The organism is Streptomyces ureilyticus (assembly GCF_011045025.1).
Taxonomy (GTDB): Bacteria; Actinomycetota; Actinomycetes; order Streptomycetales; family Streptomycetaceae; genus Streptomyces; species Streptomyces ureilyticus.
In genome coordinates, this window is record NZ_JAAKZX010000021.1 from 1 (window position 1) to 57671 (window position 57671).

Below are 57671 nucleotides of genomic sequence, written 5' to 3' on the forward strand. Positions count from 1 at the left end.
GGTGGGCGGGTGGTCCTGCGCTTCGGCTCCGTGACCCACGCCGCGCAGGTCTACGTGGACGACCGGCTCGTGGCTGAACACACCGGCGGATACACCCCGTTCGAGGCGGACCTGACGGGGATGGTCGATCCCGGCGCCGAGTTCCGGCTGACGGTCGGCGTCGACAACCGGCTGTCGAAGGAGACGATCCCGCCCGGCACCGTCAGCACAGGACCCGACGGCCGCGAACGCCAGTCGTACCTGCACGACTTCTACAACTACGCGGGCATCGCCCGCCCGGTACGCCTGTGCAGCACGCCCCGGACCTTCGTCCAGGACGTCACGGTCGTCACCGGACGGGACGGCGCGGCCGGCATCGTCGAGTACCGCGTGGAGACCGCCGGCGAGGCCGCCGACGGGATCGCGGTCCGGGTGCGCGCGGTTGACGAGGCAGGCCGGACCGTGGCGCAGGCACACGGTCCCGAGGGCGTCCTCCGCATCGAGGACGTCATTCTCTGGCAGCCTGGCGCCGCCTACCTGTACGACCTCGTGGTGGAGTTGGAGTTGGTCGCCGGCGACGAGACCGCCGCGGGGGAAGTCGTCGACAGCTACACCCAGCCCTTCGGCGTCCGCACCGTCGAAGTGCGAGGCACTGACTTCCTCATCAACGGCGAACCGTTCTACTTCACCGGTTTCGGCAAGCACGAGGACACCCCTGTGCGGGGCAAGGGCCACGACGACGCCTACCTCGTCCACGACTTCCAGCTCATGGAGTGGACCGGCGCCAACTCCTTCCGCACCTCGCACTACCCGTACGCGGAGGAGGTGCTCGACTTCGCCGACCGGCGCGGCATCGTCGTCATCGACGAGACCGCCGCCGTCGGCCTCAACCTGGGCGTCATGGGCGGCCTCACCGGCGTTCCGCCGACCCCGACGTTCGCGCCGGAGAACTTCGGCGGGATCACCGCCGACGTCCACGCCCAGCACCTACGGGAGCTGATCGAACGGGACAAGAACCACCCGAGCGTGGTGATGTGGTCCCTCGCCAACGAACCGGCCTCCAACGAGGACGGTGCGCGCGAATACTTCAAGCCGCTGGTCGAGCTGGCCCGCAAGCTCGACCCGACCCGCCCCCTCACCTACTCCGCGGTCATGTTCGCCACACCGCAGAACGACCTGATCGGCGACCTCTTCGACGTACTGAGCATCAACCGCTACTACGGCTGGTACCTGTTCACCGGCGACCTCGCGACCGCCGAGCAGGCCCTGGAGCAGGACCTCCGCGGCTGGGCAGCGCGTTTCGGCAAGCCGGTCATGATGTCCGAGTACGGCGCCGATACCCAGCCCGGCCTGCACTCCGTCTGGGACACCCCGTGGAGCGAGGAGTACCAGAGCGACTACCTCGCCATGTACCACCGCGTGTTCGACCGTATCCCCGAGTTCATCGGCGAACACGTCTGGAACTTCGCCGACTTCCAGACCTCCGCCGGCATCCACCGCGTCGACGGCAACAAGAAGGGCGTGTTCACCCGCGACCGCAGGCCGAAGACGGCCGCGTTCTCGCTGCGTCGCCGCTGGCGCGGCCTGGAGGGGCGTAACCCCGGCCCCACCGACGACTGACGCCAGTGATTGAAACGTTCCAGGCAGCAGTTCGCCCAGCACCTGAAAAGAGCCGAACCACATGTCCATTCCCCCTCCCCCGCGTCCCCTCACCGCGCACAGCACCATCGACGCATGGCTGACCGACCCGAAAGGCTCGCCGCTGATCAAGGCGCTGCTGGACCGGGCCGGGGTACCGCAGGAGATGCTCGCCCCCGTGCGCACGCTCCCCCTCCAGCAACTCGTCGCCGTCAGCCAGGGGCAGTTGCCGCAGGCGGTCGTCGACGACCTGGTCCTGCAGGTCAACGACGGCGTCATGCCCGCCGAGGAGAGCGAACCGGACCAGTGGACCGAGCGCGTCACGGCCGGACGATTCGACCGCAAGACCGTCATCGTCACCGGCGCGGCCGCGGGCATCGGCCGGGCGACCGCCTCGCGCATCACGCGGGAAGGCGGCCGTGTGATCGCCGTGGACGTCTCGGCCGAACGCCTCGAACCCTTCGCCGCGTCCTTCCCCGACGGCGCGATCACCGCCGTGGCCGGTGACATCACATGCCAGGACGACATCGACCGCATGGTCGATGCGGCCGACGGCCGCATCGACGCCCTCGCGAACGTGGCCGGTGTGAACGATGACTTCTCGCCGGTCCACGAGACCTCCGACGAGGTCTGGGACCGCGTCATCGGCATCAACCTCACCGGCGGCTTCAAGTTGTCCCGCGCGGTCCTGCCGATCATGATCGCGGCCGGTACCGGCTCGATCGTCAACGTTGCCTCGGAGGCGGCGCTGCGCGGCAACTCCTCGGGCACCGCGTACACCGTCTCCAAGCACGGTGTCGTCGGTCTGACGAGGTCAGCGGCCTTCATGTACGGCCCGCACGGCATCCGAGTCAACGCGGTCGCACCCGGCGGCGTGGCGACCGGCATCCCCATGCCCGCGCAGGTGTCGCAGGCGGGTTCCGCCCGTCTCGCCCCCTTCCAGCAGGCGATTCCGGGCCTGGCCACCGCCGAACAGCTGGCGGCCTCCATCACCTTCCTGCTCAGCGACGACGGCATCAACATCAACGGCGCCGTCCTCCCGTCCGACGGGGGCTGGTCGGTCCAGTAGCGCCCAACCCCCGGTGGCAGCCCACCACCGAGCGGACCCGGTAACGCGCGTCGTACCGCATTCAGCCCCCTTGGTTCATCCACGACCGCGCATGCCGGCCTCCGCCAACTGCCGCGCCACCTGGCACTCATGAGACGAAGGAGTCCTCATGCCTCAGAACGACCGTGACATCAGCGTGGTCGGGCCCCCGCCAACCGAACCGGCGAAGGGTGACGCTGAGGAGCCGACAGGGCCGGCAACGGGCGGCGGTGAGGAACCGGCCGAGACTCCCACCCCCGAGATCGAGGCCCCGCCGCTGGAGAGGGTCAGCAGGAGTTACCTCGGCTGGATCATGATCGCCAGCTTCGGGGTGTCCCTGGCCCTGATGGTTCCGCTCTCCTACTCGCTGGCACTGCGGATCGACGAACTCGCCCCCGGCCGCGAGGAACTGCTCGGATACGTCACCGGATCCGCCCAGTTCGTGTATCTGATCCTCAGCCCTCTGATGGGCATCTGGAGCGACCGGATGCGCTCCCGCCTCGGCCGCCGCACCCCGTTCATGTTCGCCGGCACGGTCATCGGCATGGTCGGGCTCCTGGGGATCGCCGTCGCACCGACCGTCTTCCTGGTGGGCCTGGCGTGGGTCGTCGGCATGGTCGGCTGGTCCACGGTCGGGCAGGCCATCCAGAACGTCCAGGCCGACCGCGTCCCCGAGGAACAGCGCGGACGCGTCTCGGCGGTGACCGGCGTCATGACCCAGATCGCGCCGGTGATCGGAATCGGCATCGCGTACACGGTGGCCTCCAGCACGCTTCTGGTGTTCCTGGTCCCGGGCGCCCTCGGAGCAGCCATGCTGTTGCTGTTCCCGCTGCTCAAGCCGGAAGGCGACTCCCGCGCACTCGTCCACACCAGCGAGGTGAGCCTCAAAGGCCTGGTCACCAGCTACGGGTTCAATCCGCGGAAGTACCCCGACTTCGGCTGGAACTGGCTCGGCCGCTTCATCTTCTTCATGGGCCTGTACTTCAACACCACCTTCGGGACCTTCTTCTACGCCCAGCGGCTCGACATGCCCGTCAAGGAGGTCGCCGGCGTCGTCTCGGCGATCGGGATCCTCGGAGTGCTGGCGGCAGCCGGCGGCGCCATCGGAGGCGGCTTCCTCTCCGACAAGCTCGGCCGGCGCAAGCTGTTCACCATGATCGGCTCCGCGATCTTCGTCGCCGGGGCCGTCGCCGAGGCGTTCGCCCACTCGCTGCCCCAGCTCGTCGTCGGCGCGGTACTGATGCAGCTCGCCATCGCGATGTTCAGCGCCGTCGACCAGGCGATCGTGTTCGCCGTCCTCCCGGACCGGGCCCAGGCCGGCCGCTATCTCGCGGTCGTCGCCTTCGCACAGAAGATCCCCAGCGCCCTCGCCCCGCTCATCGCCCCACTCGTCATCACCATCGGCGTCACGAGCGGCGGGGAGAAGAACTACACACTGCTCTACCTGAGCGGCGCGGTGCTCGCGCTCGCCGGCGGCCTGATCATCAAGTTCAAGATCAAGTCGGTCCGGTAGCGGGCACCTCGGCAATCGCCGGTGCGCCCAAGGGGCCACCGGCGCCCCCGCTGCGGGACGCCCCCGCCGTACACACCGCTGCGAGAACCGTCGTACGGAAAGCCGACCACCGTGGAAACAGCAGAGTTCAACGCGTTCCTAGAAACACGAGTCGTGAGAGAGCAGAGCATGAACAACGCACCGTATGACCTGCGCATCGACAGCGGCGGTGACCAGTTCGCCGTGTCGGGCCCCGCACCCCGCTTGTCTTGGAAGCCGCCGTCGGACACCGGACACCCAGCGGGATACGAGCTGGAGTGCACCGTCGACGGCGAGGCGCAGCCCGCGGTGCGGGTCGCGCCCGGCCGGCACCGGTTCCTCCCCTGGCCCTGGGCGGCGTTGGGTAGCGGCCGGCAGGTGGCCTGGCGCGTCCGGGCCGACGGCACCGGGGGTCCCTCGCCGTGGTCGGAGTGGAACGTGTTCGAGGTCGGCCTCCTCGACGAGGACTGGCAGGCGCGCTGGATATCGCCGGCCGAACCCGTCGACGCCCCCGGATACGGCAAGCGCCCGGCCCGCAAACTGACGACGCGGTTCGAGGCACAAGCCGGGGTGCGCTCGGCAAGGCTGTACGCGACGGCGCTCGGCGTGTACGAGGCGTACGTGAACGGCGAACGGGCCGGTACCGGCGAACTGTCGCCCGGGTCCACCTCCTACGACCGCACGCTCTACGCCCAGGCATCCGACGTCACGACGGCCGTCAAGGCGGGCGGCAACCGGATCGAGATCGTTCTCTCCGACGGCTGGTACCGGGGCCAGGTCGGAGCCTTCCGCCTGCCGGCCGGCTGGGGCACGGTGCTCGGCGCACGTGCCGAGCTGCACCTCGCGTACGAGGACGGCTCACGCCAGGTCGTGCGCAGCGACGAGACGTGGACGAGCACCCGGTCGGGCATCACCCGGGCCGACCTCATGGACGGGCAGAGCACCGACTTCCGCGCCGGGCCGGGCCCCGAACAGCCGGTCCTCGTCGACCAGGTCGAGGCACCCACGGTCGACTGGTCGCCGGCACCGCCCGTGCGCGCCATCGAATCGCGTCCGGCCCAGTCGGTCACGCAGCTGCGAGACGGGCTGTGGATCGCCGACTTCGGCCAGAACGCCTCCGGTCGGCTCGCCCTGAGCGACCTCGGCCCGGCCGGCACCCGCACCGTCGTCGACTACGGCGAACACATCGACGCCGACGGCGACTTGACGACCGCCCACCTGGATTCAGTACGCCCCGGCGAGGACCCGATCCCCTTCGTCCAGCGCGACGAGGTCGTCTCGGTGGGCCGGGGCGAGACGTTCGAGCCACGCCACACCGTGCACGGCTTCCGATACGCGCGCATCCTCCGCGACGGCGCCCCGCTCGACCCCGCGAGCCTCACGATGCGCGTCGTCCACACCGACCTGCGCCGCACCGGCACCTTCGCGTGCAGCGACGACGACCTCAACCGCCTGCACGAGATCGCCGACTGGAGCTTCCGCGGCAACGCCGTCGACGTCCCCACGGACTGCCCGACCCGCGAACGCCTCGCCTGGACCGGCGACTACCAGGTCTTCGCGTCGACCGCCACGCGCCTGTACGACGTCCTCGGCTTCAGCCGCAAATGGCTCCGCTCGGTCCGTGACGACCAACTGCCCGACGGCCGGATCGCCAACTTCTCGCCCGACGGTCGCCGCATCAAGCATCACCTCGACGACCAGTTCGCCATGATGACCGGCTCGGCAGGCTGGGGCGACGCGATCGTCGCCGTCCCCTGGGAGCTGTACGAGTCCTACGGCGACCGGGAGGTCCTCGCAGAGAACTGGGAGGCGATGGTCCGCTGGGTCGAGTGGGCCCTGCGGACGGCCCGCACCGCCCGCCACCAGTCCCGTACCGAGCGCTCGGCCGAGCCGCTCCCGCACGAGCACTACCTGTGGGACGGCTCCTTCCACTGGGGCGAGTGGACCGAGCCGAAGGCGAAGGCCGCCGACGGCACCCGCATCGACCCGATCCAGACCGACCCGATCGCCTGGTTCATGGCGGACAAGGGCGAGGTCGGCACGGCGTTCCTGTACCGCTCGACGTCGACCCTCGCCGACGTGGCAAGGGTGCTGGGCCGCACCGAGGACGCAGCCCGCTACACCGAGACCGCCACGCGCGTCCGCGACGCCTGGCGCACCGAGTTCCTCACCCCCGACGGACGCACCACCGGCGACACCCAGGCCGCCTATGTACGCGCGCTCTCCCTCGGACTCGTCCCCGAGGAACTGCGCTCAGCCGCCGCCGCACGCCTGGTCGAGCTGATCCGCGCCGCCGGCGCCCACCTCGGCACCGGCTTCCTCGCCACCGGCGACCTACTTCCAGTCCTGGCCGACACCGGCCACGCCGACATCGCCTACGAACTGCTCTTCCGCCGCACCGCACCATCCTGGCTCTACATGCTGGACCACGGCGCGACGACCATCTGGGAGGACTGGGAGGGCATCGACGACAACGGCCACGCCCACGACTCCCTGAACCACTACAGCAAGGGCGCCGTGATCCGCTTCCTGCACACCCACACGCTCGGCCTGCGACAGGCACCGGGTTCGACCGCCTGGGAGTCCTTCGAAGTCGCGCCCGTCCCCCACCCGTCACTGACGTGGGCCCGTGGCACGCACGAATCTCCGCAGGGCACGATCACCGTCGAGTGGCGAACGACCGGCGACGAGCTGACCATCACCATCGACGTGCCACCGGCCACCACCGCACGCGTCGTCTTCCCCGACGGCACCACCGAGACCGCCACGACAGGCACCTTCCGTGCCACCCGCCGTATCGAGTGTGCCTCGTCGGCTCGCTCTGCCGACGACTCAGGAAGCGACCAGAGCGCTACCTTCCGTCAGTCCCGAGGCAGAACGAAATGAACCCCAACCATGTAGTAACTTTTTGATGTTCAATTGCTGCGCACGACCTGTCCGAACCGGCTTCGTAGGGGAAAGTGAGCGCACCGTGGGTCAGGCAACAGCGCGCGGGCCGTACGCCAAGACACCGGCCCGCCGAGCGGAGATCGTACGGGCGGCGCGCGACAGTTTCGCCGAGAACGGCTACGCCAAGGCCTCCCTGCGGGACATCGCGGAGCGGTCCGGCATCACCCACGCCGGACTGCTCCACCACTTCCGCAACAAGGACGAGCTCCTCGCCGCAGTGCTCGCCGAGCGGGATTCCGAGGAGTGGCAGCACGGCGCGGCACAGGTCGACAGCCTCGACCGGCTCGCGCCCTACCTCGGTGAGCTCATCCGTCACCACCAGAAGGCCCCGGAGCTCATGCGCCTGTGGATCGAGCTCGCCGCCGCGGCCTCACGCACGGATCATCCCGCCCACACCTACTTCGTCGAGCGCTACGAACGCGGGCGCACGCAGTTCGCCGAAGGATTCCTCGACGAGGCGGCCCGCGGCAGGCTGCGTGAGGGCGTCAGCCCCGAGAGTGCCGCGGCTCTCTTCCATGCCGTGCTCAACGGCCTCCAGTTGCAGTGGGTCCTCGACCAGGACCTCGACATCATCGGACCGCTCAACGACTTCGTCCGCCTGCTTCTCGACCGGGACGACCGAGACGACCGGTAGGCGGAGCGTCACCAGATACGCGGCCACCACCCCACGACGGTAATCCCGGATCCAGCAGCCGAGGACCCGGAGACCGTGCGTCGGCTGTGGCTCGCTGAGACGAGCCGCGCCCGCGTACCTTCGTAGCGGGCTCCGAGGCCTTTATCCACGTTCAAGCGCGATGGCAGCGTCCTCGCCTCTGCTACCGAGGCTGACCGGAAGGCACCCAGAACATGAGCAGGCAACACGACCGCTGGGCGGAACTGACAGGCGGACAATCCGGAGAGAAGTACGCCCAGCGTTTCGCGCGGCTCGCCGAATCGGGCCATGACATCCACGGCGAGGCTTCCTTCTGCGCCGCACTGCTGAAGCCCGCCGCCCGGATCCTCGACGCCGGCTGCGGCACCGGCCGGGTCGCGATCCGGCTCGCCGAGCTGGGCCACCACTGCACCGGCGTGGACACCGACCTTTCCATGCTCACTGTCGCCCGCCGTGACGCCCCCGCGCTGGAATGGCTCCACGGCGACCTGGCGCACCTGAATGCCCTCGGCCTGAAACCGGGCTTCGACCTGGTGGTTGCCGCCGGGAACGTCATCCCCCTGCTGGCCTCCGGCACCGAATCAGCCGTCGTACAGCAACTGGCTGCCGTGCTGCGTCCCGGCGGACTGCTGGTCACGGGCATGGGGCTGGACGCGGCACACCTGCCGCTGCCGGAACCTCCACTGACTCTGACGGAGTTCGATCACTGGTGCACCCAGGCCGGACTGACCCTGCGCCAGCGCTACGCCACCTGGGGCGGCGATCCCTACGGTCAAGGCGGCGGCTATGCCGTCAGCGTGCACTCCCTGCCCCACCACCTGGATCCACGCCCTAACTGAAGTCCGTCCTCCGGATCCGGATACAGAAGGCCAACGCGCGGGCCGTAACGCAGCAACGTGTGACCAAGATTTTTGGTTGGCACCAGGCAACGCCCGTGACCTGCTCTGATGCCAACTAGGTTGTCACCGCTGGATGCCGATTTTCACTTTCCTGCCAGTGGTGCCGTACGCAGCGGATGCAGTCGGCCGCCGGATCGGACCGGCCACGCCGGCCCGGGGCGTCAGTTACTGATCGCGGGCATGGTCCGCGGGTAGCGGGTGTCCGTGAGCTGGGAGACGAGGAACGCGGCGATGTCCGCTCGGGCCATCGTGGAACCGATCTTGTCGTGGCCCAGGAACCCGGATCGGATGCGGCCGCTGGCGGGCTTGTTGGTCGGGTTGGTGATCCGGGCGATGGTGTAGTCGAGCCCGGTCGCGGTGACGGCCGCGGTCATGCCCCGCAGCTCGATCAGAGCGTTCGGGAACATCAGGCGGGCCATGACGGGGAGCACCTTGAGCTTCCAGTGAGGGTTGTCCTTCGGGTCCGTGAGGGACGGGGTGGCCAGGCCGATGTAGCGGGTCACCTTCTCGCTCTCCATCGCCGCCACGATGTTTTTCGTGCCCTCGGTCACCGGCGTGCCGGTCGCGGAGCGTTTGAGGGTCGGTCCGAGTGCGCTGATGACCACGTCGGCGCCCGCCACCGCAGTCCGGACGGCGGTCTGGTCGGACGGCTGCCCGGTGGTGAGGGTCAGTCGGAGGTGGGTCAGGCCGAGCTTGGCCGGGGTGCGGACCAGGGTGGTGACGGTGTGGCCGTCGTCCAGCAGTCGCTGGACGACAAGGCGGCCGATGCTGCCGGTTGCGCCGAAGACAGTGACACGCATTGCGGGTTCCTTGCCGGGCCGGTGGCGGTGGGTCAGAAGGAGTTGGGGCCGAAGCGGCCCCAGGCGACCACGGCGGCGAGGGCCAGCAGGACGGCGTTGAAGGCGATCGCCGAGGGCTCCTTGCGGCGGGCGTGGGTGATCGCGGCGAGGATCATCGTGATGACCAGGCCGGTCGCGGCCAGCGGGGTGAGGACGGGCGCGATGTCGGAGGCCGCGGGCAGGATGAGCCCGAGGGCGGCGGCGAACTCGACGAGGCCGATGAAGCGGACGGCGGCGGGCGAGAAGTCGGCGACCCAGGGCAGCTTGTCGACGAGCTTGTCCTTGGGCTGGGTGGACTTCATGACACCGGCCATGGCGAACATGGCGGCGAGGACGGCCTGCAGTATCCAGAGGAAGACGTTCATGGGGAGCGGAGATCCTTCGGGGAGGGCTGGGGAGGGGAGAAGTGAGAAAAGAGGCAAGCGGGAGTGCTCGCCGCCCGTGGGCGGCGAACCGTGTTCCGGCGGATGTCAGCCGCTGAAGCGGCTGTCAGGCGGTGAATACGGCCTCGGGCCGGTCGCGGCCCTCGTAGAGCTCCCAATACAGGGGGGCGATCTGCTCGGGTGTGGCGGAGGGAATGCCCTCGGGACCGCCGTCGCCGATCCAGGCACTGATCGCCACATGCGCGGCGTAGACACCGCTGTCCGCGAGTTCCTTGTGCAGGTTGAGCACCCAGTTGCGCAGTGCCGCGGACGCGGCGTTGACGTTGCCGAACATCGGGTTGGGGTCGACGGAGCCCCCGCCGGTGGTGAACAACAAGGTCCCGGCTCCGGCCTCCCGCATCGCGGGCAGCACTACGCCGGCGGCGGCGATCGCGCCGTAAAAGTTGTACTCGATCTGCGGCTGCAGGTTCTCCACTTGAAGGCCGGCCAGGAGGACCGCATCCGGCCCTGCGTCGGGGCGAGTTACTGCCTGGATGCCATCTACGACTCCGGCGACACCAAGTGCATCCACAACCCGGCCGCCGGTCGCGAACTCCAGCTGCCCCACGTCATTTCGCCGACCCTCGGCCGCCACAAGAAGGCGGTGGTCGTCGGTGCCGGGCCCGCCGGTCTCGAAGCGGCCCGGGTGCTGGGCGAACGCGGCCATGACGTAGTCCTGTTCGAGGCGAGCGACCAGCCCGGCGGACAGATCAGGCTCGCGGCATCCAACCCCCGTCGCCACGATCTGATCCAGATCGTCGACTGGCGCCTCCTGGAGTGCAAGCATCTCGGCGTCGACCTCCGGCTCGGTACGTACGCCGAGGCCGAGGACGTCCTCGCCGAACATCCCGACATCGTGATCGTCGCGACCGGCGGCATGCCCAACCGCGGTTTCCTCACCAAGGGCGAGGGCCTGGTCTCCGACACCTGGGACGTGATGACGGGCTCGCTGCAGCGTCCGCGTGGGCATCGCAGCGAGACCCCGGTCGAGATCCTGGTCTACGACGACCACGGCGGCTACCCGGCCATGGACGCCGTAGACGTCCTCACGAAATCCGGCGCCTGGATCGAGTACGTCACCCCGGAGCGCACCCTCGCCCCCGATGTCGGCAGCATGAACTCCCCCGCCTACCTGCGGGTGTTCACCGAGCACGGCGTCACGATCACCCTCGTCCAGCGACTGCGCTCCGTGCGCCGCACCGCCGGCGGACGGCTCGCCGCAACCCTCTACAGCGAGTACACCGAGGCCGAGACCGAGCGCATCGTCGACCAAGTCGTCGTAGAACACGGAACGCTGCCGAACGACGAGCTGTACTTCGATCTCCTCCCCGGCTCGACCAACCTCGGCGAGGTCGACCTCCGCGCCCTGCTGGCGCACGAGCCCCAGACGGTGATCCGCAACGAGCAGGGCCGCTACCAGCTGTTCCGCATCGGCGACGCCGTGACCTCCCGCAACATCCACGCCGCGATCTACGACGCCCTTCGGCTGTACCTGCCGGTCTGAGTGCCGACCGCCACGTCAACTCCTGAGATTCACCGGAGACATGCGATGAACCATGCGACACCCACCGCCGAAGTCGGCGACCTCGTCGCCCGGCGTCCCGTCGGGCACAGCCTGGAAGCCCCGTTCTACGTCAGCGAGGAATTCTTCGGCCTCGACATCGAGGCGATCTTCGCCCGGCACTGGCTGTTCGTCGCCACTGAGGCGGAGGTCCCCGAGCCCGGCGACTACGTGACGGTCACGCTCGGGTCGTACTCGATCACCGTCGTGCGCGACGACGACGAGGACGTACGGGCCTTCCACAACGTCTGCCGCCACCGCGGCGCGCGCATCCTGAACGAGGAGCGCGGCTCGGTGGGCAACATCGTCTGCGGATACCACCACTGGACGTACGGCGTCGACGGCAAGCTGCTGCACGCCGAGTCCCAGGCACCCGGCTTCGACCCCTCATGCTTCGGGCTGCGATCCGTACACGTGCGCACCCTGGCCGGACTGGTCTACATCTGCCTGGCCGCCGAACCGCCCGCCGACTTCGACGAGATCGCCGCCCGCGTCGAGCCGTACCTCGCACCGCACAACCTGGCCAAGGCGAAGGTCGCCACGCAGACCGACCTGGTGGAGAACGCCAACTGGAAGCTGACCCTGGAGAACAACCGGGAGTGCTACCACTGCACCGGCCACCCCGAGCTCCAGGCCTGCTATTTCCCCATCTACGGCTACCAGGAGCAGGACGTCCCGGCCGTACTGCGCCCGACGTACGAGCGCTTCCAGCGGGCTGACGCCGAAGCGCGCAGGACCTACGAGGAACTCGGCCTGCCCTACGCCACGATCGAGGAACTGGACACCCGCCCCACTGGTTTCCGCGTCCAGCGCGAACCCCTCGACGGGGCCGGCGAGTCCTACACCCCCGACGGCACAGCCGCCTGCAAGCGCCTGCTGGCCGACTTCCCCACCGCCCGTTTGGGCCGGCTGTCCTTCCACACCCAGCCGAACGCCTGGTTCCACCTCATGGCCGACCACGCGATCACGTTCTCCGCGATCCCCCTCGGCCCCGACCGCACCCTCGTGCGCACCACCTGGCTCGTGCACGCCGACGCCGTCGAAGGGGTCGACTACGACCTCGGCACACTGACCAAGGTGTGGAAAGCCACGAACGACCAGGACGCCGTCTTCGTCGAGCGCGCCCAGCGGGGCGTGAGCAGCCCGGCCTATGTGCCGGGCCCGTACGCCCCTGCGGAGGAGCAGGTCGAGGCGTTCGTCAACTGGTACGTCACCCGGCTCAAGGCGCACTTGGAGCAGCAGCGATGACCGAGACCGAGGAACTGCTGGTGTGCCGTCAGGTCCACCCGCTCACTCACGACGTCACCACCTTCGTGTTCGAGTACGCCGAACCCCGGCTCTTCCGGCATGATCCGGGCCAGTTCGTGACGCTGACCCTCGACATCGACGGCCGCCCGGTCCAGCGCTGCTACACCATCTCCTCCCCGCCCACGCGCCCCTTCCTGCTCACGATCACGGTGAAGCGCGTACCCGGCGGACTCGTGTCGAACTGGCTGCACGACCACCTCAAGCCAGGCGACACCGTGCGCGCGCACGGCCCGCTCGGCGACTTCTCGACGGCCCGGCACCCGGCATCGAAGTACCTCTTCCTGTCCGGGGGCGTAGGGGTGACCCCGTCGATGTCCATGACCAGGACGCTGTACGACCTGGCCGATCCGGCCGACGTCGTTTTCGTGCACAGCGCCCGCACCCCGACGGACATCGTCTTCCGCCACGAACTCGACCTCATCGCCGCGACCGCGCCCAACATCCGCGTGGTCCACGTCTGCGAGGAGGACCGGCCGTACGCACCCTGGGGCGGATACCGCGGCCGGCTGACGCTCGAAACACTGCGGCAGGTCGCCCCCGACTTCCGCGAACGCGAGGTCTTCACCTGCGGCCCCACCGGCTACATGGCCGCCGTGCGCACCATGCTCTCGGACGCGGGTCTCGACATGGACCACTACCACGCGGAGAGCTTCACCTTCGAGACACAGGCGGCCGCCGCCCCGCCCGCAGACGGAGGCGCCACCGGTTTCAAGATCGAGTTCACCCGCAGCGGGCGCACGATCGAGTGCGACCCCGACACCGCGCTCCTCGCCGCCGCGTCCCGAGCCGGGCTCAGCCTGCCGGCCTCCTGCGCCCAGGGCATGTGCGGCACCTGCAAGGCGACCCTGCTCTCGGGTTCCGTCGACATGCGGCACAACGGAGGCATCCGCCCTCGCGAGATCGCCCAGAACAAGGTCCTTCTCTGCTGCTCGAAGCCGCTGGAGGACCTTGTGATCGAAGCATGATGCCGAGCCGCAGGAGACGAAACGATCAAGGCGAAGGGATGCCGGACCACAACAAGCGCTGTGACCGGGAGCGCTACTTGGCACCGGGCAACGTTCGTGACCTGCGCCGATGCCAACTACCTTCCTTAGGTCCACGCCCGGATTCAGAGGTTTTAGTTGGCACTTTGGTACACCGCAGGTCACGTGGGGTGCCGGGTACCTCAATGGATCATATGGTCGCTGGGCCAGGCACCACCGACAGGAGATCGACGCTGCGCCTGAAATACCGCACCGGCTCAATGCCCTCGAGGCAGCCAGCCCAGGGGCGGAGCCGATCATCAGGAGCGGCGCGGCACCCGCCTCCGGGTCGCGCCAGCGTCCGGAACATCACTCCCATCGGTATGAGCCCCGAACTCTACGGGGTGCACGTTGGAGGAGTCAGGGGTGTCCCTCGTGAGTGAAGCCGGTTCCCATCCACGCGGTGTGCTGGCACGCAAGCCTTGACCCGCTACCGGAAGGATCGCTGCCCGGATTTCTCCTGCGCCTAGTACTCCAGCCGGACTTCTGTATTTGTCCGGGTCAACGGCCTGGCCGTGGGGGAGTGTAGCGGGGGCTCAGCATGCGCGGGGCGGTCTTGGGCTGACCGTCCCACCAACGGGTGCCCGGGCCGCATGTAGTGACAGCGCGGCGAGCAGTCCATTGTCGTGATCCACGATGTACCGACGAATGCCTGGGACTTGAAACTCGAAGAACTCCTCCTGATGACCGGAGCCCGCTTCAGCCGCGTAGAGGTCCGCCGGCGGATGCGGGACTACGTCCGCGGACAGCTCGGCCCGGTGGGCCGCAAGAACAGCTGGCAACTCGCCGCATACGCCGGCCACGCCACCCCGCACGGCCTGCAGCACCTGCTCTCCCACAGCCGCTTGGACACTGACGGCCTGCGTCATGTCCGGCAGTTGACGCTCGGGCTGCTGTCGGACCTGCCGCGCAAGAACTGCTGGACCATCGCCGAGTGGACCGGCCCTCATACTGCTCACCTGCAACGAATCCAGCGCCTGTTCTTCATCCAGTCCGTCCACTCCTGGGTGTGACTGTCTCGCCCACAGGTTCGGGAACGCGGCCGACCGGCCCGAGCGCCGGCCGCGGTACGGCTCGGACATGAGCGATGCCGAGTGGGCACTCGTGCGGGATCTGCTGCCGGTGCCGTCGTGGATGGCGGGCCGGGGCGGGCGTCCGGAGGGCTACTGCCACCGAGAGATGATCGACGCGGTGCGAAAGGCTGGGCCAACTGGAAATGAAGGCGGCCCGCGACTACTGCGGCCGCCTTCACACTTCTGCTTACGCTCGGGCCCAGCGTTGGTTGACGCCGGTGTGGCAGCTCCACACGATCACCGCAGCGCCGTTGGCGGTGCTGCCGCCGTTGACGTCCAGGCAGAGTCCGGTCTGGACGTTGCTGACGGTTCCGTTGGTGTTCACATTCCATTGCTGGTTCGCGCCGCCGGTGCAGTCCCAGATCCGTGCTCGGGCGCCGGAGGCGGCGTTGCTCGGCACGTCCAGGCATCTGCCCATCACCCGCAGGGTCTGTCCGGTCTGAGTGAACTGCTGGTTGGTGCCGGTGTGGCAGTCCCAGATGATCATCTGGGCGCCGTTGGACGAGTTGGCACCGCTGACGTCCAGGCATCGGCCGGCCGACTGGCTCTGCAGCCGGAATGTGGTCGGGGTCGGGTTCGGGTCAGCACCCGTGAAGAAGCTCCAGATCTCTTCCTTGACCCAGCTCCTGGCGCCGCTCTCACAGCCGGCGCACCCGTCCACGGGGCCTTGCTGGTGGCCTCCGTCGAACGCGGCCCAGACGACCGGATACCCCTCTCGGCAACCCGAGTAGGCGGTGGTGATGTGGGTGCGGCTGCCCGGCGCGGGCTCCGGCGGGTTCTGGGGAGTACAGCCGTTGTTCCTGACAAACCTGTCCCGCAACCCGCGACCGGCGCCGATGTTGTCATTGATGCCGTGGATTCCCATGTACGCGAAGGGCTGGGTGCCCCCGCTGCACCCGCTGATCCCCCCAGGCGCGGCTATCGCGGCGACCGCACGGAAAACGTCCGGCCTGGCACACGCGAGTGCGTAGCTCATGGCTCCGCCGTAGCTGAACCCGAGGGCGAAGCGCTGCGTGGTGTCGACACAGAGGTCGTTGTCGATACGCCTGATCATGTCGTCGACGAAGGTCACGTCCTCGCCACCGGAGTTGCCCCAGCCGTTGTTGATGCCCTGCGGAGCAACGAAGATCGCGCTGTTGTTCGCCAGTCGCCGGAGTCCGTAGTGGGCATAGACATCGCCATCGCTTCCGCCGCCGGCGACTTGCCCGGCGGTGCCACCCAACCAGTGGAATCCGAAGACCAGTCGATGTTGGCGGGTGTTGTCGTAGTTCTCAGGGATGCTCAGGATGAAGGAGCGATTCTTACCGCCGCTTTGAATCGTGTGCGTACCGTTCGTCAGTGTTGGGGCACGTCCGCATCCGGCAGTCCCCGCAAGTGTGGCCCCGGCGGTGGGCGACGTGCTGGCCACAGCGCTGACTTCTGCCACGCAGGCCATGGCAAGCACGAGCAATGCCGCTATCACGGCTCGCCCAGAGAACAATCTATGGATCGACATCATGCGACTCCCTCGCTGCTCGGTGACATGGCTCTCCCTGGTTGTTCGGGCCGCAGTTCGCCCTGGGGCTGGATGCGGTGCAATTCGAATCGCTGGTTGGTGCTACCAGTGGCTGCCCACTGGGAGATGCGGGCTCCGTCGGCGGTGGAGGCCTCCCACACGTCCAGGGCGAGGCCGCTCTGCCGGTTGACCAGACTGATCACGCCACCGCCGTGGTCGACTGTGCGCCACTGCTGGCCGGCGGCGTTGGTATCCGGCTGCTGGGTGATGTCGGCGCCGCTGCTGCTACTGGCGACGTGCAGGACCAGACCACTGTGCCCAACCCGGATCTTGTAGTGCCCGGCGTCGGAGGGCAGGAACTCGAAGTGCTGGTTGAGACCGGCGGTGATCTGCCACTGGATCAGCCGCGCACCTGCGGCCGTGGACGCACCGTTGATGTCGGCAGCCTTGCCGCTGTGCTGGGCCACCAGCCGATAGGCCACGCCGGCCTCCACCGGCCCCGACCTGAGTGCGGACGCGCGGTAGGTTTTGCCGGCCTGCCCGGCGAACTCGATGAGATCGGCCTCGAGCCGCTTCGGCTGGACCGGCTCGCCGCTCGAATCGTCCCTCAGCGTGAAGTCGCCGGCGAAGATCCGACTGCGCACCCGGACGGCACCGGTTCGGTCGGGTGTGACGACGAACTCGATCCGGCCGCTGCTCCATTCGGCGCCGACGGTGTATCCGCCGCGGCCGCGCAGTCCGCTCACGCGCCCCGTGGGCCAGGCGGCCGGCAGCGCCGGCAGCACGTGCAGTTCGCCGTTGTGGCTCTGCAGCAGCATCTCCGCGATGCCCGAGGTGGCGCCGAAGTTGCCGTCGATCTGGAATGGTGGGTGCAAATCGAACATGTTGGGCGCGAGCCGGTCCGTCCGCACCAGGTCCCGGATCAGCTTGTGGGCCCGGGCGCCGTCCTCCATCCGTGCCCAGAAGTTGATCTTCCACGCGAGCGACCATCCCGTACCGTCGTCACCGCGCAGTTCCAGCGTCCGCCGCGCGGCCTCGTGCAACTGGGGTGTCCCGCGCTTGGTGATCTGGTTGCTCGGATGCAGACCGTACAGGTGGGAGACGTGCCGGTGAGCCGGCTCGGTCTCCACCCAGTCGGCCAGCCACTCCTGGATATTGCCCCTGGAGCCGACCCGCATCGGCGCCAGCCGGTCCCGGGCCGCCACTGCCTGAGCGCGGAAGGTGGCGTCCACCCCGAGGATTTCGCCGGCCCGGGCGGCGCTGTTGAAAAGGTCGCGCAGGATCTGGTTGTCCATGGTGGGCCCCGCGCAGACGGTGGCGTTCGCATGGTGAGTGAGCTCCGGAGAGTTCGACGGGTTGGTGACCAGGTATCCGAGCGTCGGGTGGGCGACCAGGGTGTCGAGGAAGAACTGGGCGGCGCCCTTCATGGCCGGATAGTTCGAGCGGAGAAAGTCGATGTCACCGGTGAACAGGTAGTGGTCCCAGATCAGGGTGGCCAGCCATGCGCCACCGGTCTGCCACATCCCCCACTGCGCTCCGTCGACGACCGAGGCGCCCCGCCACGCGTCGGTGTTGTGATGCGTCACCCAGCCGCCGGCGCCGTACTGCGCCTGGGCCACCCGGGCGCCGGTCACGGTCAGGTCGTTGATCATGTCGAAGACCGGGAGGAAGCATTCGGACAGGTTCGTCGTGTCGGCGGGCCAGTAGTTCATCGGCAGGTTGGCGTTGATGGTGAACTTCGAGTCCCAGGACGGAGCCATCTGGTCGTTCCAGATGCCCTGCAGGTTCGCCGGCTGGGTGCCCGGCCGAGAGGATGAGATGAGCAGATACCGGCCGAACTGGAACAACAGGGCGGAAAACTGCGGGTCGTTCACTTGCGCGTGCTGTGCGATCCGTACGTCGGTCGGCTGGTCGGCCGCCGTCGTACGTCCCAGATCAACGGACACCCGGTTGAACAGCGCCTGATAGTCGGCGAGATGCCGGCTGCGTAGTTCGTCGATGCCGAGGTTGCGGGCAGCGTTGAGGCGGCTCCGCGCGGTCCCCTGGTAGTCGCCGTCGACGTTCCGGAAGTTGACGTAGCTGGAGCCGATCGACACCAGCACCGTCGCGCTGGTGGCGCCGGAGACCCGCAGCGTGCCGCCCGAGCTGCTGACCGTGCCGCCGGTCACGGCGGCGTGGGCCAGGGCGAGGAACCGGACCCGCCCGGTGATGCCCTCCATGGTGGCGGAGGTGCCGTCGAGGGCGATCGTGGCCCCGTCCGGGCTGGACACCGTGGTCCGTTGTGGGCTGTCGAATGTGGCGTTGAAGGCGATGGAGTTGGCCCGGTCGGCCGTCAGCCGGACCACGATCACCTGGTCAGGTGCGCTGGCGAACACCTCACGCTGGTACCGCACGCCGTTCAGCACGTAGGTCGTGATGGCCGTGGCGGTGGTGAGGTCGAGCGTCCGGTTGTACTGCGACGCACCGGTGGCGCTGCCGAAGGAGAGCCGGAGGTTTCCGACCGGCTGGTAGGCCAGCTGTCCGGCCGGGCTGCCCAGCATCGTCTGATTGATCAGGTCCTGCGCCGGCCCCCACTGATCCGCGAAGACCCGCCGCCGGATCTCCGCGATGTTGGCCGCGCCGCGGGTGTTGGCGGAGTCGTACGGACCGCCGGCCCAGACGGTGTCCTCGTTGAGCTGCAGCCGTTCGGTGTCGACGTTGCCGAACACCATCGCGCCGAGGCGTCCGTTGCCGATCGGCAGTGCCCGCAGCCAGTCCGCGCCGGCCGGCTTGTCGTACCACAGGGCGAGGTCGTCGGCGGCCAGAACCTCCGGCGGCGCGGCCGAGCCGCTCCTGGCAACGGCCGTCCACCCACCGGGCACGATCCCTGCTCCAGCCACCGCCCCGGCGGCGAGAAACCGTCTGCGTGTCACCTCGGACATGTCGTTCTCCCTTCACGGACTGGAGCAGGTCACTGACTTCGGTGATGACAAACCACCGGTGAGGAAGGCGACGGCCGTACGCTGTCTTCTCCGACGAGCCGCAGGCCGGCCACCGGCTGGGTGACCGGCCCTGCGCCGGCCTCAGTCCTTCCTCGCGAACGCGGCGTCGAACGCGCGGCGGCCGGCGCGCCGAGCAGGACAGATCGCCAACCGCATCGGGCACGTCTCGAAGCGCGGTCCGTAACTGGTCGGGGGTCATCGGCCGACCCCCTTCGTCGCCGTCACGGTCGAGGTCTCGGCCGCCACTCCTGCCCCGATGGGCGCGAGGCGGGCCGCGGCGCGCAGGAAGTCCAGTGAGCGGTGGGCCACCGCGGAGGCGGCGAGCGAGTGCCGGGGCAGGTCAAAAGCGACCGCGCCGAGCGACCCGTTGATCTCCACGCGGAGCGCGTTCTTGCGCCCGGTGGCGAACCTCGTCGCCTCGTAGAACAAAACGACCCTTGAGCTGCCGGCAGACCGTCTACTGTGGCGTCTTTGTTGCCATCGGCTCGGCTGCGGTCGGCGGTCACCGTCCACCGTGTCCGCCGAGTCGGCCGTCGCGACGCGCGTCAGTGTTCTGGATCTGCCATCTCTGGTTGTCGCCGCCCCAGCACGCCCACAGCTGCACCTTGAAGGTGGCGGTGTTCACGTCGAGGCAGAGGCCGGAGTGAACGCTGCGGATGGTGCCGTCAGCGCCCACCGTCCAACGCTGGTTGTCGCCGCCGTTACACGCCCACGTGCCGACCACGGTGCCGTTCGTCGTCCCGCTGCTGTACGCATCCAGGCACTTCTGGCCCCCGACTGCGGTGATCTGTCCGCCGGCCGTCAAGGTCCACTGCTGGCCATCCGTGTTGGCGCAGGTGTACACCTGGACCTGGATGTTCGCCGTGGTCCCGCCGGGAATGTCCAGACAGCGCCCGGTGCTGACGTTGCGCAGCAGGCTGGTCGGGGCCGGGACGTCGCCATCCAAGCCCCAGCCGTATCTGAGACGCTCGCGGCCGCCGGCGCTGGGGGTGCTGAGCGTGAGGTTGGTACCGGTGCCGTGCAGTTTCTGCATGGCATACCAGTCGTCGCCCTGGCCGGCGCGTATCTTCCCGCCCAGCCCGGGCCAGTAGATGGAGCCGATCCGCAGTTCTCGGAGCACCGTGGTGGTGGCCCGGAAGTAGCGCACGAAGTTGTCGGTGCTGCCGGCGTCGTGGTAGTTGAGCCCGGTATCCATCGGCGCGCCGAACTCGTCGACGACAGTGCGGTCGGCGCAGGAGCCGATCGCGTCCCGCAGGTACGCCACCCACTGGTCGTAGGTCTTCGCGCCGCTGAAGAACGTGTAGTGGTGCAGCGACAGGAACGTCCCGTCAAGGCGGCGGTCGGCGCACATGGATCTGATGTCAGTGTTCAGGCCGGCGCCGCTGACGAAGATGCGGTTCCGCGGAATCGACGGGCGGCTGCTGATCCAGTTGCTCACCACGTTCGCCCACTCGCCGGCGCTGTGCCCTCCTGGTTCGTTCATCGGCTCGAAGTAGACGAGGCTGTTCGTGCCGTACCGGGCAAGCACGGTGTTCCACATGGTGTCGAAGGCGCTCGGGTTGACGATGCGACCGTCGCGGGCGGCCACCCCGTCGTCCCAGTAGGAGAGGACGACCTTGAATCCCTTCGCGGTGGCTGCGTCTATCGCGCCCGTATACGCGCTCCACCAGCTCGTCCCGACTGTGTAGGTGTTGATCGGGAGCCGAACGGTGTTGGCGCCGAGGTTGTTCTCGAAGCCGGTGTAGATGGCGTTGGATTTCGCCACGACCGTCTGGTAGCTGTCGGAGCCGCTCAATCCGTGCAGGACCAGCGGTCCACCGTGGAAGTTGTCACCGAGCCGGGCCCAGTTGACGCCGCGGAACTGGGCGGTGTCGGCGGCGGCCGGCGAGGCGTCGCTCTGGTGCTCGACGACCGCGAGCGCGCTGAGAGCGGTCAGGATGCAGGCGAGCGCCCGGGCGAGGTAGCGCCGGCGATGGGTGTGGGGCATGGTCGCGCCTTCCCGGTTGGCGGTGTGGTCACGTCTGCGCTGTGCAGGATCTGTTGACGTTGGCCGCCTGCCGGCAGCCGGCCGAGCCGGCGCGGAGCTTGCCCTCTCCGCGCCGGCCCCCTCCCAGATCGCTCGCGCAGCGAGCATGTCAGCGTCATGCCGCTGCCGTTGGCGCCTGGAAAGCCTCGCTCCCGGCTTCGCCCGGATCTCCGGTCAGCAGGTGGAGTTGGTCTGGGTGAGTAGCCCATCCGTCACAGCAGGGAGATGTGGTCGCCGCCGGCGTTGGGGTCCATGCCCTGGTACAGAAACTGCAACTGGCACGGGTTCAACGGCACGGTCTGGTCGTCACCGGCCCGGATCAGTTCCCCGTGGCTGAAGTCCCGGGTCCACGCCGGGCCCGAGAACGTCACGTTGCAGGAGCGGGCGAACGGGCTCGACTCCGTCATCTCGTTCTCGGCAACGACGCTGTTGAACTCGCGGTTGAGAACCGACATGTGGGGGCTGTCGGAGAACTTGTACGTACCGACCGGGGCGCCAAAGTAGCGGCCCTTTTCCGCCGCCGAGGCGCCCAATGTGGACGCCGCGTCGGCGGTGCCCGTGAACAGCGGCACCGTGCCGGCCACGACCAATCCGGCTGGCAGGGCTAACAGCAGGGGCAGGATCGGCTCGGGCCCGGGGCCGCCGCGGCGGATCAGCCGAGTGCACGAATTCGTTCATCACCGGCACCTTTCGAAGTCGGAGCCACGTCACTGTGTTGGCGCCAGCAATCCGTAGATCGCTTTTGGCTTCCACTTTCAAAGGTCATGAATGAGGCACGTTACGCGTCGACGACTAGAAGATTGACAGATTGTCATGGTCCAATCAAGAGGGAGTCGTCGATATATGTGGGCCTTGGCCGTCGTGCAACTAACCGAAGAAGCGGGACTATTTGCGGCCACCCCTCATAACCTTTTCAGGCGGCGAATTGGAGTGCCGGACGCGTGTAAATCGCGGCAGTTTTCGTTATCGGCGGCCGGCTTGAACAGTCGCAGTCGCCGTAGTGCCGAAAAGCACGGTGCCGTCACCGCACGCGAAGACTTGGGTGCCGACTCAAGCGGCCCTCAGGCGAGTTGGCCGAGTAACCCAGCCTCGACGCCGGCAACCGGCCCGCAGCCGACCTCGGCCGATCGGCTCCCATCACGACGGCATTCTCGGTCGCCCCGGCGAGCGCAGGTTTGTCGGGCACCGTGGCCGACCGCGCCAGCGGGGCGGGGAGCAGCGCCAGGGCGACGATCAGCCGCTCAAGGGGCACCAGTTCGTCGGCGGTCCGGCCGCAGTCCGCACAGGATCGGGTGTGCCGGGTGATGCGCTTACGCCACAGCGTGCTCGGTACGCCGTCCCAGCCCCCCAGCGCGGCGGTCAGCTGTGGGCACCGGGGGCTGGCTTCCAGCGCGGCGACGAGTGACCGGCTCAGCTCCAGCTGGTTGCGCATGCGCTGGACGCGCACACCCGCGTGAGCGACGCTCGTTCCCAGCGCCGCCGCGAGCTCCGCCCTCGTCAGCCGGCCCGCGGTCTCCAGCCACCACAGCGACAGCAGCGCCCGGGCGTCCGGGTCGAGCCATCGACTGGCGCGTACGGTCTTTCGGCGATGACCGGACAGCTCGACGTGGATCAGGGCCAGGTTCTCGGCGTCGGCGTCCGGCGGGTCGGCCATCTCGTCGAGGGGGGCCGTCCGTTCGGCGTCCGCCTGCCGCCGGTGCAGATGGGTGCTGATCTGTCGTGTCGTGATCGTGGCCAGCCAGGGCCGGAAGCACTCCGGGGCGCGCAGCGTGCGCAGCTCAGGAAGTGCCCGCAGCATCGTCTCCTGCACCACGTCGTCGACGTCCGCAAGCTCACCCAGTGCCCTGCGCACGATCGCGTATACCAGCGGCAGGTACGTCGCGGCCAGGTCGTCGAGCGCTCGTGGATCGCCGGCCTGTGCGGCGACAACCAGGCTCGTCTCGTCGGCTCGGCCGGCTCGCATCACGAGCCCATACACGTTGCCTCGGGCGAGGCCGCCCCAGGTGCCGCGCACGTCGCCACCCTCGGGTTCGCACGCACGATCGACTCGGGCGCGGCCGGCTGGTAATGCTGGGCGGCCCATCATCGCCCCAGCCGTCCGCCATCAACGGGAAGAACGATGCCGTTGACATAGTCCGACATTGGGGAGGCGAGGAACACCGTGGCCCCGGCGAGATCGTCGGCGCGTCTCCAGCGACCGGCCGGGATCCGGCAAAGGATCGCCTGGTTGCGCTGGGAGTCCGCGCGTAACGGCTCGGTGTTGTCGGTGGCGATGTAGCCCGGTGCGATGGCGTTGACGTTGACGCCGCGCCCGCCCCACTCCTTCGCCGGGGCCGGCGCCTCGGCGACCCGGCTCTCGATCTCGAGGGTGCGGGCCCCGCGGTAGACAACCACCTTCATCGATCCTCCATCTCCATGGTGTCGAACGTCCCTTCCGCGGTGGATCGGCATGTCCAGGGGTGACCGCGAGCAGCCGCCGGCCGGCCTGCTCCGGCCGTATGTGCGGTCCGTCGGGTGCGTGTGCCGTTCGCTGACGGGCCGCGGTCGTCACCGTTTCGTCGATCCGGATGCCCAGGCCCGGCGTGTCGCCGAGCACAAAGGCGCCGTCCTCGACGTGCAGGTCCATCGAGATGCCGATCGACGGCTGCAGGCCCTGCAGTTCGCTGACGAGGTGGTTGGGCACCGACGTCGCGGCGTGCAGCAGCGCGACAGGCGTGTTGCCGATCGGGCTGACCGGCAGGTCGTAGGCGTGCGCCAGCGCGGCGACACGCAGGAAGTGGGTGACTCCCCAGACCGCGGCCGTCTGGACGATGTCGACGCCTCCCGCCGCGATCAGCGGGCGGAACTGCTCGAGGCCGGTGAGGTTCTCCCCACTGGCGACCGCCGTCCGTACGCCACGGCTGACAGCGGCCAGGCCGTCGGCGTCCCAGCGCCGGACCGGCTCCTCGATCCAGGTCAGGTCGAGTGTGCGTTCCAATTCACCGACGTGGCGTACCGTCTGCTTGCGGCTCCAGGACTCGTTCGCATCCAGCATGAGCCCTGGCTGGGTACCGTGCGCAGCCTCGGTCAATGCCTCGCGCACGAGCAACAGCCGGAGCCGGTCACGCTCAATGTCCAGGCCGCCCTTGAGCTTCGCCGCCCTCAGCCCGCGTTCGGCATAGACCTCGTAGGTGGCGACGGGCTCGTCGTCGGTGAGGCCGATGTCCAGGCCGGAGGCGTAGGCGTGGACCATGCGGTCGTCGCCGCCGAGCAACCGCCACAGCGGCTCACCCACGGCCTGTGCCTTGACGCCATTGGCGTCACCGACAGGTCGACCCCAACGCTGCGCCGTCGTCAGGCTTCTGTACCCGGTGATGCGCATGCGTCAGCCCTTCGTCGCGCCGTCAGCGATCTGGCGCTGCAGGAACAGGTAGGTCACCAACACGGGTAGCCCGGCGATCAGGACACCGGCTGCGAAGGTGGTTTGACGTATGAGGACGCTGTGGCGTCGCCGGAGTTCCAGTCCCAGACGACGAGCTTGCCCTTCGAACCACCGGACGCCGAATCCGGGGCGGAGGCGCTTCCGTAGCCGGCTAAGACAACGGTCCCGGCAACCAGGATCGCCGCCCACAGTGTTCGCTGCTTCATTGCTCTGCCCCACTCTGCTGAGGTGGCCGGCTGTCCGGCAGTTGAGGTTGAGGAGGAACGCAACTCGTATGACGTATGTAACTCGTATGACGTATGACGTCAACCGGATGCCCTATAGTTGGCGAGCATCCGTGGTAGGGCACGGATCCCGGGGGGTGTCATGACGGCAGTACCGCAGTCATCCGCAGAGGTCTCCCAGGCCCCCGCCTGGAGTCGGCGCCCGGCGAACCTTGCCGCCGCGGTCACGGCTGAGCTGGTGGAGCGGATCGTCCGTGGAGTCCATCCGTCCGGTTCGCCGTTACCCTCCGAGCCCGTGCTCTGCGAGACCTTCTCGGTCAGCCGCACCGTGGTCCGCGAGGCGGTGAAGATTCTTCAGGAGAAGGGGCTGGTGCAGGTCCGCCAGGGCGCCGGCACGATGGTTACCCCGCCGGCGATGTGGAACATGCTTGACGAGCTGGTCCTCGGCGCCACCATCGCCGAAGACGAGAGCCTGGCCATCCTCGATCACCTCGTCGCGACCCGCCGCGTGCTGGAGTCCGATATGGCCAACGTGGCCGCCCGCCTGGCGAACGCCGAGGTGATCGACCAGCTACGCAGTCTGCTGGAGCGGATGGATGAGCTCGTCGACGACCCCGCTTCGTACCACGAAGAGGACCGGGCGTTCCACGACACCGTCATGCAGGCATCGGGGAACCGCATCGGCCGAGCCGTGGTCCGTTCGCTGGAGCGCCAGGTCATCAACTCTGCCCGTTACATGGGCCGAACCGGCCGCACCTTCTGCGTCACGTCCAACCAAGGCCATCGGCGCATCTACGAGCGGATCGCCGCGCACGACCCCAAGGGTGCGGCCGAGGCGATGTTCACCCACATCACCGAGGCGTGGGTCGTGCGCCGCAGCGGGCCGGGCGAGCCGACCGGGCTGCGGCGTTAGAGGATGGTGCTGCTGGCGACTTCACCTGTCCGGGCCTTGGCACACCCCGCTGAACGACCGGAAAGAGCCAGAGTCGCCGGCATTGCGTCCAGATCGACCGAGGCGCGGTAGGGCCCGCACCCACTCGGGCCCCACTGCCGGCATCCGCTCCTGTCTCAAAGGAGCGGATAGGCGTTGATTCCGCTATCGCAGTGCCCACTGCTGGTTGGTGCCGCTGTGGCAGGACCAGAGGGTGGTCCTGGTGCCGTTGGCGGTGCCGTCGGCGTTGGCGTCGAGGCATAGTCCGGACTGGACGCCGGTGATGGTGCCGTTGGGGTTGACGTTCCACTGTTGGTTGTTCTGGCCGTTGCAGTCCCAGATGATGACCGGGGTGCCGTTGGTGGTGCCGCTTCCGCTGGCGTCGAGGCACTTGTCGCCGTGGACGGTCAGTTGTTTGCCGGCGGTGTAGGTCCAGGTCTGGCCGGCTGTGCCGGTGCAGTCCCAGAGTTGGGTCTGGGTGCCGTTGGTGTTGCCGGCGCCGGGGACGGTCAGGCAGCGGCCGGACTGCGCACCCACGATCTGCTGCTCCGTGGGCGGAGGTGGGGTGCTGCCCTGCGGTCCGGCGGACGCCATCACGTCCTGGGCACCGGAAGGCCAGTTGCCATTGGTGACCGTGACATTGCCGGAGACCACGTTGCCGCGGTCCCCGTTGGTCACGTTCGTGCTGCCGTTGGTCGACCAGTTGTTGGTGAGGGTCCAGTTCCCCATGTTCTCGCCACCCCAGTAGTTGGCCGTCGCCCACGTACCGGTGTTCGAGAAGACGTTGTTGGTGGCCGTGAAGTACTTCGATCCCTCGTCGAAGTACAGCCCGAAGTGTCCGTTGGTCCGCAGGCAGTGGTTCCGGCTGATCAGCGCGCTCGGGTTCCATCCGAGCGTGTAGATGCAGCCACCGTCGTTCATCTGCTGCATGACATCGTGGATGTAGTTGCCGATGAGCCGGTTGTTGGACGCGGTGGTCGGCGTCGTGTAGCGCGGCTGGTAGTCGTACAGGCCGCGGTTGGCATAGTGGTTGCTGCCGCCCGCGTCGTTGGCGCCCCAGCCGTACCCGATCGACATGCCGGAGTACGGCATGTTGTAGACCTCGTTCTGGGCGACGGTGCTGTTGGTGACGTACGTGGTCAGGACGGAGACGATGCCCCGGTAGTCCGCCCCGAGGTCGTGGATGCGGTTGTTGCTGATCGTGATGTCCCTGTTGACCATGCGCGGGTCGCTGGGGTGGTGGGCGTCGGCGCGCACGCCGCCCACGAGGATGCCACCGGCTGAGCTCCGGGCGATCTCCGACCGGGTCACCGTGATGTTGCCGGCGCCCAGACCGACACCGCTGGCGTGCGCGTTGGCGTCGTTGCCGATACCGATGGCCGTCTGGCCCAGGTTGACGAACTTGGAGTCGCTGAAGGTGATGGTGTTGGCGGCGGAGATCTGCACGGCGGCCGGCATCTGCCGCCAGTGTGGCCGGGCGGCCTCGAACTGCCTGCAGCCGTTGTGGCAGGAGTCGAAGCTCGGCCAGCTCCAGTTCCCGGCGATGTACGCGCCGGTCTGCTGGTCCGCGTAACCCTGGTTGCTGCTGGGGCCCAGCCAGCTCGTACCGGTGAAGGTGATCCCGCTGAACGTGATGTGGTGCGCCGGCTCGCTGTACGTGCCCCCGAGGTTCACCAGCGACTGCAGCGTCGGCAGTTCCACGCTGACGGTGCTCATGTTCTGCCCGGCCCGGGGGATGTAGTACAAGTCTCCGGCCGTGGGGTTGAGGTACCACTCGCCGGGCGAGTCCAGGAACTCGTACGCGTTGGACAGGTAGAACGGACCGGCCCGGTGCGGCCGCATGAGGGTGTCGTAGCCGAAGTTGTTGTTGTTCCACGCCGGCTGCTGCATCGTGATGAAGTTCGCGCTGATGCTCTGCACCGGCGAGTACCGGTCGGTGAAGGAGTTGACGCTCTCCACCTCGATCCGGCTCTGGTCGGCCAGGTTGTTCAGATAGCTCAGCGCACCGCCCGAGAACCTCATTCCGTCGCTGGAGGCCGTGAAATCGGCCCGGTTCACCTGCGTGCGGGCCCGGGTGGCGACGGCGCCGTCGACATAGAGCTGCCGGGCATCGAGACCGGCGGGCACGTCGGCCCGCCAGATGTTCCTGGCCGCGTCGGCCACCGACCAGCCGGTGACCGCCCGGGCACCGGTGATCACCGGACGCGCCGACGGGGCGGCCTGCCACACGACCGTGTGACCGCCTGAGCCGGAGTCCTCCGCCGTCAGCCGGAAGGATTGGGCCAGCCGGTACACACCGTCGGCCAACTGCACCACGATGTCGTCCGACATGTCGTCGTTGAGCGATCGCACCGCCGCCTGCGCGGCTGTCAGTGAGCACGGCCGCGCGCTGGAACAGTCGGTGCCGGTGCCGGACGGCGAGACGTACACGGTGCGGGGAGCCGCGGATGCGGGCGCGGGGAACGCCGTCACGGCGGTCGCGGCTAAACCGACTGTGGCGGCTGCGGCCAGAAGCCGCCTTCGTATCGTGAGAGTTGTCGACACGTTTTCTCCTTATGGCGGTTCCCGGGCGGAAGGGGATGACGGCGCGACCGGGCCTGTCACCCGGTCAAGGAGCGCTTTCCAGTCCGCGGAGGACGGTTCGGAGGTAGGACAGCCCGTCACGGGCGAGGGTGTCCTGTGACGGGGCAAGCGGCCGCCAGATCGAGGCCGCGGTGGCGATGGCCTCGTTCTGCGCGGTGAACGACTCGATGCACACCGCACCGCCGTAGCCGGTCGTGGCCAGGCCGGCGAGGAAGCGTGGCCAGTCGAAGTGGTCGGCGCCCGGGGCGCCGCGGTCGGTGCCGCTGACCTGGACGTGCTTGATGTGCGGACCAGCCGTGACGAGCGCCTCGTAGGGGTCGGCCTCCTCGATGTTCATGTGATAGGTGTCGATCATGAGACCGACGTTCGCAGGCAGGCCGTCGATCATCTCCACCGCCTGCTCGACCGTGTTGACGACGCTCGTCTCATAGCGGTTGAGGGCCTCCACACCGATGCTCACGCCCCGCTCCCCCGCGTAGTCGGCCACTGGCCGCAGGGCGCGGCGGACGTCCGCGTAGCAGGCCGCGCGCTCCACCGGTGACATGCGCCAGGTCCGCCCCACCGCGGCGTAGACCGGGCCGCCGACGCAGGGCGCGCCGACGGCCACCGCACTGTCCACACACGATTTCAGGTACGCCACGGTGGAGGCGACGGCCTCCGGCGGGGCGTTCACGAGGTCACGTCCGGGCGAGGTGACCGCACAGACGCCGACCGCGCGCAGGCCGTACGCCGCCAGCAGGTCCCGGGTGCGGGCCGGGTCCCAGTCGCCGGGTTGCTCGATCGGCAGCTCGACCGCGTCGAAACCGAACGCGGCGATCCGCGGCACCAGCTCGGCCATGGCCTCGTCGTCGACCGGCGAGGCCCAGACCCACGGGTTGACACCGATGGTGTACACCGGACTACTTCCAGCGCCGCGGGTAATCGGGCAGGTCGGTGCAGCCGCACATCGCGTAGTGCAGCGGCGGCATGGCGGGGTCGACGTACTCGTCCAGGTTGTCCTGGGTGATGGTCGGCTGTGGCAGCTTCCACGGGTTCGGCACCTGCTCGCCGTCGAGGATCTTCAGCGCGGCGATGATCGGGGTGCGCCACTGGTAGGTCGGGTAGGTCGGGGCGATCGCCGTGAGCTTCTTGTCCTTCCACAGCTTCAGGAAGTCGAGCTGGTCCTCGCCGTTGATCGGCGGCACGGGCTTGCCGGCGTCCTCGAACGCCTCGACCGCCGCGCCCGCGACCGCCCCGGCGTCCATCCAGACGCCGTCGATCGTGCCGTACCGCTGGATGTAGTCGTTGACGATCTTCTTCGTCCTGGCCGGGTCGCCGTCGGTGAACTCGACGCCGACGACGTCGACGCCCGCTTTGTCGAAGGCGATCTTCGCCGCGGACCAACGGGTCTCCAGCACGTCGACACCGGGCAGGATGCGCAGCGCGAGCACCTTGCCACCGCGCTTCATCTCCTGGGTGACGAACTCCGCCGCGACGTGGCCGAATCCGTAGCCGCCGATCGGGTTGATGAACGTCACCGGGCAGTTCGTGTCGACGCCGCGGTCGAAGACGATGACCGGCAGGCCCTTCTGGCAGGCGGCTTTCACGGCCGGGGTGAGCGTCGCGGTGGTGTTCGGCGAGACGATGAGCGCGTGGCAGCCCTTGCCGAGCAGGTCGTTGATGTCGGCGATCTGCTTCTGGTCCTTGCCTTCGGCATCGACGTGGACGAACTCGGAGATCCGGCCGCGGTGCGTGTCGACCTCGGCCTGCATGGTCTTGAAACCGACCTGGCGCCAGGGGTTGTTCAGCCCCGCGTTGGAGAAGCAGATCTTGTACGGTCCGGGCTTCGTGAACTTCTTGGTCTCCACCATCGCCGGGTTGAGCGCCTGCTCCCAGGGCTTGCCGGCCGGCCCGGTGGGCGCGGTGTCCAGGAGCGCGAGCTGCTTGTCGTAGTCGGCCCGCACGAAGAACTTCGACTGCTCCCCCGTGCCCGACCCGGTGCCCGCCGAGGGCGAACCCGATGCGCGGGTGGTGGGCTCGTCGGTGGAGCAGCCGGCCAGCACCAGTAAGGTGCTCACGGCCAGCACCGTCATGGAATGCCTCACTGAGTCCCCTTTATCTGGACGGGAAACGGAAGGACGCCGCCGCCACGGCGAACAGAATGATCGCGCCCTGGACGGTCGGTTTGAGGGCGCCGGAGACGCCGTAGAAGTTCATGAGCGTGAAGAGCGTCTCGAGGGTCAGCGCGCCCAGCATCGCGCCGACGACCGAACCGCGGCCCCCGCCCAGAGCGACACCGCCGAGGACCGCCGCGGTGATCGCGCCGAACTCGAGGCCGACACCGGCCTGGAACGACACTCCGCTGTACCCGCCGATAAGGATCGCCGCGAGCGTGGCGGCGACTCCGCTGAGGACGAACGCCATGGTCTTGGCGCGCCACACGCGCACGCCGCTCAGCTCGGCGGTCCGCGGGTTGCCGCCGACGGCGACCAGGGTGCGGCCGAAGTCCGAACGCGTCAGCACCAGCGCCAGAGAGGCCGCCGCCAGCAGGATGACCAGGGCGTACGGTATCCGGCCCAGCGCGGGCACGTCCTCGAACCCCGACCGACCGAGCCGGCGGAACTCCTCGGAGAGGCCGCCCTTCGGGGCACCGTCGGACCACAGGTACACGGCACCGACGAGGATCAGGAACATCCCGAGGGTCGTGATGAACGACGGCACCCGCAGCCGCGAGGTGACGAGGCCGTTGACGAGGCCGACGGCGATGCCGAACGCGAGCAGGAGCACGACGACAGGCCAGCCGGCCGACGGATCGCCGTCGATCAGCCGGGCGGCGATGACCACCTGCGCGGTGACCAGAGAGCCGACGGACAGGTCCAACTCGCCGGAGACGATCACGAAGTACTGGCCGGCGGCGAGCAGGATGATCGGCGCGGAGCGGCCGAGGAACGACATCAGCGACGGCGGCGAGAGGAAGTCCGGTTGGCGGGCGGTCAGCAGAACCAGCAACACCGCCAGGATCACGATGATCGGTGCGAGACCGCCGGAGCGGAACTTGAGGAGCCGCAGTGGGCGCGCGATCCGCATGCTATGACGCCTTTCGCATCGCCCGGCGGGCGTAGACGGCGACCGCCGCGATGATGATCACGCCACGGATCACCTGCTTGAAGAACACGTCGACCTCGAGCTGGTTGAAGATGGCGTCGATGCTCGCGAGCAGCAGCACGCCGCCGACCGTGCCGACAACGCCGCCGCGCCCGCCGGCCAGGGCGGTGCCGCCGAGCACCACCGCGGCGATCGACTCCAGGTCGTACAGTCCCTCGGTGCCCACCCTCGGTGCGCCGGCGCCGAGCCGACTGGCGAGGTAGACCCCGGCGAGGCCGGCGCAGAGGGCGCACAGCACATGGGCGGTGACGAGGACCCGGCTGCCCCGCACGCCGGAGAGCCGGGCGACCTCCGGGTCACCGCCCACGGCGATCAGGTGGTGGCCGAAGCGGGTGCGCGCCAGCACGAACCAGGCCGCGGCGGCGACGGCGAGCAGCAGCAGGAACGACATCGGCACCGGGCCGATGCGCTGGTACCCCAGGCCCTGCACCAGGGCGGGTGCGGTCTTGCCGGCCGGGCCGTCGTATCCGTTGTCGAGGTATCCCTTCAGCAGCAGTCCGACGCCGACGGTCGCGATGAAGGGGTTGATCCGCGCATGGGTGACGAGCAGGCCGTTGACGAAGCCGATCGTGGCGCTGACGGCGAGCGTCAGGCCGATCGCCGGCAGCAGCGCACCGTCGTCACCGGCCATGGTCTCGGCGGCGACGAGGGTGCTCAGGCTGACCACGTACGCCACGGACAGGTCCAGCGAGCCGCCGACGATGACCAGCGTCTGGCCGACCGCGACGAGGCCCAGACCGGCGGCGACGTGCAGCAGGCTCACCGTCGTCGGCAGGCTGAACAGCCGGCCGCCATCGACCGTGACGATGAGCCAGCCGATCGCCAGGGTGAGGACCAGGGCGACGAACACGCCGGGCGGGGTCCGCCGGGCCGACAGGGACAGCGCGCCGCTCATCCGGCCGCCTCCCCCACGGTGCCGACCGCCAGGGCGACGACATCCTCCTCCGTCGCACCGGCGGGTAGCTCGCCGGCGATCCGGCCGTCGCGCATGACGATGATCCGGTCGCTCATGCCGAGCAGCTCGGGCAGCTCGGACGAGACCATCAGCACGGCGGCGCCGTCGCGGGCCAGCCGGCGGACGAGATCGTGGATCGCCGACTTGGCGCCCACGTCGATGCCCCGGGTCGGCTCGTCGAAGAGCAGGATTCTCGGGGCGAGCGCGAGCCACCTGGCCAGCACGACCTTCTGCTGGTTGCCCCCGGACAGGAAACGGATCTCCTGGTCCTCCCCTGCGGCGCGAAGCTCAACGGCCGCGAGCAGCTCCCGGACCCGCGCGGTCCGGGCACCGCGGCCGACCCGGCCCGGGCGGACGGCGCGGCCGGCCAACAGCGCGTTGTCGAGCACCGACTGCTCGGCGACGATCCCCTCGCCCTTGCGGTCCTCGGAGACGTAGGCGATACCGGCCCGTATCGCGGCGCGGGGCGAGCGCAGCCGGACCGGCGCTCCGTCGACGGTCACCTGGCCGGTGCTGAACGGTGCGGCGCCGAACAGTGCGCGGGCCAGCGCCGACCGGCCGGAGCCCTGCAGGCCGCCGACGCCGAGCACCTCGCCGGCGCGCAGCCGTAGGTCGATGCCGCGCAGCTTCCGGTTGCCTCCGTCCCGGACAGTCAGCCGCACCGGGCCCAACTCCTGCGGCTTCGCGGGGTCGGGGTAGTAGTTCGACAGCTCGCGGCCGACCATGTGGCGCACCAGCTGATCGGCGCTGGTGTCCGCGGTGTCCAAGGTGGCCACCGCCCGGCCGTCCTTGAGCACGGTGATCCGGCCGGACAGGTCGAAGACCTCCTTGAGGCGGTGCGAGACGTACAGCACGCCTATCCCGTGCTCCTGCAACCGCCGTAGGAGCGCGTAGAGCTGGTCGACCTCGTGGTCGGCGAGAGCCGCGGTGGGCTCGTCCATGATGAGCAGCCGCGCGTCGAGGGCGAGCGCCTTGACGATCTCGACCACCTGTTGTTGCGCCACGCCGAGTCGTCCCACACGCGTGTCGGGCGGTAACGAGCCCTCCCCGATCGAGGCGAGGAGCCCCGCGGTGTGGCTGAGCATCGCCCTGCGGTCGACGAGCCCGCGGCGCAGGGGCTCGTGGCCCAGCCAGACGTTCTCCGCGACGGTGCGCTCGGGCAGCAGGGTCAGCTCCTGGTAGACGATGCCGATACCGGCCTGTTGGGCCTCGCGCGGGCTGCGGAACGTCCGCGGTGCGCCGGCGAACTCGACCGTTCCCTCGTCGGGCTGGTAGACGCCGGACACCACCTTCATGAGGGTGGACTTGCCGGCGCCGTTCTCGCCGACGACCGCGTGCACGTCGCCCGGCCGGACCTGGAGGTCGACGCCATCGAGCACCCGCACGCCGAGGAACGACTTGCCGATGCCTCGCAGAGCGAGCAGCGGCGACGGCGGCAGGCCAGACATCGTGGGACCCTCTACATTCGCGTCGTCAGCAGGATTGAGTCACCGATAGCTGAATCGTTTGGTACGGCCGGCATGGAATGACAGCTCCCGCCCGCGAGCTGTCGTCGAATAGCCGCGAACTTTCGCCGGACGCGATGGCGACATCGCGGCCCCGAGGGTAAATGCCTCGATGAGCGCCTGGCAATACCACCGGACATCACAGTAGGACGTTCGCCGTTCGAACTGCTCAATGCAGGCCGGCGATCGGTCGACAGCGATTGATACGCCAAAATCTGTTATCGAATCGGCCCGTTCACAGTCGCGCGCTAAACCACGACGGCTGATGCGTAAAATGTGTTATGGAATCGGCCCGACGACAGTCGCGCGCCGAACCACGACGATTGATGCGCAAAAAGTGTTATGGAATCGGCCGCACCCGAGCCATATTGACTGTTGCGATACGCCGCTGCATGCTGGCCGGCAGACCACGGGAGACGGTCGCATCTGGTGTGAAGTCCCTCTCTTTCGTAGGGACTTGACTGCCCGTCACGGCGGACGGGATGACGAGCTGACGGCACACGCGTGCCTACGACGCGCTCAGGCACTCTGGCGCATCGGAGGTGCGGCCGGCGCGTGCCCGTGGTCATGCCATCGTTGCTCCGCCGAAATAGGAGACGGCATGCGTCGCATCATATTCATCTTCGGGGCGATCGCGAGCGTGCTCCTGTCGCTCGTCATCGCCCAACCGGCGTCAGCGGCGCCAACCTTCCGAGCCCTGGTCTTCACGGAGACGGCCGGCTACCGGCACGATTCGATCCCCGCCGGCCTCGCGATGTTTCGGGAGCAGGCGGCAGCCAACAACTTCGAGTTGGTCCATAGCGAGGACTCGAACGTTTTCACCCCGGCGAACCTCGCCACCTTCGACGTGCTCATCATGTTCCAGACCTCGGGAATGGTGTGGAACACGGCGGCCCAACGTCAGGCGGTGGAGGGCTACCTCGCCAGCGGCAAGGGCATCGTCGCGATCCACAACGCCACAGACATGGGCATCGAGAACGAGTACCCGTGGTGGGACCAGACCATCAACGGCGGCGCACACATGCCGGAGCACTCCCCCGGCGTGCTGTCCGGCACCGCCATCGTCGCGGACAAGAAGCACCCGTCGACGGCCGGCCTGCCGGACCGTTGGAACCGCAGCGAGGAGTGGTACAACTTCGACCGCAACCCCCGCGGCGACGTCCATGTCCTGGTCACCGCGGACGAGCGCACCTACAACCCGGGCCCCCGCGCCATGGGGCCGGACCACCCCATCTCCTGGTGCCGCAACAGCGGCGGCGGCCGCGTGTGGGCCACCGCCATGGGGCACACCAGCGCGGCCTACAGCGAGACCTATTTCCGCAACCACGTCCTCGGGGGCGTCAAGTGGGCGGCCGGCAACGAGCCCGGCGACTGCGGCGGCACCGTGTGGAGCAACTTCGAGAAGCGCACCCTCGACGACAACACCGCAGACCCGATGGCTCTCGCGGTCGCCCCGGACGGGCGGGTGCTCTACGTCCAGCGGTCCGGGCAGCTGAAGATCTTCAAACCGACCACAAACAGCACCGTGACGGCCGGCACGCTCAGCGTCTACACCGGCGGCGAGGACGGCCTCACCGGACTGGCGCTCGACCCCGACTTCGCCGACAACGGCTACGTGTACCTGTATCACTCCCCGGCCGGAGTCCCGAACGACATCAACCGGGTCTCCCGGTTCACGCTCACCGGCGACACCCTGAACATGTCGAGCCAGGTGACGATCATCGACATCCCCGCGACCCGGGACCGCACGTTCGCCGAACCCGGACACACGGGCGGGTACATCGAGTTCGGCCCCGACAAGAACCTCTACATCGGCACCGGGGACGACGTCCCACCGAACCTCGACTCCAACTGGCAGGGCTACGCCCCCCTGGACTGGCGGCAGGGCAAGGCCAACCTCGACGCCGCCCGCACCGCCGGCAACACCAACGACCTCCGTGGCAAGCTCCTGCGCATCCGGCCGTCGGCCGACGGCGGCTACACCGTCCCGGATGGCAACCTCTACCCGCAGGGCACGGCGCAGACCCGGCCGGAGATCTACGCGATGGGCTTCCGCAACCCGTTCCGCTTCTCGATCGACCCGGACAACGGGTGGGTCTACCTCGCCGACTACGGCCCGGACCGGAACCCGCCCGCGACCAACCGCGGCCCCGAAGGGCTCGTCGAGCTCAATGTCATCAAGGCCCCGGGCAACTACGGCTGGCCGTTCTGCCACGGCGACAACCAGGCCTACGCGCCCTACAACCCGAGCACCGGCGTCGTCGGCGCCAAGTTCAACTGCAACGCGCCGGTCAACAACTCGCCGAACAACACCGGTTTGACCAGCCTCAAGCCGATCGTCGCGCCGAACATGTGGTACGGCTACGGCGTCTCACCGAACTTCCCCGAACTCGGCTCCGGCGGCTCGGGGCCGATGGGCGGACCGGTCTACCGCTACGACGCCGCGAACCCGTCCGAGACAAAGTTCCCGCCCTACTACGACGGGGTCCACTTCTTCTACGAGTGGTCGCGCCACACCGTCAAGGAGGTCCACTTCGACTCCGCGACCGCGGTCACCCGGACCAACTCCTTCTTGCCCGCCGCCAAGTTCCTCAAGCCGATGGACATGGAGTTCGGGCCCGACGGTTCGTTGTACCTGCTCGAATGGGGCACCAACTTCGGCGGTGGCAACAACGACTCGGGTCTTTACCGCATCGACTACAAGAACCAGGGCGGGCGGGCGCCGACAGCCAAGGCCACCGGAACGCCCACCAACGGTGACGCGCCATTGACCGTGCAGTTCAGCAGTGCGGGGTCCACGGACCCGGATCCCGGGAACACGCTCAGCTACCACTGGACGTTCGGCGACGGCACAACGTCCACGGCGGCCAACCCGTCACACACCTACACCGCCAATGGCAACTACACCGCCCAGCTCAAGGTCACCGACAACACCGGCAAGACAGGCTTCGCCAACGTGCCGATCACCGTGGGCAACACCGCACCGAAGCTCACCGTCACGATTCCGCCCGACGGCGGCATGCTGAACTTCGGCGACCGCGTCTCGTACCAGGTGTCTGTCTCGGACCCCGGCGGCGCGCCCATCGACTGCACCAAGGTGTTCGTCAACCCCGCCCTCGGCCACGACGACCACCAGCATGAGACCACGGACTACCCGGGGTGCTCGGGCACCATCGACACGACGCTGCTCGGCGGGCACCCTGACGGCGCCAACCTGTACTACGTCCTCAACGCCCGTTACACCGACGACGGCGGCCCCGGCGGTGCGGCCCCGCTCACCGGCTACGCTCACGCGACCCTCCAACCCAAGCACAAACAGGCCGAGTTCTACACGGACCAGTCGGGTGTGCAGGTCGTCGAGCAGGCCGGCGCGGAGAGCGGAAAGCGGGTCGGCAACATCTCCGACAACGACTGGATCGCGTTCGACCCGATGAGCCTGTCGGGCATCACGAACGTGAGCTACCGCCTGTCGTCGCCGAGCGGAGGCGGATCGATCGAACTGCGCGCCGACTCCCCGACCGGCACACTCCTGGCCACGACACCGGTGCCCAGCACCGGCGGCTGGAACAACTACCAGTCCACGCCGGCGGTGAACACTGCCGATCTCGCCGGCTCGCACCGGCTCTACCTGGTGTTCAAGGGCACCTCGACCAACTGGTTCGACCTCGACTCGCTCACCTTCGGCGGCAACGGGGTCGGCGAACCGGGCAGCGGCGGTGGCGGCGTGGCCGGTCGGACCTGGACGGTCGCAGCGCAGCACAGCGGCAAATTCATGGACGTCAACGGCGCCTCGACCGCTGACGGCGCCCAGATCGTCCAGTGGTCGGCCACCGGCGGCAACAACCAGAAGTGGCAGGCCGTCGACGCCGGTGGCGGCGCCGTCCAGCTGAAGGCGGTGCACAGCGACAAGTGCCTCGCCGTCACCAACGGCTCCACGGCCCAGGGCGCGTTCCTGCAGCAGTCCACCTGCGACAACGGCAACCCGCAGAAGTTCCTCGTCACACCGACCACCACGGTGGGCGTGTACACGGTGAAAAGCCTCCCCAGTGGACTGTGCGTCGACGTCAACGGCGGCTCGACGGCCGACGGCGCACGACTCCTGCAATGGAGCTGCCACAGCGGCACCAACCAACAGTGGCGGTTCACCGCCGTATAGCCCGTCCGCACGGGATGCCCGGCGCGGTTGCGCGCCGGGCATCCCTCCCTACGAACAGGTGAGGAACCGCCATGGTGTTTCGGATACCTCGGCCCCGCTGGTACGGACGGCTGTCTGCGCTGGGCGCCGTCCTGGTGCTTGTCGGCGTCGGCGCCACCGCGGTGGCGGCACCGATCGAGCCCGGGCAGAGCGCCCCCATCGTGGGGGCGCAGTCCGGCCGCTGCCTGACCGTCCCCGGCTCCAGCACCACCAACGGCACCCAGACCCAACTCTGGGACTGCACCGGCGCAGCCGGCCAGACCTGGACCTACACCGCCGGCAAACAATTGACCGTCCACGGCAACAAGTGCCTCGACGCCAGCGGACGCGGCACCACCAACGGCACCCCGGTCATCATCTGGGACTGCAACGGCCAGAACAACCAACAGTGGAACGTCAACCCCAACGGCACCATCACCGGCGTCCAGTCCGGACTATGCCTCGACGCCAACGCCGGCGGCACCGCCAACGGCACCAGGACCACCCTCTGGTCCTGCCACAGCGGCACCAACCAGCAGTGGAACTCGCCGGCCCCGCCGGTGCCGGGCGGCGCGGGCACGTGCGACATCTACGCCTCGGGCGGCACCCCCTGCATCGCCGCCCACAGCACCGTACGAGCGCTCTACGGCACCTACAACGGCAACCTCTACCAGGTCCGGCGCTCGTCCGACAGCACGACCCGGAACATCGGCGTCCTGAGCGCGGGGGGCGCCGCCGACGCGACGACGCAGGACTCGTTCTGCGCGGGGACCACCTGTGTCATCACCGTCGTCTACGACCAGTCCGGCCGCGGGAACGACCTGTGGTACCAGGGATCGAGTGTGGTTCCCGGCTCCAACCAGAGCCGCCCGGCGATCGCGACGTCGGAGTCGCTGGCGGTCGGCGGCAGCAAGGCCTACTCGCTCTACATCAACCCCGGCAACAGCTACTGGCGGGACGGCCACCTGACTGGCGTGCCGACCGGCAGCGCCCCCGAAGGCATGTACATGGTGACCAGCGGCACCCATGTCAACGGCGGCTGCTGCTTCGACTACGGCAACAGTGAGACGACCCGAGCGGCCGACGCGGCCGGGGCGATGGACGCGATCAATTTCAGCACCCAGTGCTGGTTCGGCGGGTGCGCCGGCACCGGCCCATGGGTCCAGGCCGACCTCGAATGGGGGCTCTACTCCGGTGGCAGTCAGACCTGGAACACGAACCAGCGGGCCTTCACCAGCAAGTTCGTGACGGCGATGTTGAAGAACAACGGGACGAGCCGTTTCGCGCTCAAGGGTGGCAACGGCCAGACCGGAAGCCTGACCACGCTCTGGGACGGCGCGCTTCCGCCCGGCTACAGCCCCATGAAGAAGCAGGGCGCCATCATCCTCGGCAGCGGTGGTGACTGCTGCAAGCCCGGCGGCGGCGCGAACCTCAGCGCCGGTACCTTCTACGAGGGCGCGATGGTGTCCGGATACCCGTCCGACGCAACCGAGAACGCGATACAAGCCAACATCGTCGCCGCCGGCTACCGCTGAGTCGCTACATCCATGGACGGCACGATCCGCAACGGTCAGAACGGGTTGTGCCTGGATGTCAACGGCGCAAGCACCGCCAACGGCTCCTCGGTCATCGTGTGGAGCTGCCACGACGGCGCCAACCAGCGCTGGACGCGGGCATAGGCGCACGAGTGAAGGCGGTACGTGACATCACGTGCCGCCTTCACTCCCTCCGTGGCGAGCCGGGGCGCACCACTCCATCACCGTGGTCCTACCGATGACCGAGAAGCCCAGAGATGAGACGGATCTTCATGGCGGTCGCCACGGTGCTCGCCATCGCTGTGGCGTCGCTCGGACGGCTACATCGTGATCTACCCGTCGTCCCAACTCTGGGACTGCACCGGCGCAGCCGGCCAGACCTGGACCTACACCGCCGGCAAACAACTGACCGTCCACGGCAACAAGTGCCTCGACGCCAGCGGACGCGGCACCACCAACGGCACCAGGACCACCCTCTGGTCCTGCCACAGCGGCACCAACCAGCAGTGGAGCCGTCGTTGAGCGGCGGCGCCGTCCTTCTCCTTGCCGATCAGAGAAGATTCCCCACGATGTCTCGTCGATGCCCATGTTCACTCGGCGCAGACTCCTCGCGGCTGCCGGACCAGCTGGGGCCTCCGCGGCCACCGGCTTACTTTCGCGTCGGCGGTGCCTGGGCCGCTGACGGGCCCTGCAGCTACACACCGCCCTGGCCGTCGGTCGACCCGGCGTTCCTCAATGAGACTTCAGTGGGAGTTCCTCCGTCATCCGAAGGGCAGCATGCCCCTGGCACCTGAGCGGTCTTCACGCTCTGCTCCTCGGCAGCCGTCAGGTCAGCCTGAGCGTGGTCTTGCCCGCTCTCGTCCGCCGGGGCCAGCACTTCGCCGACCCGCGATCGGGCGATGGCCCACTCCTGCCATTCCCGCCCCCGCGGCCAGTTCGGCTTGGATACGGTCGGCCTCGTCCCACAGCTCGTCCACGCGACGGCGAGCACCCAGCTCACGCTGTTCCAGCAGCCCAACCACCGACGGCATCCACGACCTCCCGGGGAGCGACACAACGACAGGCCACTACTCCCACGGCACCTCCCGCCCTACGCTCCACCAGGGTCACCGGGCTGATGAACCGTTCCTGCTGGGCCGTCGTGGCCGCCGCGGCGCGCATCGCCGGCAGCGTGGCGCCCGCGACCAGGCCGGCGGTGACCGCCATGACTCTGCGGCGGCTGTGGGGGTGTTGGAGCCAGGACATGCGAGATCAGCTTCCTCACGGGTAAGGGGGACCGAGAGCCAAAGTTCGAAATGTCGCTCTGGCTCTGGGGTTCTGGTTGGTGGCGGATGATCTGGGCAGGGGGCGGTGGCAGGTGGAGCAGGTGCCGGTCCAGCAGTTCAACAGGTCTTGGACGGTGTCGAGGATCTGGTAGAGGGTGAACCCGCTGGATCGGCTTTTCGGGCCAGACGCTGCTCGGTCAGGAACGCATGGGCGGCGGCGACCAGGTGACGTGGTGATGCCAGCCGGTCCAGGAGCGGCCCTCGAATCCCGGGACCGGGGCGGGGAGGGGCTCCGGTCCCGGGCGGGAGTCATCCGGCGGTCAGAGTGGTCGGCCCGCCACTGTTCCCTTCACCCGCGCGACCGCCCGCCGCGTCGTCCGCTCGCCCCCGGTGACCCCAGCAGCTGGAGGCGTTCGTGGAGCTTGTCGGCTCGCACCGTGCGCTGCGACCGGTCGACCCACTCCTCACTTTGGCATGAATGGGTCGATCTAGGATCTTGTGCTGTCCGCTCTCAACTCCTAGGATCCATGCCGTCCGAAGGATCGGTTCACGTTCGCAGTACCGAACACGCCCGGCCGAAGCGGCTTGCGCATGGCGCACATGCCGGGCATGACAGCACCCGCATCATCCGTACCAGTAAGGCTCTCCCCCACACACCAAGTGACGGACCTGGAAGGGCTCACCCGGCATTCGTGCGGCGAGCCCCGATCGCCTCCCGGAGCATCGTGTGAAATCACCCGCACCATGCCACGCCCGCGCCTGTGCCGCGCGGCCGTGGTCCTCCTATTAGGCCTGGCACGGCCTGGCCCGTCGTCCAACTCGTAGGCCGTGCCTGGGAAACGTCGTATCCCAGCCCGTCCTGCCGCTCCCCGCCCCGCCAGGTCACCCCACTGACCGGCGTCGACACCTTCGACGGAACGACCGTGAAACCGAAGCGGGAAGGGAACCACAATCCGGACCACGACAAGTGGTCCGTCAACAACGGCCTGACCCTGCGCACCGCGCCGGCCACCAACCACCTGTACTGGGCCCGCAATACCCTCACCCACCGGATTCAGGGACCCACCTCCACCGCGACCATCCAGCTGGACTACGCGACGATCCGCGACGGACAGCAACTGGAACACCACCGGCACCGGCGCCGAAGCCGCGAGCGCCAACGTCACGGGCTACACCGCCCAGACACTCGGCGGCTCCGTCCGCATCGCACGGTTCGCGCTGACCACACCCCGAGCGCAGCAACGTTCCTTCCCCGCATCTGACCAGCTGCTCAGTCCCCGACCCGCAGCACCAGGAAGGACCACACCATGGCCAGTACCGCCGTCCATGGGCCAACGGCTCACCCGACCGCAGTGAGATCACCCGCCACCGGTACGAGGCTCACCCGGGCAGCCGCCTGGGTGGTGGGCCTCCTGCTGGTGTTCGCCGTCGTTCCCGCCGCGGTGCATCCCACCGCGGCCAGGGCCGACAACCCGATCGTGCAGAACGTCTACACCGCCGACCCTTCCCCGCTGGTCTACAACGGACGGGTCTACCTCTACACCGGGCACGACGAGGACGGCTCCACCTCCTCCTTCGTGATGAAGGACTGGCGGGTGTGGTCCTCCGCCGACATGGTCAACTGGACCGACCACGGCTCACCGCTCAGCCTGAACACCTTCAGCTGGGCGTCCACCGACGCGTGGGCGGGCCAGGCCGTCGAACGGGGCGGCAAGTTCTACTGGTACGTGCCGGTGACGGCCCGGGCGACCGGCCGGATGGCCATCGGCGTGGCGGTGTCGGACAGCCCCACCGGCCCGTTCCGGGACGCCCTCGGCCACCCGCTGGTGGAGAACAGTGAGATCGACCCGACCGTCTTCATCGACGACGACGGTCAGGCCTACCTGTACTGGGGCAATCCGAACCTGTGGTACGTCAAGCTGAACGCGGACATGACGTCCTACGCAGGCAGCCCCGCCAGGATTCCGCTCACCACCGAGGGCTTCGGAACCCGCACCGACAACCCCGACCGTCCCACGCTGTACGAAGAAGGACCCTGGGTCTACAAACGGGGCGGTCTGTACTACATCGTGTATGCGGCCAAGTGCTGCCAGGAGTTCATCGCCTACTCCACGGCACCCAGCCCGACCGGGCCGTGGACCTACCGTGGAACAGTCATGCCCGCCGAGGGCAACAGCTTCACCAACCACGCGGGCATCGTGGACTTCAAGGGCAACTCGTATTTCTTCTATCACAACGGCGCGCTCGCGGGCGGCGGCGGCTTCACCCGCTCGGTCGCAGTGGAGAAGTTCAGCTACAACGCCGACGGCACCATTCCAACGATCAATATGACGACGGCCGGGGCGCCGCAGGCCGGCACGCTCGATCCTTATGTCCGCCAGGAAGCCGAGACCGTCGCGTGGGGCAGCGGCATCGAAACCGAACCCTCCAGCGAGGGCGGGATGAACATCAGCTGGATCGAAGACGGCGATTACATCAAGGTCAAGGGCGTAGCATTCGGCACCGGTGCCAGCTCGTTCACCGCCAGGGTGGCCTCAAGCACCAGCGGCGGCCGAGTTGAGCTGCACCTGGACAGTCCTACTGGGCCAACGGTCGGGACATGCACTGTGTCGGGCACCGGAGGCTGGCAGACCTGGAGCACGGTCTCGTGCCCTGTTACCGGTGCGACCGGGACCCACGATCTGTACCTGCGCTTCGCCGGTGGCAGCGGGTACCTGTTCAATATGAACTGGTGGCAGTTCACCACCAACCAGCCCACCTTCTCGTCCACCGCCGTCGCCCAGCACAGCGGGTACTGCCTGGACGACCCCAACCAGAGCACCGCCGACGGCACTCAGTACCGGCAGTACACCTGCGGCGCCGGTGAGGAACAGCGGTTCGACTTCCGCCCGGTGCCAGGGGCGGCGGACACCTACACCCTGGTGAACCACTACAGCGGCAAGTGCCTCGACATCCGCGGCGTCTCCACCGCCGACGGCGCGGCGGTCCACCAGTGGACCTGCCACGGCGGCACGAACCAGCAGTTCACGCTGCGGCAGGTCGCCGCCAACGACTACCAGCTCGTCGCGGTGCACAGCGGCAAGTGCGTGGACGTCAGCGGGATCTCCACCGCCGTCGGAGCACTGGTCCACCAGTGGACCTGTGACTCCGCCAGTGCCCTGGCCACCAAGAAGAACCAGGTCTGGCGCCTGACCGGCAAGAGCTGAACCAACACAGGGTCGGGCCCGGGCCGGCAACCCGGCGCCCGACCCTGTCCAGGGCCTTTGCTGGCCGGGGTAGCCGATGTACGCCACTGGACGAGCAGCAGTTTCAGCAGGTCAGGTCAGTTGCAGGCGGTTCTTGGTTCATCGTGCTTGCCCTCCGGTACTTGCGCCAATGCCGATCGAGCCGCACGGGCATGGCGACTGCCGCCCATGGAGGTCTCAATGAGTGGTACACGCAGAACATGTACTTCAGCGGCTCCCAGCGCGCGCGATCCTGACCCGCTGCTGCCGTTCCTCACCACGCGGGCCGAGCCGGCACTCGCCGCCGCGGCGGCGGTCCTTCAGGAGTGGGCGCACGCGCATGCCCCGGGCGTCCCGGCCTGCTCGTGAGCACGTACTCGGCCATGCCCGCACCGGAGGCGGCACAGCCTGAGTCTGATGATGTTGCAAGGTTGTCAAGGCCCGACCGGCCTTGACTTTCCCTGAGCTGTCGCAGTGAAGGTTGAGGGTCTCAACGAACATTGAGCGTGCCGACGTCGAGGGAGTCGTTAGGGATGTCGCGCCATTCGGCGCTTACTTCGCCGTCCCTCCAGGCCATGAACCACGGGCTGCTTCACACCCTGGGTCGGTCACCTCTGACGCGAGTCGCCATGGCGGCAGGAGCCGCCGGTCAGCAGGACTCTTTCACCTTCACCGCGGTGAGCTTCACGTGCTGCCCGTCGAGCTTGATTCCGGCGGCTGGCTGCTGGGTGCAGGTCCGCCACTCGGATTCCCTGAGGAGGATGCGGTCCAGGCCGGAGGCGTCGGTGACGGTGATGTCGGCGCGGTTCCCGAGAGCTCGGCGGGCGGCCGTGACGACCTTGCCCTCGACGCCGGGCATGGTCGATCCCGTGGCCTGCCGCTCGCCCGCGTCCGTGACCGGGCAGACCTCGTCGAGCTTCACCACGGCGAAGGCGAAGTTCCCGGAGGTGTAGCTACCGGCCTTCGGGGTCTGGGAGCAGACCTTCCAACCGCGGTCTTCGCCGATGACGTCCGGGACGCGTCCGTGGCCCAGGGCGTCGTGCGCGGTGGATCCGAAATTCAGTGATGTTGCGTCGAAAACGGCAAGATGCAGTTTCTTGCCGGTCATGTCTGGAACCAGGACGGGGCCGGTGTAGTCCTCCTCGGAATGGTCCTCGGTTTCCTCGGCTGGGGCAGATGTGTAGCGCTTCGGGCTGCCTACGGTGGTCGCTGTGCTGCCGCAGGCGGTCACGGCGGCGAGGCAGGCGGCGGTGAGCGTGATGGCCGCGCGGGTACGCATGCGTTCCCCCAAGGGCTCGCGGGTGCTGAGGGGCATCATGCGCCGTGCAAGGAATGTGTGAACGCGGCTGTGGCCGGGGTGTGACCCAGTGAGCATTCCATCATGCCGTCGATCGTGGCCGTTCGCGGAGTTCAGTACTCCACCGGACTGAGCAAGCCCAGCGCGGAGTGTCTGCACTGTCGGTGATGGAAGCCCAGGTCGAATGCGCTGAGCACGGGATCGCCGTACGTGTGTACCAGGTTCCCCCGCCGTCTCCCCAGACAGTCAGGCCTCAAGAGCCACTCAACCTTCGGTGAGAAAACCTAGCGATCATCAACCTTTGGTGACAACGCTCAACCTTCGCTGCGAGAGATCATTCCCCTACGTGTTGAGCTGTCCGAGTCGCTCGGCGATCTGCGCGCGCATGGTTGCGGTGCGTTCGGGGGCGGCCACTTCCAGGAGCATGTTGACCAGGTCGGAGGCCAGGGGGGCCTGCCTCGTGAAGCGGTAGTTGCATCCACGCCTGGGCGGCGTTCTGCGCTGCCACCTGGGTGCGTCGCTTGCCCGGCCCGAGCCGGTCGAACCAGGCGAGAGCGAGCCAGGTCCATGAGGCGGTGGCGAAGGCGTACTCGCCGCTCAGATAGGCCAGGTCAGCCCGGAACTGCGCGGCCTTGAGGGTACCGGCAGCCGTGTCACCCTGCTCGGCAGTGAGCTGCTGAAGGATGTTGTCGGCGGCCGCTATGGCCGTGTCGAAGTCGTGGGCCCGGCCAGCGGCCTGGGCGGAGGCGAGCCGGTCGAAGAGGCTGCCCTTGTGCTCCCCCGGCTCAGCCTTCGCCGGCTGGGGGCCGCGGACGAGGTTCCAGCCTGGGTGGTGCCGTCGGGCATGACCTGCATGTCGAAGTGCGAGGTGCTGCGCTCGTCCTGGACCTGGACCAGGACCGGCAGGCCGCGCTGCCGGCGGCCTCAATGTGGAGGACCTGGACGACGACCTGCGAGGGGTCGACTCCGTCGGGAACGACCTGCGGCTCGCCGTCGATGTGGAGCTGGCCGTCGCGGCTGATGTGGACCTGGTAGCACGTGCTGGTGTTCATGGTGTGCGGCCCGCGGCATGGTGCCGCGGACCCTCCTCCTTCAAAGGGTCAGAGCAAGAGGCCGTAGCTGCGGAGATAGGCGACGGGGTCTATGTCGGATGCGTACGCGGGTCCTGTGCGGGCTTCGAAGTGCAGGTGCGGGCCGGACACATTGCCGGTGACACCGGAGAGGCTGATCTCCTGGCGGGCCTTGACTGTTTGGCCTTTGCTCACCGAGATCTTCGACAGATGGGCGTACTGCGTGTACTTGCCGTCGCTCATCTTGACGCTCTCGACGGTGAGGAGGAGGACGCCGCCGCCGACGACGAAGAGCAGGGAGCAGAGCGCAGAGAGCAGCCAGTCGCGGTCCAGCCAGTGCGGCGGCGCGGGCCTTGTCCTGGACGCGGGAGCTGAACCGGACGGTGCGGTCCTGCACAGGCTGGATCCCTTCGACGAGGTAGCCGCGCGGCAGTACCTCACGCTGTCTCGGCGAGGACCGCGTAGCCCGTGAAGCCGGTGCCGCCGCACAGATCACGCGCCGCGCAGCCGGCTCACCCATGGCCCTTGCCCTGACCGTGACCCACCTCGCCGTCGCCCCGGACCGGCCCTTCGCCGAGCTTGTCTCCGGCGCCCCGAGCAGTGCCCCAACAGCGCTGTCGCATCCCCAGATCGCCCGTCAGGAGACAGCCGTGAACCACGCCCTCGGCCAGTCGTACTGGTCACTTCCGCGCAGCACCCCCGCCCTGGTCGTCTACCGGCGTATGGCCGGGCGTTCACCGTCGACTTCAACGTGCCGCAGACGGCCGCCGCCTGCAGCCTGACGTGCTCGAAGGCGGAAACTGTCCTGGAGCAGCTGCACGAGCGGAACCTCATCGAATTCCACCGGGAGTCCGCTTCCCGAGGCCGCGTCTACCGCTTCCACGACACCGCCCGCGCCCATGCCCGGGATCGGGCCACCAGGGAGGCCACCTTCGGGAAACCGGAGGAGCTCCTGCAGCGGGCCCTGGACTGCTACCTGACGACCGCGAGCGCCGCCGAGAAGATCCTCACGCCCACCCACCGCTCCTTGCGCCGGGACTACGTCTACCCACCCGCTGAACTGTTCGTGTTCGCGGATGAAGCCGCCGCTCTGGCCTGGCTCTATGACCAGCGGGACAACCTTCTGCACGCGGTGCGTGCCGCGGTCGCCGCCGGCCTGAACCGATCCACCTGGCAGCTGGCCCATGCCCTCTGGCCGCTGCTCCGCTCGTCCCACGAGGGTACGAGCTGTGGTTCGAGAGCCACGAATTCGGTCTTCAGGCCGCGCCGCTGCGGGGACCGTGAGGCCGAAGTGGATGCTCAGCACGTGGGGGGGTCGGGCTGCGCGGCGCCGGCAAGTTCGACGATGCCGCCCAGACGTTCGCGGCCGTCCTGCGGCTCGCCCGTGAGGAACAGGACCTTCGCGCCGAGGCCCAGGCGCTCCACGAACTCGGGTCCGTGAACCCGCACGGCGGTCATCCGACCGAGGCGGAGGACTTCCTGCTCCAGGCCCGCCAGCTGCGCATCGAGCTCGGCCGCACGAGCGAGTCCGAGACCGACCGGCTCACGTACACGCGGGCCGTGGCGATCACCGACGTCTGCCTCGATCAGGCCCAGCTCGAACTCCACCGCCCTGCCGAGGCGATCGAGACCCTGAGCACCGCGCGTACGACGCTGCTCGACATCCAGGACGCCTTCCATGCCGGCCGGGCGCTCGCGTGGCTCGCCCGAGCCCACGTCGCGAGCGGCGCCCCGGGCGAAGGCGAAGAGGAGGGGCGCCGGGCGGTCGCCGAATGCGATGCTGCGGGATCGGAGCGATGGCGTGTTGCGATGCGGTACCGAAGCAGTGCGGCCGACGCCCTTCGCGAGGGCGTCGGCCGCACGGGAGCGGACGGCGGAGTCAGATCTGGTCCGCCACGAACGACGCCATCCGTGCCAGCGGCGCGTTCCAATTGATCGTGTGTTCGTTGGTCGACCAGGACTGGATGTCGTCGATGTAGCAGAACTGACCGACGCAGCCCTGGAGTTTGCTCTGTGCGTAGGGGTCCTGGATGCTCGAGTTCGGTCCTCCGGCGAGCGTGCCGGCGGGCGGGTTCGGGAGGTCCGGGTCGAGCTGGTGGGCGTACCAGCGGCTGTGTTGGTTGCGGGCGTCGACCTCGCCGTAGCCCGTCACGTAGGAGATGTTCAGGGCGTTGCGGCCGAAGATGTAGTCCATGCTCTGCAGCGCGCCCTCGCGGTACTTCGACGCCCCGGTGATGTCGTACGCCGTGGCGATGACGACCGCGTTGTTGAGGATCTGGTGGTTGGAGCCCCAGTCGTAGAGGTTGTTGTCGGGGGCGTACGGCATGCCGTACGGGTGTGCCTTGAGCGTGGCCAGATAGCGGTCGGCGCCCTTGATCACGGACTGGCGGATCTTGTCGCGGCCGGGCAGTCTGTTCGGCACGGTCGCCAGGTCCAGGCGGCCCGCGGCGGCCGTCCTGGCCCAGTCGAAGCCGATGGGTTTGAAGATGTCGGCGGTGTGCACGGGCGAGTCGAGGACGAAGTCGGCGAACTCCTTTTCACCCGTGGTGAGGTACAGCTGGGCGGCCGCCCAGTAGAACTCGTCGGTGGCGTTGTTGTCGGCGTAGGCGCCGCCGCCGATGCCGTCGCTCTCGGAGGCGTGGAGCTCGGGGTGTTGGCGGGCCGCCGCCCAGGCGGTCCGCGCCGCGTCGAGGGTCTTCGCCGCGAAGGCGCGGTCGTAGGGGCGGTACAGGCGGGCCGCCTGCGCGGCCGTGGCCGCCAGGTTCAGGGTCGCCGCCGTGCTCGGCGGGTGCAGTTCACGCTTCTGCGGGTCGTCGCCGGGCATCAGGGGCAGGCCGGTCCACTGCTCGTCGTGGATCTTGTGGTGGGCCATGCCGGCGAGCGGCTTCCCGTCCGGCACCTGCATCTTCAGCAGGAACTCCAGCTCCCAGCGGACCTCGTCCAGTAGGTCCGGCACCCTGTTGCCGCTCTCCGGGATGTCGAGCGAGCCGTCGCCCAGCTTCCCGGCCTGCCCGGTGCGGGCGTACAGGGCGCGCTCGTAGGTGCTGAGCACCTCCCACGTGGAGATACCGCCGTTGACGACGTACTTGCCGTGATCGCCGGCGTCGTACCAGCCGCCGGTGACATCGAGCGTGTAGTCGCAGACGCCGGGCTGGCAGGGCACGTCGTCGTCGCCCTTGTTGGGGGCGACGTTCAGATGGCCGGCTGCGCGGCCGTAGCCGGGGCGCAGGTCGTCGCTGATCCCGATGCCGCTGCGCTGGGTGTAGTAGTACTTCAGCGAGTCGAGCCGCAGCCGCTCGTAGGCGCTCGCGTCGATGTCGAAGGGTCGGCTGGTCTCACCGTCGACGACCAGTGTGAGGCCCGCTCCGCGCTTGCGGTAGGAGCCGAAGCCGATGGAGTGGACGTTCTGCCCGGAGGAGGCGTCGAGACCGCGCGGGGTGGTGCGGCCGTGGGCGACCACGGCACCCGAGGCGTTCTTCAGCTGCCAGGGGAGCTTCGTCGTGGCGTCGGTGACCAGGGTGGCGTTCTTCGGCCCGGCGGGCAGATAGGCGACCTGGTTGACACGCACCCGGGGCCCGGTGTCGGGCTCGTACACCTCCGGCGGCACCCCGCCGAGCAGCGACACGTCGTCCATGCAGAAGGTGAACGGGTCGGCATCCCCGCCGAGTTGGAAGCCGACCTGAGCCTGGGCGGTGTCGACGGGAGAGGTGAAGGTGTACGAGTACGAGTCGCCCGCGACGTTCAGCTGCGGGCTCACCTCGAACCAGGTGTCGTAGGGCGCCACCGACAGGCCGACGATCGCCCGCAGGATCTTTCCCTGGGGGGTGCCGGAGGCGGAGAAGCTGAACCGGTACGACTCGCCCTTGACGAGGGTGATGTCGTTCTGGCCGACTGCGGCGTCCCAGCGGTTGGTGGTACCGCCCGGGACCTCGGCGCAGAGGCGGCCGTCCGTCAGGCCCGCGGTGACGTTGGTGGACGTCCACCATGGGGCGGTGGTGGTGTCGAAGGTGCCGTTCTTGACCTGTTCGACCTCCTCGGCCTGGGCCGAGCCGGTGGGCAGCGCGGTGAGCGCCGCCGCGAGGAGGGCCGTTATGGCTAGCAGGGTGGTTCTGCGTCGTTTCACGTCTGGGCTCCTCGGGGGAGGTGGGCGCACAGCGGTGACCGATGGCGTGGGAGCGCTCCCAGAGGCCTACGTTGGCCATGTTGTTCGAGACCTGACAGCCCGTCAACTACCTTGACAGGACTGGTTCTGTGTCCGGTTTCTCGTCCGGACCTCGAAGCGGTGACTCCGCTTGCGCGCCGGGACGGTACGCCCCTGGTGGTCGGCCCGCGTTACGTCGAAGGAGATCAGGTACGCGGCGTCGGGGACCGCCACTCCCCGGGCGTCGACGATCTCGGCGGTCACGAAGACCAGGGAACGCGGGTCCGCCGCGAGGGACTTGCGGTCGGCCTTCGGACGCACGGCGTGCGGCTCGCCGGCCGTGCGCAGGACGACGGTGGCGACGACCCTGCCGTTCCTGCGGGCCAGTGCCTTCAACTCTCTTGCGGTAAGGGCCGTCGGTGAAGGTCTTGTCGCCACCGGTCGCCTCGGCGTCTCCAGGCAGGGCCGCCCGTCGACGGCCCCCTTCGTCGAACTTCCTTGCCCCGAGTGACCGGCGACGGCTCGCTCGTCGAGTGGAACGAGGGGGCACGACGCCTGCTGGGCTGGCCCTCCACGGAAGTCGTCGGTCGTCCCGCGGACGAGTTGCTCGCCTCTGGAGGATCCTTTCTGCCGCCCCCGCCGGGCAGCCAGGTGGAGCGGGACGCTCGCACTGCGTCACCGTGACGGCCGCCTGGCAACTCGGAAGGGCCACCGCACAATGGCGGGTGGCCCTTCCAGCGTGCCGCGTCAGCTCAGGGCAGGGTCCATTTCTGGTTGGCTCCGCCGTGGCAGGTCCACAGGTGCACGAGGGTGCCGTCCGACGAGCCCGCGCCCGACACGTCCAGGCACTTGCCCGACTGCGGGTTCCGCAGCGACCCGTCCGGGTTCGCCTGCCAGTTCTGGTTGGCGCCACCGTTGCAGGACCACAACTGGACTCTCGCCCCGTCCGCCGTGCTGTTGCCGCTGACATCCAGGCATTTGCCCAACGCCTTGACCGTCGACCCCGGCGTCACCGTCCACTTCTGCCCCGCCGAGCCCGTACACGACGAGATCTGCACCGCCGTCCCATCCGCCGAGCCACCGTTACGGACATCCAGACACTTACCCGCGACCCCCACGACCGGCCCCACGCCGGGTGCCGGGCCGCCGCCCAGCTCCTTGATCCGGACGTTGCGGAACGACACGTCGTCCCCCGTGCCGTGATTCTGGATACCGACGTGGCCGGCGAGCGAGCGGGCTGGGTCGGTGTTGGTGAAGTCATTGATCTTCACGCCATTGAGCCAGACCTGGAGCCGCTCGCCCTCCACCAGCAACTCGAAGGTGTTCCACTCGCCCGGTGGGTTGAGCGCCGCGTCCCGGGCAGCCGTGTCCGGGGCCTTGATGGCGTAGATCGAGCCAGTCGTGCGGTCAGGCGCGTCGGTGGCGTCGATCTGGACCTCGTAGCCGTTGTTCAGTGCCGACTGCGGGTCGCTCGACGGTGGGAAGCCCACGATCACGCCGGAGTTGTCGTCGCCGGGCATCTTCCAGTCCAGCTTCAGCGAGTAGTTGGTGAACTGCCGGGCGCTGTACCAGAGCATGCCCAGGCCGCCGTACGAGGCGAGGGTGGCGTCCGAGTTGGTGAAACCGCCTGGGCCGGCCTGCGACCAGCCGGTGGTCGAGCCGTTGTAGAGGGTCGTATAGCCGGTCTCGGGCCGGCAGTCGGCCTTGGTCCGGCCTGCCGCGTACCGGATGCCGCCGAGCAGGTGCGCCCGGAGGGCCGGCTCCGCGTACGACGCCTGGCTGTGCCCACCACCGGTGTAGAAGGCCCGGCCCCCCGAGTAGGTCTTGCACCAGGTGTGCGGGTGGTCGGCGCCCATCGAGCCGCCCGAGTACGACGACTCGTCCAGCGTGGTGAGCACGCGCGCGGTGGTACGGGGGTTGGTCCGGAAGTTGTACCACTCATCGGTGCGGGTCCATGTCTGCGGCAGGTGTGCGGTCGCCGCGTGCGCCCGCCCCTCCACCTTGACGTTGGCCTGCTGGACAGCGGGGTGCGAGGCGAAGTAGGCGCCGACCAGTTCGCCGTAGAACGGCCAGTTGTACTCCGTGTCCGCGGCCGAGTGGACGCCGACGAAGCCGCCGCCTGAGCCGATGTACGACTGGAACGCCGACTGCTGGGCGTCGTTCAGAACGTCGCCGGTGGTGTTGAGGAAGATCACCGCCTCGTAACGGCTCAGGTTGCTGGTGGTGAAGTGGCTGCCGTCCTCCGTGGCCGTCACGGTGAAGCTGTTCGCCGCGCCGAGGTCGCGGATGGCCTGGGTCCCCGCCGGGATCGAGTCGTGCCGGAAACCGGCCGTCTTGGAGAACACGAGGACGTCGTAGGACGTGTCCGCGGCACTGACGGGTGTGGGCTGCGCGAGGAGGGCCAGGGCGGCGAGTGTCGTGGCCACCCCGCCAAGCAGCATTCGGGGTTGTCTGCGCATGTCCGTCGCTCCCTTCTTGGTGACAGAAATCAGGGCAGGGTCCATTTCTGGTTGGCTCCGCCGTTGCAGGTCCACAGGTGTACGAGGGTGCCGTCCGAGGAGTTGGCACCCGACACGTCCAGGCACTTGCCCGACTGCGGGTTCCGCAGCGACCCGTCCGGGTTCGCCTGCCAGTTCTGGTTGGCGCCACCGTTGCAGGACCACAACTGGACCTTCGTCCCGTCCGCCGTGCCGTTGCCGTTGACATCCAGGCACTTGCCCAACGCCTTGACCGTCGACCCCGGCGTCACCGTCCACTGCTGCCCCGCCAAGCCCGTACACGACGAGATCTGCACCGCCGTCCCATCCGCCGAGCTGCCGTCACGGACATCCAGACACTTGTCCGCGAGCCCCACGATCGGACCCGCGCCGGGTGCCGGGCCGCCGCCGGGGTTGAAGGTGAACGCGTCGACGTCGAAGAGGAATCCGGAGCCGCCGGCGAAGGTCAGGTAGAGCGTGGTGGTGCCGGCCGGTGCACCGGAGATCGAGCCGTTGACGGTGGTGAAGTTCGTCCACGAGCCGGTGACCGGGACGGTGGCGGAGCCGAGGACGGTGCCGGTCGGCGAGCCGGCCCGAACCTGCAACGTGCCGCCCGCGCCGGCTGACGACACCCGGGCGCTGAACGACGTGGCGTTGCTCAGCTTGTACGGCTCGAAGGCGATCCAGTCGCCGTTCTCGATGTTCCCGACGGACTTGCCGCCCTCGGCGGTCGACTTGTCCAAGGTGGCGATGCCGGACGATGTCTTGTAGTGCTCGGCCTGCCGGTGCTTCGGCTGCAGGATGTGCTGCTTGTGCGTGGTGAGCCCGGCGTTGTCGGTGTACTCGGCATCGAAGACCCCGAAGATGTTCGCCGCGTCGTCGTGCTCACCGTCGACCGGGATGGTGATCGTGCCGGAGCAACCGGTCTTCGAGGTGATCGGGTGGCCGTGGCTGTCGTGACCGACGATGTACGTGAGCTTGACCTTGGTGCAGTCGACCGTGCCGTCCTCCGGATCCGTCACGGTGATACTGAACGGCACGGTGTCGCCGAAGGCGAAGATCTCCCCCGCGGCGGGGCTGTTGATGGTCACGGTCGGCGCGGTGTTGCCGACGGTGATCCGCACGTCGGCGGTGCCGGTGGCACCCTGCGGGTCGCGCACGGTCAGCGTGGCCGTGTAGTCGCCGTTAGTGTTGTACGTCTTCGTCGGGTTGGCGGCGGTGGAGCTGGTGCCGTCACCAAAGCTCCACGCATAAGTCAGTGCCTCACCGTCAGGGTCGGATGAGCCGGCCGAGGAGAAGGTCACGGTCAGCGGCGCCACGCCGGAGGTCCGGTTGGCGCCGGCCATCGCCGTGGGCGCCCGGTTGCCGCCGCCGACGTAGTCGAAGCGGTAAAGGGCGGAGTTTTGGTCGCCCTGGTACCACCCGGTGCCGTAGTCCAGCACGTAGTAGGAGCCATCCGGGCCGAACGCCGAGTCGATCACCTGCTTGCCGGTCCAGGGGAAGCTGTCGATGGTCCCCGGGGAGCCGTCGGCGTTGAGGTGGATCGGCTTGATCCAGCCGCGGCCGAACTCCGTGGCGAAGAACTGCCCGTCGAACGACTGCGGGAACTTTGTGGGCGAGCTGACGTCGGGGTCGTACCGGTACACCGGGCCCGCCATCGGCGACTCCGAGCCGCCGCCGAACGCCGGCGGGCTGCCGGCGTCGCCGCCGTAACGGATCCAGGCGGCCTTGGCGGGGGGCAGCGTGCTCAAGCCGGTATTGCGGAACGAGTTGTTCGTCGGCCCGCCCGAGCAGTTGTACTTCGCGCCTGCCGTGTTGGTGGCGAAGTCCCACTCGGCGTACGTCTCGGAGCTCGTGTTCGTGCCGGTGCAGTAGGGCCAGCCGTAGAAGCCCGGGCCCGTGACGCGGTTGAACTCGACCTGGCCCTGCGGCCCGCGCGACGAGGTGGCGCCGGCATCGGGGCCGTAGTCGCCGACGTAGACGATGCCGGTGGCCTTGTCCACGCTCATCCGGAACGGGTTGCGCAGGCCCATCGCGTAGATCTCCGGCCGGGTCCTGGCCGTGCCGGGCGGGAACATGTTGCCTGCCGGGATCGAGTACGACCCGTTCTCGTTCACCTTGATTCGTAAGATCTTGCCGCGCAGGTCGTTGGTGTTGGCGGCGGTGCGCTGCGCGTCGAACGCCGGGTTGCGGTTGGACCGCTCGTCGAGCGGGGAATACCCGGCGGACTCGAACGGGTTGGTGTCGTCGCCTGTGGACAGGTACAGGTTGCCTGCCGCGTCGAAGTCGATGTCTCCGCCGGCGTGGCAGCAGATACCTCGGTCGGCCGCCACGTCGAGGATGTCCACTTTGCTGGACTGGTTGAGCGTGAAGTCGGCGTTGAGCGTGAACCGGGAAAGCCGGTTGACACCCTGCCACGCCGACCAGTTGCCGCCGGTGGTCGGTGCGTCGCCTCCTGGTGTGGACAGCGGCGGGGAGTAGTAGAGGTAGATGTGCCGGTTGGTGGCGAAACCCGGGTCGATGCCGATGCCCTGCAGGCCGTCCTCGTCGTGCACGTATACGGGGATGTTGCCGATCACCGTGGTGGTGCCGTTGGCATCCGTGCGGCGCACGGTCCCGTTGCGAGCGGTATGCAGCACCGACCGGTCGGCGAGTACGGCCAGCGACATCGGCTCACCGACCTCCGCGACCCCGCGGGCTAATTGGACCTGCTGGAAGTCGGCGGCGTTGATCGGGTGCGCCGAGGCCGGGGTCGCACTGGACACGACCGCGGTGAGAGCGGCCGCGACCAGGAGCAGAGCCGAACCGATGGCCGGCCAACGCGCGGCTGCAGCCCTGATTTTCATGAACATGACAACACAGTCCCCTTCCTGAACAGGTGTCTGCCAGGCTTGGGGCGCGCGCTGCCGCGCCGATGCCGTAGCGGGATGTCGCCGCTTCGGCCCGCTGGGTGTGCTTCAGCAGGCCACTACGCCGAGCGGGGGCCGAGCGGGGGCAACCGCTCGGAAACAGTAGAAGTCGATGGCTACCGCGCTGTCGGGTCACATCGACGACCGTGATGGTCCGCCGACAAGGCTAGAAGACTTCAGCCCAATGTGTCCATACTTTCTTCCGGGCCAGCCAGGCTATCGGCCTGTTGTGGAGAAAGTCGCGAAGGGCCCGAGCCCCGTCAGGACTCGGTGCCGTCTCCACCCCGGATTGGCGGGACGCAGACGGGTACGTGATCGCCGCCGCCTGACACAGATGGGCGGCGAGAGCGCCCAGAGGATCGGCCTGGCGCCGTTCAGCATCCGGGACGCCGGCGACCTCAGTATCGGCCGCCGCCTCAGCCCCGCACGGCCCAGTTGCGCTGACCCTGACGAATTAGCAGATCAGCGGGCCCAGGACGCCAACAAGCCAAGCCCATCGCGCGTCAGGCCAAGCGCTCCGCTCAGTGCCAACTATCCCGCTTTTATGCCAACTAAAAAGCCTCGTCACAAAGCGCTCAGCGCCGTACCCGCGGCATCCCCAGACCGATCCACGAGATGATTTCGCGCTGGATCTCGTTGTTCCCGCCGCCGAAGGTGAAGATCACGGCCGAGCGGTAGCCGCGCTCCAGCTCGCCATGGAGGACCGCGCCCGCCGAGCCTTCCTTGAGGGCGCCCGCCGCGGCGACGATCTCCATGAGCCAGGCGTACGCGTCCCGGCGCGCCTCGGAGCCGTACACCTTCACGGCGGAGGCGTCCTGCGGGGTGAGGGTGCCTTCCTGGACGGCGTTCACCATCTGCCAGTTGAGGAGCTTCATCGCGTCGAGCTTCGTGTGGGTCTGGGCGAGACGGCGGCGCACCCAGGGCAGGTCGACGACGCGGCGGCCGTCGGCGAGCTTGGTCTCCATGGCCCAGCGCTGTACGTCGTGCAGGGCGCGGATGGCCATGGTGCCGTGGGCGGCGAGGGTGACGCGTTCGTGGTTGAGCTGGTTGGTGATCAGCCGCCAGCCCTTGTTCTCCTCGCCGACGCGGCGGGAGACGGGGACGCGGATGTTCTCGTAGTAGCTCGCGGTGGTGTCGTGCGAGGCGAGGGTGTTGATGAGGGTGCAGGAGTAGCCGGGGTCGGAGGTCGGCACGAGGAGCATGGTGATGCCCTTGTGCGGGGGCGCGTCCGGGTCGGTACGGACGGCCAGCCAGACCCAGTCGGCGGTGTCGCCGTTGGTCGTCCAGATCTTCTGGCCGTTGACGATGTACTCATCGCCTTCGCGGACCGCCCTGGTCTTGAGCGCGGCCAGGT

Annotated in this window: 42 protein-coding genes and 7 pseudogenes (1 of these 49 running past the window's edge); 21 read left to right on the forward strand and 28 right to left on the reverse strand. The window is 68.5% G+C overall.

Translation table 11 applies throughout. From position 1 onward, the window contains the following. The 6 genes from uidA to G6048_RS09565 form a co-directional block, all read left to right on the forward strand. Positions 1–1599, forward strand: a 1599-nt coding sequence (uidA, locus tag G6048_RS09540; protein ID WP_165339036.1) for a beta-glucuronidase, incomplete at its 5' end; no start/stop codon positions are given. Positions 1600–1660: 61 nt separating this feature from the next. Next, on the forward strand, positions 1661–2686 hold the full coding sequence (locus G6048_RS09545) for an SDR family NAD(P)-dependent oxidoreductase (protein ID WP_165339037.1): 1026 nt from the start codon (positions 1661–1663) through the stop codon (positions 2684–2686). A gap of 148 nt (positions 2687–2834) precedes the next feature. Further along, a complete protein-coding gene (locus G6048_RS09550; protein ID WP_165339038.1) occupies positions 2835–4217 on the forward strand; it encodes an MFS transporter in 1383 nt (460 codons plus the stop codon). Positions 4218–4385: 168 nt separating this feature from the next. Then, on the forward strand, positions 4386–7121 hold the full coding sequence (locus G6048_RS09555) for a family 78 glycoside hydrolase catalytic domain (protein WP_165339039.1): 2736 nt from the start codon (positions 4386–4388) through the stop codon (positions 7119–7121). Between the two features lie 85 nt (positions 7122–7206). Next, on the forward strand, positions 7207–7818 hold the full coding sequence (locus G6048_RS09560) for a TetR/AcrR family transcriptional regulator (protein ID WP_165339040.1): 612 nt from the start codon (positions 7207–7209) through the stop codon (positions 7816–7818). 212 nt (positions 7819–8030) lie between these two features. Continuing rightward, positions 8031–8675: a class I SAM-dependent methyltransferase gene (locus G6048_RS09565; protein ID WP_165339041.1), complete on the forward strand. Its 645-nt coding sequence runs from the start codon at positions 8031–8033 to the stop codon at positions 8673–8675. Between the two features lie 221 nt (positions 8676–8896). On the opposite strand, the gene G6048_RS09570 is transcribed toward G6048_RS09565, so the two are convergent. The 3 genes from G6048_RS09570 to G6048_RS09580 form a co-directional block, all read right to left on the reverse strand. Continuing rightward, positions 8897–9535 carry an NAD(P)-dependent oxidoreductase gene (locus G6048_RS09570; protein WP_165339042.1) on the reverse strand — a complete coding sequence of 213 codons (639 nt, stop codon included), beginning with the start codon at positions 9533–9535 and terminating at the stop codon, positions 8897–8899. Positions 9536–9567: 32 nt separating this feature from the next. Continuing rightward, positions 9568–9939, reverse strand: coding sequence for a DoxX family protein (locus G6048_RS09575; protein WP_165339043.1), 372 nt, complete (start codon positions 9937–9939; stop codon positions 9568–9570). Between the two features lie 124 nt (positions 9940–10063). Next, a complete protein-coding gene (locus tag G6048_RS09580; RefSeq protein ID WP_206341389.1) occupies positions 10064–10432 on the reverse strand; it encodes an SDR family NAD(P)-dependent oxidoreductase in 369 nt (122 codons plus the stop codon). Here G6048_RS09580 and G6048_RS09585 point away from each other — a divergent pair, their 5' ends adjacent. From G6048_RS09585 to G6048_RS51770, 4 genes and pseudogenes are all read left to right on the forward strand, one after another. Further along, entirely contained in the window at positions 10433–11500 is a 1068-nt protein-coding gene (locus tag G6048_RS09585) for an NAD(P)/FAD-dependent oxidoreductase (RefSeq protein ID WP_235989564.1), read from the forward strand. It abuts the gene before it with no gap. A 45-nt stretch (positions 11501–11545) separates the two neighbouring features. Continuing rightward, positions 11546–12805 carry an aromatic ring-hydroxylating oxygenase subunit alpha gene (locus G6048_RS09590; RefSeq protein WP_165339044.1) on the forward strand — a complete coding sequence of 420 codons (1260 nt, stop codon included), beginning with the start codon at positions 11546–11548 and terminating at the stop codon, positions 12803–12805. Then, positions 12802–13830, forward strand: coding sequence for a hybrid-cluster NAD(P)-dependent oxidoreductase (locus G6048_RS09595; protein WP_165339045.1), 1029 nt, complete (start codon positions 12802–12804; stop codon positions 13828–13830). The genes G6048_RS09590 and G6048_RS09595 overlap by 4 nt, the downstream gene beginning before the upstream one ends. A 740-nt stretch (positions 13831–14570) precedes the next feature. Then, positions 14571–14840, forward strand: a pseudogene (locus tag G6048_RS51770) (hypothetical protein); the annotation flags it as partial. A 307-nt stretch (positions 14841–15147) separates the two neighbouring features. Here the strand turns inward: G6048_RS51770 and G6048_RS09605 are convergent. The 9 genes and pseudogenes from G6048_RS09605 to G6048_RS09645 all read right to left on the reverse strand — a co-directional run bounded on the left by G6048_RS09605 (position 15148) and on the right by G6048_RS09645 (position 25089). Continuing rightward, positions 15148–16395, reverse strand: a complete 1248-nt coding sequence (locus tag G6048_RS09605) for an RICIN domain-containing protein (RefSeq protein WP_235989565.1) — start codon at positions 16393–16395, stop codon at positions 15148–15150. Positions 16396–16454: 59 nt separating this feature from the next. Then, positions 16455–19376, reverse strand: a complete 2922-nt coding sequence (locus tag G6048_RS09610) for a glycosyl hydrolase family 95 catalytic domain-containing protein (RefSeq protein ID WP_165339047.1) — start codon at positions 19374–19376, stop codon at positions 16455–16457. 255 nt (positions 19377–19631) lie between these two features. After that, positions 19632–19865: a hypothetical protein gene (locus G6048_RS09615; RefSeq protein ID WP_165339035.1), complete on the reverse strand. Its 234-nt coding sequence runs from the start codon at positions 19863–19865 to the stop codon at positions 19632–19634. Between the two features lie 73 nt (positions 19866–19938). Further along, complete coding sequence (locus G6048_RS09620; RefSeq protein WP_165339048.1) at positions 19939–21423, reverse strand: ricin-type beta-trefoil lectin domain protein; 1485 nt, start codon at positions 21421–21423, stop codon at positions 19939–19941. Positions 21424–21674: 251 nt separating this feature from the next. After that, the gene (locus G6048_RS50875) at positions 21675–22046 is read right to left on the reverse strand and encodes a non-reducing end alpha-L-arabinofuranosidase family hydrolase (protein WP_328825722.1); all 372 of its coding nucleotides are present in this window, start codon (positions 22044–22046) and stop codon (positions 21675–21677) included. Between the two features lie 437 nt (positions 22047–22483). After that, positions 22484–23476, reverse strand: a complete 993-nt coding sequence (locus G6048_RS09630; protein WP_165339049.1) for an RNA polymerase sigma factor — start codon at positions 23474–23476, stop codon at positions 22484–22486. Positions 23477–23544: 68 nt separating this feature from the next. After that, positions 23545–23796, reverse strand: a pseudogene (locus G6048_RS09635) (SDR family oxidoreductase); the annotation flags it as partial. A gap of 277 nt (positions 23797–24073) precedes the next feature. Next, positions 24074–24823: pseudogene (locus tag G6048_RS51320) on the reverse strand (enolase C-terminal domain-like protein); the annotation flags it as partial. A 77-nt stretch (positions 24824–24900) separates the two neighbouring features. Continuing rightward, positions 24901–25089, reverse strand: a complete 189-nt coding sequence (locus tag G6048_RS09645) for a hypothetical protein (RefSeq protein ID WP_235989567.1) — start codon at positions 25087–25089, stop codon at positions 24901–24903. A 160-nt stretch (positions 25090–25249) separates the two neighbouring features. Here G6048_RS09645 and G6048_RS09650 point away from each other — a divergent pair, with 160 nt between their 5' ends. Next, the gene (locus G6048_RS09650; protein ID WP_165339051.1) at positions 25250–26020 is read left to right on the forward strand and encodes a FadR/GntR family transcriptional regulator; all 771 of its coding nucleotides are present in this window, start codon (positions 25250–25252) and stop codon (positions 26018–26020) included. A gap of 183 nt (positions 26021–26203) precedes the next feature. Here G6048_RS09650 and G6048_RS09655 read toward each other — a convergent pair whose 3' ends face one another. From G6048_RS09655 to G6048_RS09680, 6 genes are all read right to left on the reverse strand, one after another. Further along, a complete protein-coding gene (locus G6048_RS09655; RefSeq protein WP_328825723.1) occupies positions 26204–28510 on the reverse strand; it encodes a ricin-type beta-trefoil lectin domain protein in 2307 nt (768 codons plus the stop codon). A gap of 136 nt (positions 28511–28646) precedes the next feature. Further along, entirely contained in the window at positions 28647–29516 is an 870-nt protein-coding gene (locus G6048_RS09660) for a sugar phosphate isomerase/epimerase family protein (RefSeq protein ID WP_165339052.1), read from the reverse strand. Positions 29517–29520: 4 nt separating this feature from the next. Then, positions 29521–30693: a substrate-binding domain-containing protein gene (locus tag G6048_RS09665; protein ID WP_165339089.1), complete on the reverse strand. Its 1173-nt coding sequence runs from the start codon at positions 30691–30693 to the stop codon at positions 29521–29523. Between the two features lie 22 nt (positions 30694–30715). Then, positions 30716–31687, reverse strand: a complete 972-nt coding sequence (locus tag G6048_RS09670) for an ABC transporter permease (protein ID WP_165339053.1) — start codon at positions 31685–31687, stop codon at positions 30716–30718. Position 31688: 1 nt separating this feature from the next. Then, positions 31689–32660: an ABC transporter permease gene (locus G6048_RS09675; RefSeq protein ID WP_165339054.1), complete on the reverse strand. Its 972-nt coding sequence runs from the start codon at positions 32658–32660 to the stop codon at positions 31689–31691. Continuing rightward, positions 32657–34168 (reverse strand): sugar ABC transporter ATP-binding protein, encoded by a 1512-nt coding sequence (locus tag G6048_RS09680; protein WP_165339055.1) that lies wholly within the window; start codon positions 34166–34168, stop codon positions 32657–32659. The genes G6048_RS09675 and G6048_RS09680 overlap by 4 nt, the downstream gene beginning before the upstream one ends. Before the next feature lie 658 nt (positions 34169–34826). On the opposite strand from G6048_RS09680, the gene G6048_RS09685 reads away from it, so the two are divergent. The 4 genes from G6048_RS09685 to G6048_RS51325 all read left to right on the forward strand — a co-directional run bounded on the left by G6048_RS09685 (position 34827) and on the right by G6048_RS51325 (position 40456). After that, positions 34827–38381 carry a ThuA domain-containing protein gene (locus tag G6048_RS09685; RefSeq protein WP_165339056.1) on the forward strand — a complete coding sequence of 1185 codons (3555 nt, stop codon included), beginning with the start codon at positions 34827–34829 and terminating at the stop codon, positions 38379–38381. 71 nt (positions 38382–38452) lie between these two features. Next, positions 38453–39934, forward strand: a complete 1482-nt coding sequence (locus G6048_RS09690; protein ID WP_165339057.1) for an arabinofuranosidase catalytic domain-containing protein — start codon at positions 38453–38455, stop codon at positions 39932–39934. 12 nt (positions 39935–39946) lie between these two features. Further along, complete coding sequence (locus tag G6048_RS09695; protein WP_235989568.1) at positions 39947–40078, forward strand: RICIN domain-containing protein; 132 nt, start codon at positions 39947–39949, stop codon at positions 40076–40078. Positions 40079–40261: 183 nt separating this feature from the next. Beyond that, positions 40262–40456, forward strand: a complete 195-nt coding sequence (locus G6048_RS51325; RefSeq protein WP_328825724.1) for a ricin-type beta-trefoil lectin domain protein — start codon at positions 40262–40264, stop codon at positions 40454–40456. A 256-nt stretch (positions 40457–40712) separates the two neighbouring features. Here G6048_RS51325 and G6048_RS49350 read toward each other — a convergent pair. The 3 genes and pseudogenes from G6048_RS49350 to G6048_RS09715 form a co-directional block, all read right to left on the reverse strand. After that, positions 40713–40965 (reverse strand): annotated as a pseudogene (locus G6048_RS49350) (hypothetical protein); the annotation flags it as partial. After that, positions 40931–41179 carry a hypothetical protein gene (locus tag G6048_RS09710; RefSeq protein ID WP_165339058.1) on the reverse strand — a complete coding sequence of 83 codons (249 nt, stop codon included), beginning with the start codon at positions 41177–41179 and terminating at the stop codon, positions 40931–40933. The gene G6048_RS09710 and the pseudogene G6048_RS49350, both read right to left, overlap by 35 nt. 137 nt (positions 41180–41316) lie before the next feature. Further along, positions 41317–41465, reverse strand: a pseudogene (locus tag G6048_RS09715) (IS701 family transposase); the annotation flags it as partial. A 657-nt stretch (positions 41466–42122) separates the two neighbouring features. Between G6048_RS09715 and G6048_RS52205 the strand changes: the two are divergent. The 3 genes from G6048_RS52205 to G6048_RS48610 all read left to right on the forward strand — a co-directional run bounded on the left by G6048_RS52205 (position 42123) and on the right by G6048_RS48610 (position 44792). After that, a complete protein-coding gene (locus G6048_RS52205; RefSeq protein ID WP_456243416.1) occupies positions 42123–42461 on the forward strand; it encodes a beta-xylosidase family glycoside hydrolase in 339 nt (112 codons plus the stop codon). A 45-nt stretch (positions 42462–42506) separates the two neighbouring features. Next, on the forward strand, positions 42507–44405 hold the full coding sequence (locus tag G6048_RS09725) for a family 43 glycosylhydrolase (protein ID WP_165339059.1): 1899 nt from the start codon (positions 42507–42509) through the stop codon (positions 44403–44405). 219 nt (positions 44406–44624) lie between these two features. After that, positions 44625–44792 (forward strand): hypothetical protein, encoded by a 168-nt coding sequence (locus G6048_RS48610; protein ID WP_206341391.1) that lies wholly within the window; start codon positions 44625–44627, stop codon positions 44790–44792. 280 nt (positions 44793–45072) lie between these two features. On the opposite strand, the gene G6048_RS09735 is transcribed toward G6048_RS48610, so the two are convergent. Beyond that, positions 45073–45702, reverse strand: a complete 630-nt coding sequence (locus G6048_RS09735) for a hypothetical protein (RefSeq protein WP_165339060.1) — start codon at positions 45700–45702, stop codon at positions 45073–45075. A 1118-nt stretch (positions 45703–46820) separates the two neighbouring features. Then, positions 46821–47039, reverse strand: a pseudogene (locus G6048_RS09740) (M23 family metallopeptidase); the annotation flags it as partial. A gap of 269 nt (positions 47040–47308) precedes the next feature. Here G6048_RS09740 and G6048_RS09745 point away from each other — a divergent pair. From G6048_RS09745 to G6048_RS09755, 3 genes are read left to right on the forward strand one after another with little or no spacing between them, the layout of a single operon-like run. Next, positions 47309–47572 carry a hypothetical protein gene (locus G6048_RS09745; protein ID WP_165339061.1) on the forward strand — a complete coding sequence of 88 codons (264 nt, stop codon included), beginning with the start codon at positions 47309–47311 and terminating at the stop codon, positions 47570–47572. Further along, a complete protein-coding gene (locus G6048_RS09750) occupies positions 47542–48231 on the forward strand; it encodes a hypothetical protein (protein ID WP_165339062.1) in 690 nt (229 codons plus the stop codon). Before G6048_RS09745 ends, G6048_RS09750 begins: the two co-directional genes overlap by 31 nt. Further along, positions 48228–48725: a hypothetical protein gene (locus G6048_RS09755; RefSeq protein ID WP_165339063.1), complete on the forward strand. Its 498-nt coding sequence runs from the start codon at positions 48228–48230 to the stop codon at positions 48723–48725. The genes G6048_RS09750 and G6048_RS09755 overlap by 4 nt, the downstream gene beginning before the upstream one ends. Here G6048_RS09755 and G6048_RS09760 read toward each other — a convergent pair. From G6048_RS09760 to G6048_RS09780, 5 genes and pseudogenes are all read right to left on the reverse strand, one after another. After that, positions 48670–50913: a glycoside hydrolase family 9 protein gene (locus G6048_RS09760; RefSeq protein WP_165339064.1), complete on the reverse strand. Its 2244-nt coding sequence runs from the start codon at positions 50911–50913 to the stop codon at positions 48670–48672. The genes G6048_RS09755 and G6048_RS09760 overlap by 56 nt on opposite strands. Positions 50914–51051: 138 nt before the next feature. Further along, positions 51052–51445 (reverse strand): annotated as a pseudogene (locus G6048_RS09765) (glycoside hydrolase family 2 TIM barrel-domain containing protein); the annotation flags it as partial. A gap of 238 nt (positions 51446–51683) precedes the next feature. Further along, positions 51684–53390: a ThuA domain-containing protein gene (locus G6048_RS09770; RefSeq protein WP_165339065.1), complete on the reverse strand. Its 1707-nt coding sequence runs from the start codon at positions 53388–53390 to the stop codon at positions 51684–51686. Between the two features lie 29 nt (positions 53391–53419). Further along, a complete protein-coding gene (locus G6048_RS09775) occupies positions 53420–56260 on the reverse strand; it encodes a carbohydrate-binding protein (RefSeq protein ID WP_165339066.1) in 2841 nt (946 codons plus the stop codon). Positions 56261–56892: 632 nt separating this feature from the next. Next, positions 56893–57671, reverse strand: the 3' portion of a protein-coding gene (locus tag G6048_RS09780) for an acyl-CoA dehydrogenase family protein (protein ID WP_165339067.1). The gene runs 400 nt beyond the window's last position; 779 of the gene's 1179 nt are visible here — the last part of the coding sequence; its start codon lies off the right edge, out of view; its stop codon occupies positions 56893–56895.

Excerpts from the sequence above, each read along its gene's own strand:
- G6048_RS09725 (WP_165339059.1), top strand. The coding sequence starts at position 42,507 with ATGGCCAGTACCGCCGTCCATGGGCCAACGGCTCACCCGACCGCAGTG.
- G6048_RS09570 (WP_165339042.1), bottom strand. The coding sequence starts at position 9,535 with ATGCGTGTCACTGTCTTCGGCGCAACCGGCAGCATCGGCCGCCTTGTC.
- G6048_RS09680 (WP_165339055.1), bottom strand. The coding sequence starts at position 34,168 with ATGTCTGGCCTGCCGCCGTCGCCGCTGCTCGCTCTGCGAGGCATCGGC.
- G6048_RS09695 (WP_235989568.1), top strand. The coding sequence starts at position 39,947 with ATGGACGGCACGATCCGCAACGGTCAGAACGGGTTGTGCCTGGATGTC.
- G6048_RS09675 (WP_165339054.1), bottom strand. The coding sequence starts at position 32,660 with ATGAGCGGCGCGCTGTCCCTGTCGGCCCGGCGGACCCCGCCCGGCGTG.
- G6048_RS09610 (WP_165339047.1), bottom strand. The coding sequence starts at position 19,376 with ATGTCCGAGGTGACACGCAGACGGTTTCTCGCCGCCGGGGCGGTGGCT.
- G6048_RS09605 (WP_235989565.1), bottom strand. The coding sequence starts at position 16,395 with ATGGCCTGCGTGGCAGAAGTCAGCGCTGTGGCCAGCACGTCGCCCACC.
- G6048_RS09545 (WP_165339037.1), top strand. The coding sequence starts at position 1,661 with ATGTCCATTCCCCCTCCCCCGCGTCCCCTCACCGCGCACAGCACCATC.
- G6048_RS09590 (WP_165339044.1), top strand. The coding sequence starts at position 11,546 with ATGAACCATGCGACACCCACCGCCGAAGTCGGCGACCTCGTCGCCCGG.
- G6048_RS09645 (WP_235989567.1), bottom strand. The coding sequence starts at position 25,089 with ATGAAGCAGCGAACACTGTGGGCGGCGATCCTGGTTGCCGGGACCGTT.
- G6048_RS09745 (WP_165339061.1), top strand. The coding sequence starts at position 47,309 with ATGGCCCTTGCCCTGACCGTGACCCACCTCGCCGTCGCCCCGGACCGG.
- G6048_RS09710 (WP_165339058.1), bottom strand. The coding sequence starts at position 41,179 with ATGTCCTGGCTCCAACACCCCCACAGCCGCCGCAGAGTCATGGCGGTC.
- G6048_RS09565 (WP_165339041.1), top strand. The coding sequence starts at position 8,031 with ATGAGCAGGCAACACGACCGCTGGGCGGAACTGACAGGCGGACAATCC.
- G6048_RS09650 (WP_165339051.1), top strand. The coding sequence starts at position 25,250 with ATGACGGCAGTACCGCAGTCATCCGCAGAGGTCTCCCAGGCCCCCGCC.
- G6048_RS09690 (WP_165339057.1), top strand. The coding sequence starts at position 38,453 with ATGGTGTTTCGGATACCTCGGCCCCGCTGGTACGGACGGCTGTCTGCG.
- G6048_RS09595 (WP_165339045.1), top strand. The coding sequence starts at position 12,802 with ATGACCGAGACCGAGGAACTGCTGGTGTGCCGTCAGGTCCACCCGCTC.
- G6048_RS09685 (WP_165339056.1), top strand. The coding sequence starts at position 34,827 with ATGCGTCGCATCATATTCATCTTCGGGGCGATCGCGAGCGTGCTCCTG.
- G6048_RS09620 (WP_165339048.1), bottom strand. The coding sequence starts at position 21,423 with ATGCCCCACACCCATCGCCGGCGCTACCTCGCCCGGGCGCTCGCCTGC.
- G6048_RS09575 (WP_165339043.1), bottom strand. The coding sequence starts at position 9,939 with ATGAACGTCTTCCTCTGGATACTGCAGGCCGTCCTCGCCGCCATGTTC.
- G6048_RS09550 (WP_165339038.1), top strand. The coding sequence starts at position 2,835 with ATGCCTCAGAACGACCGTGACATCAGCGTGGTCGGGCCCCCGCCAACC.
- G6048_RS48610 (WP_206341391.1), top strand. The coding sequence starts at position 44,625 with ATGAGTGGTACACGCAGAACATGTACTTCAGCGGCTCCCAGCGCGCGC.
- G6048_RS09770 (WP_165339065.1), bottom strand. The coding sequence starts at position 53,390 with ATGCGCAGACAACCCCGAATGCTGCTTGGCGGGGTGGCCACGACACTC.
- G6048_RS09775 (WP_165339066.1), bottom strand. The coding sequence starts at position 56,260 with ATGTTCATGAAAATCAGGGCTGCAGCCGCGCGTTGGCCGGCCATCGGT.
- G6048_RS09735 (WP_165339060.1), bottom strand. The coding sequence starts at position 45,702 with ATGCGTACCCGCGCGGCCATCACGCTCACCGCCGCCTGCCTCGCCGCC.
- G6048_RS09665 (WP_165339089.1), bottom strand. The coding sequence starts at position 30,693 with ATGACGGTGCTGGCCGTGAGCACCTTACTGGTGCTGGCCGGCTGCTCC.
- G6048_RS09555 (WP_165339039.1), top strand. The coding sequence starts at position 4,386 with ATGAACAACGCACCGTATGACCTGCGCATCGACAGCGGCGGTGACCAG.
- G6048_RS09670 (WP_165339053.1), bottom strand. The coding sequence starts at position 31,687 with ATGCGGATCGCGCGCCCACTGCGGCTCCTCAAGTTCCGCTCCGGCGGT.